The following is a 56,958-nucleotide window of genomic DNA, read 5'->3' as shown; positions in this document are numbered from 1 at the left end:
CCACACCTCGGTTGCCCTGCGCGATGCGCTGGCCGCGGTGGCGGTGCCGTTCATCGAGATCCACCTGTCCAACCCGCATACCCGCGAACCGTTCCGCCAGCACAGCTACTTCAGTGACAAGGCGGTGGGCGTGGTGTGCGGCTTCGGTGCCGACAGCTACCGCTACGCGATGGACGCGGCGCTGCTGCGGGTATCCGCCACCTGATTGTCGACCCGGGCGCCCACGGCGCTCTCCTCACCTAGATAGAAACCAAAGAGGCCCTCATGGATCTGCGCAAAATCAAGAAGCTGATCGACCTGCTGGAAGAGTCGAACCTGGCTGAAATCGAAATCAAGGAAGGCGAAGAGTCGGTGCGCCTGTCGCGTGCCCCGGTGGCCGGCTATGCCGCCCCGGTCGCCGCCCCGGTGTACGCCGCTCCGGCCGCCCCGGCACCGCAGGCAATGCCGATGCAGTCGCCGACCGAAGCCTCCACCGGCGGTACCGCCAAGCCGGGCCCGGCACTGCCGGAAGGCCACGTGCTGCGCTCGCCGATGGTCGGCACCTTCTACGCGTCGTCCGCCCCGGACAAGCCGGCCTTCGTCACCGTTGGGCAGCAGGTCAAGGAAGGCGAGACCCTGGCCATCATCGAAGCAATGAAGATGTTCAACCCGATCGAAGCCGACACGTCCGGCACCATCGTCGCCATCCTCGGCGAGAACGGCCAGCCGGTGGAATTCGACCAGCCGCTGTTCGTGATCGGCTGAGGGGCACGCCATGCTCGACAAAGTCGTCATCGCCAACCGAGGGGAGATCGCGCTGCGCATCCTGCGCGCGTGCCACACCCTCGGCATCCGCACGGTGGCCGTGCATTCCACGGTCGACCGCAACCTCAAGCATGTGGCCATGGCCGACGAGTCGGTCTGCATCGGCCCGGCGCCGTCGCCGCAGAGCTACCTCAACATTCCGGCGCTGATCGCCGCCGCTGAAGTCACCGACGCGCAGGCGATCCATCCCGGTTACGGCTTCCTGTCGGAGAACGCCGACTTCGCCGAGCGCGTGGAAGAATCCGGCTTCATCTTCATCGGCCCCAAGGCTGACACCATCCGCATGATGGGCGACAAGGTCGAAGCCATCCGCGCGATGAAGTCGGCCGGCGTGCCGTGCGTGCCCGGTTCGGGCGGCCCGCTGGGCGATGACATCGTCGCCAACACCAAGATCGCCCGTGAGATCGGCTACCCGGTCATCATCAAGGCGGCCGGTGGCGGTGGCGGTCGCGGCATGCGCGTGGTGCATGCCGAGGCCTCGTTGAAGACCTCGATCGAAACCACCAAGAGCGAGGCCAAGGCCGCGTTCGGCAATGGCGAGGTCTACATGGAGAAGTTCCTGGAGAACCCGCGCCACGTGGAAATCCAGGTGCTGGCCGACGGCCAGGGCAACGCCATCCACCTGGGTGAGCGCGACTGCTCGATGCAGCGCCGCCACCAGAAGGTGGTGGAAGAAGCGCCGGCACCGGGCATCACCGCCGAACAGCGCGAGCAGATCGGCAAGGTCTGCACCGAAGCCTGCGTGCGCATCGGCTACCGCGGCGCCGGCACCTTCGAGTTCCTGTACGAAGACGGCCGCTTCTACTTCATCGAGATGAACACCCGCATCCAGGTGGAACATCCGGTCACCGAAATGGTCACCGGCATCGACCTGGTGGCCGAGCAGCTGAAGATCGCCGCCGGACAGAAGCTGTCGATCAAGCAGAGCGACGTGGTGCTGACCGGCCACGCGATCGAGTGCCGCATCAACGCCGAAGACGCCGAGACCTTCGTGCCGAGCCCGGGCACCATCACCGGCTTCCATCCGCCGGGCGGCCCCGGCGTGCGCGTGGATACCCACATCTACAGTGGCTACCGCGTGCCGTCGAACTACGACTCGATGATCGGCAAGCTGATCGTGCACGGCCCGGACCGCGAAACCGCCATCGCCCGCATGCGGGTGGCGCTGAGCGAGATGGTGGTCGACGGCATCAAGACCAACATCGCCCTGCAGCAGCGGATCATGCGCGACAAGGGCTTCCAGGCCGGTGGCCAGAACATCCACTACCTGGAAAAGCGTCTTGCCGAGCGCAAGAACAAGCCGATCGCACTGACCTGATCGGCAGCAGGTACTGGACATGAAAAGGGCGGGGATATCCCCGCCCTTTTTCCATTGCCGTAGAGCCGAGCGTGGGCTCGGCTCTACGGCAGGTGCATCAGCGCTTGTCGGCAGCTTCGGCCGGGATCTGCGAATTCGCCAGCGGGCGTACACCATTGGGCGAGCTCGGGTCGACGATCACCATCGTCTCGGTGGACCCATCGGGCCACACCACCTGGAAGGTACTGCCTGCCGGCAACGATGCGAACGGCATGCCGCTCTGCGCGCGATAGACCGCAGCGACCTGGCTGGCACCCACGCGGCGCACATCTTCCTGCGCCTTCACCGTGGTCAGTTCCACTTTCGACAGATGCCGGTAACGATCTTCATAGGTGTCGATCATCAACAGCCCGACCGCGCCGGCCGAATAGGCCACGAACAGCGCCACCCAGAACCAGAACTTGGCCCCATGCAGGAATCGACGGTAGTTCATTGCCCGCCCCTCTTGCCAACCAATCGCTTGATCCACTGCTTCATTTTCCCCGCACCTTGCCGCGAAACCGCAGCGTCATACACGAAATCACGGAAATCCTGCGTCCCATCCTGCGAACAGATCCCTCCATTCGCGCAAAAACTGTTGACCAGCACGCTGTCGGCACCACACGGTAGACCGAGCTCGCAGGCCGCAACCCGCCACGCCAGTTCACTGAGCTGTTCACCCGCGACCAGGCCAGTGAGCGCCTGGTCGCCCGCCGCGCGCACGCCCATGCCCGGTGCAATGGCCATGAAGGCCTCCGGATCGCGCGATGTGCGCACCCGCTCGACCAGGTCACGGCGGTACTCGGGGCTGTCATTCAGCGGCTCGCCTTCGGCAAACAGCGATGCTTCCGCTGCGAGGTTGCCCTGCGTGGCCGCCTTGCGGCGCTCGGCCAGCACCAGCGCGGACCCCAGCTTGTCGCCCGGCACGAAGCCGCCACAACGCTGCGCCACGCGCTCGCGCGCCTGCACCATCGCCGGTGCAGCGGTCAGGCCCAGCCCGGCCAGCACATTGTTGTCCAACCGATAACCGCCCGGATCGATGGCGTACTGCGCGCAGTAGTCGTAGACCCGGCTGAGCATCCAGCGCGCCTCGTGATTGCCGTCGTCGGCCTGCACGCGCAGGCGCTGCGCGTAGGCGTACAGATCGGTCGCATCCTCGATGTCCGCGCGCAGGTCCAGCGGCAGGCCCGAAGGCAGCGCGTTGCCGCGCTCGAACGCCGCCAGGCGACGCGCCAACGCTTCCGGCACGACCGGCAGGGGCGCCGCAACCTGCGCCGTCGGCAGTTCGCCTGCGGTCACCGGTACCGACCCGGCATGGCCGCTGGCCCGATACCCGGCCACGCTCAGCACGGCCACCGCCGGCAGCACGAGCAACCAGGTTTTCAGGGTCGGAGCAAAGGCCATTGGCGGCAGTGAGCGTTCATGGCGCACAGGAAAGCAGCAAGTTTAGCAAGGCCCGCCAGGCCTGTCTGAATCGGTTCCGTTCATCTCCAAGCGGCATCTCAGGCAATACGGAGACGCTCCGATGGTCTAGCATGGCCCCCTTTCCCGCGATTGCCCCCACCGCCATGCCGTTCCTGGAACTGACCCTGCGTTGCACCGAAGCTACCCAGCCCCGCTATGAGAATGCGCTGGAGGATGTCGGCGCACTGGCCGTCACGCTGCTTGATGCCGAGGCCGATACCAGCAACGAACAGGCCATTCTCGAGCCGGGCGTGGGCGAGACCCCGCTATGGGACACCCTGGTGCTGAGCGCGCTGTTTCCCGCCGACAGCAACGCGTTGCTGCTGCTGGCCGCGCTGGAAGCATTCGACCCGGAACTTGACTGGAGCAGCGGCAGTTTCCGCGCGGTTGAGGACGAGGACTGGGAACGCGCCTGGCTGGACCAGTTCCAGCCGATGGCTTTCGGCAGCCGCACCTGGATCGTGCCGTGGAACCATGAACTGCCGGAGGCCGCACAGGCTGCAGACGCCGCCGTGGTGCGGCTGGACCCGGGCCTGGCGTTCGGCTCGGGCACCCACCCGACCACCGCGCTCTGCCTGCGCTGGCTGGACCAGCTGGCCGTGGATGGCCTGCTGCAGGGCCAGCGCGTGCTCGACTTCGGCTGCGGCTCCGGCATCCTTGCGCTTGCCGCGCTGAAGCTGGGCGCCGCTGAGGCCATCGGCGTGGACAACGATCCGCAGGCCCTGGTCGCCACCGCCGACAATGCCGAGCGCAACGGCGAACAGGCGCGCATGCACGTGTACCTGCCGCCGGACGAACCGGTCGCCACCTACCCGATCGTGGTCGCCAACATCCTCGCCTCGGCACTAGACGCGTTGGCCGAGCTGCTGGCCGCGCGCGTGGCTGCCGGCGGCCGTATTGCCCTGTCCGGCATCCTGCACGGCCAGGAAGGTGAACTGCTGCAGCGCTATGCCGAATGGTTCGACGACCTGCAGGCGACCCAGGATGGCGACTGGATGCGCATCACCGGCGTGCGCCGCGCCTGATCGTGGTTGAATGACTGCTGGATCCGAGCCCGCACCCTGAGCATGTCCGAGCCGAACCCACCGCGACGCCCTCTGGCAACCTTCCTGCGCACCGCCCCGGAAGGTTCGCCCGTGCCTGCGACCGATGCGCGCACGCAGGAACCAGAAGAACACGCGTCGCCTGCCATGCAGGTGCCAGCCGGGCCCGCCGAAGCGGCGCATGTGGCGGCAGAGATGCAGCACGACGATGCGCCTGTCATCGTTGATGACATTGCGGCCATCGCGTCGGCACCGGTTGCAGTGCCGGCGACGACGGCCGCCGTTGACGCGCCGAGTTTCCTTGGCAGTGCGCGCCCCCGCGGCCTGCCGGCACCGCGCTGGCACTGGCTGCTGGTTGCAGGGCTGGCGCTGCTGCTGGTGCTGCAGAGCGTGCTGGCCGACCGTGCGCGGCTGGCCGCCGACGCTGGCAACCGTGCTTGGCTGGGCACGCTCTGCGGCCTCCTGCGCTGCAGCCTGCCGGCCTGGCATGAACCCACTGCCTTTACCATGACCAGCCGCGAGATCCGGCCGCTGCCCGGCCAGGCCGGCGTGCTGCAGGTGCAGGCCAGCATCCGCAACGACGCACGCTGGGCACAGGCCTGGCCCGACCTGCGCCTGTCACTGTCCGATGCTGATGGCCGGGTGATCGGCAGCGGTGTGTTCACGCCTGCGCAGTACCTGGGCGAGAACCCCGGCGCCGCCCTGCTGGAACCGGGCCAGAGCGCGCGCGTCGCCTTCCGTGTGCAGGAGCCCGCCGCATCCACCGTCGCATTCACCTTCGACTTCCTCTGAACGTGAAAAGGCGACCGGCCGTGGCAGGCCGGGCACGCTCGCGCTAGACTGGCCGCCACCACCTCGTCCGGCCGCGCGCACCGCGCGCACGGGCCCACCGAATCGGGAACCCCCTTGAACGCTGTCCTCTCTCGTCCTGACAACAGTCGTGGCGCTCCCCGGCCACCGCTGCGTGAACATGTCGCCCAATCCGTGCGCCGTTACCTGCGTGACCTCGATGGCTGCGACGCGGACGATGTCTACGAGATCGTGCTGCGCGAGATGGAGATCCCGCTGTTCGTGGAAGTGCTCAACCACTGCGAAGGCAACCAGAGCCGCGCCGCCGCGATGCTGGGCATCCACCGTGCCACCCTGCGCAAGAAGCTGAAGGAATACGGCATCAGCGCGTAAGCGCGCGCGGGTAGTGCCGGCCGCTGGCCGGCAACCCCACGAACGATGGCAGGATGTTGCAGTTGCCGGCCAGCGGCCGGCACTACCGGTAGATCCACGCCATGCGTGGATGGAAGCCCGGCAGAATCAACCGCCACCGCCCGCCTTCCAGTAATACCGCACCACGTGGAAGAACACCGGCGCGGCGAAGCACACCGAATCCAGCCGGTCGAGCATGCCGCCATGGCCCTCGATCATGTGGCCCCAGTCCTTGATGCCCCGGTCACGCTTGATCGCCGACATCACCAGGCCGCCCCAGAACCCCATCAGGTTGATCAGCAGCGACAGGCCGAACGCCTGCAGCGGCGTGAACGGGGTGATCCACCACAGCGCCGCGCCCAGTGCGCTGGCACTCAGCACGCCGCCGACGAAGCCCTCCACCGTCTTTGACGGCGACAGCTTCGGCGCGATCAGGTGCTTGCCCAACAACTTGCCCCAGATGTACTGCAGCACGTCCGAGGACTGCACCACGATCACCAGGAAAGCAAACAGCAGCACGTTGCGCGAGGGGTCATGGCCCGGCACGTGCAGGTTCAGCAGCAGCGGCACGTGCGAGATGCAGAACACGCAGATCATCAGCCCCCACTGCACCTTCGCCGTGCGCTCCAGGTAGTGCGTGGTATCGCCGCCGATGGTCGACAGGATCGGCAGGAACAGGAACGCATAGACCGGAATCAGCAGCGTGTACATGCCGTACCAGTCGATCCACACCAGGTAGTACTGCCACGGCAGCACGATGTAGAACGCGGCCAGCAGCGCGTAGTAATCGCCTGAGCGGGTCGGCGCCAGGGTGATGAACTCGCGCAGTGCGAACAGCGAGATGATCGCGAACAGCACGATCACCCCGGCGCGGCCGAAGAACAGCGCCAGCCCGACCACGATCGCCATTACCCACCACGCGCGGATGCGCGACACCAGGTTGGCGATGACCGCGCTGGGCCGGCCGCGCTGGCGCCATCGCAGCGTTTCGGCCACCAGCGTGGCCAGTACCAGCACCGCACCGACGCCAGCGAACAGCAGGCCGGTCTGCTGGCCCACGCTCTGCGCTGCCAGGTCGCCGGACACATCGATCAGGAAACTCATGCGCGCCCCCCGTTCGGCGCCAGGTCCAGCAGCGCCTGCCGGCTGCGGGCCAGGAAGGCCGCCTTGTCCTCGTCGGCCTGCAGCCGCAGCGGCGTACCGAAGGTGGCCGTGCACAGCAGCGGCAGCGGCAGGAACCGGCCCTTGGGCATCACCCGCTTCAGGTTGTCGATCCACACCGGCACGAATTCCAGCTCCGGCCGTTGCCGTGCCAGGTGATAGATGCCGCTCTTGAACGGCAGCAGCGGTTCATCGCCCACGTTGCGGGTACCTTCCGGAAACAGGATCAGCGAGCAGTCTTCGTCCACCGCGTCACGCAGGGCCTGCAGCGGATCCTGCTGGCGATGGCCGGCCTCGCGCTCGACCAGCACGCCGTTGAACACCGCATCGATCAGGTAGCGACGCAAGCCGTCGCGCTGCCAGTATTCGGCCGCGGCAACTGGCCGCACCTGGCGCCGCAACGCAGGCGGCATCGACGACCAGATCAGCACGAAGTCGCCATGGCTGGCGTGGTTGCCGTAGTACACACGGCGCTCGCTGGACGGCGCGCAACCGATCCACAACGCGCGGGCACCGGTCACTACATGGATCGCACCACTGCAGGCGCGGGCAATCAGTTCGGCGAACATTGGTCCCTCCCGTTCACGTCTGCGGCCACAACACGGCCAGCACCAGCAGTGCGAACTGCACCGCTGTCAGCAGGTACTGGCGCAGCAGCAGGCGACGCATGCCGGCCCAGCGCGCGTCCCAGCCCCGCAGGGGCGCATCGGGCGACGCGCGGCGCAGGCCGCTGTCCTGCAGCAGCTGATCAGTGCGGCGCGCGGCGGCATCGCCGTCCAGGCGCTCATCGCGCAGCAGCTGCAGCAGGCTGGCGTCCAGCGCAACCCGCCACGCGTGGTACGCCTGGGCCACCCCTGCAGACATGCTGGCCAGCAGCAACCCTGCAGCGATCATCGCCAGGCCCGGCTCGGTGCCGAGCAGCAGCAATGCCACCAGCAGCAGCCCCAGCGACAGGCATGCCGGCCAACGCCCCTGCCGCAGCAGCAGCTGCATGGTCGCCAGATCGGGAACCGTGCTCATGCGCGCACTCCTGCCGCGTCGGTGATGGCACGCAGATGGGCCGTACCCAGCACGATGCCAGGGCGCGCAGCACGCACGATCGCCACCGCCGCGTCCGCATCGGCCGCACGACCGCTGCGCAGCAGCCAGGTGGCCACGCTGGCGGCGCTGCGCGAATAGCCCAGCGCACAGCACACCAGCAACGGTCCGTGCGCATGCAGGCGCTCGATGGCCTCGGCCGCTTCGCGCAGCTGTTCCGGTGCAGGGACCACCAGGTCCAGCATCGGCACGCTGGCATACGCGGCGCCCTGCGCGCGACAGGACAGCTCGGCACAGGCATCGACCACGCCCACCAGGGGGGCCGGCAATGCCTCAGAGGGAATGCGCCCCAGCCACACACCGTCCATCACCGGCACCGGCTGCGGCGCACGCCGCGTCCACAGCCGCGAGTTGATCCAGGCAGCGCCCAGGTACGGTGCCAGCAGCCATCGCGCGGCCATCGTCAGGCGGCCATCGGCGCGCTTCTGGAACACCGCTGTACCCAGCCCGGCATAGGCCAGCGCCACCAGCAGCAACGACGCCACCGGCCACAGCAGCCACAACGCGGCGCCACGCAGAAGCACCACCGGCACCAGCAATACGGCGGCCCCCAACAGGTACAACGCTGCCAATCGCCAACGCCTCGCATCACGCGCGGTGTGCCAGGCCCGCAATGGTGGCGTGCCCTGCTCCGGCCACAGCCAGACGCACAGCCAACCGGCCAGCAGGCCGGTCGGGATATCGATGAAATGGTGCTGGAACGTGGTCAGCACCGAGACGCCGATCAGCAGTGCCCACACATGCAGTAGCCCGCGCCACACGCCATGCAGGTACTGCGCGAACTTCACCCACAGCACGATCAACAACACGATGTGCAGCGACGGCGCCTGGTTGAACGGCCTGTCGAAGCCCAGCAGCACATCGAACAGCCAGCCGAACACACCCCCGATCTCCGGACGCTCGAAGCTGAAGCGCAGCGGCCACAGCAGAAAACAGGTGACCGCGATGACCTGCGCACTGAACAGTCGCAGCGCATGCCGGTCCAGTTCCAGCCGACGCCGGCACAGGAAGAACGAGATCGCGTAGAACAGATCGATCGACCAGTACGGCACGATCGTCCACGGCACGAACGGGATGCGTGTCTCCCACGCGAACGCCATCACCGGCAGGGTGGCGTGGCGGCCGGCCATCCAGTTGGCGAAGCCATAGCTTGCGAAGAAGAACGGACCCAGCAGGGCCAGCCACAGCAGGGCGCGCCGCCAGGGGCGCCCTTCCGCGGCCAGCGGGGTTGCGGCGAGCGTCGCCATCACGCGGTCCGGCGCGCCAGCGACACGGTGAAGATGCCGAAGTCGTCGATGCGCTGCGCCACCTTCTCGAAACCGGCCAGGCGCACCAGCTCATCCATCTCCTGCTGGGTACGGCGACGCATCACCCACGCCGCGCCACCGCGATGGCTGGTCAAGGCGCGGGCGATGAATTCCAGCTGCGGGTGCCAGGGTTGGCCGGTGTAGGCCAGGTAGCCGCCCACCGGCACCGTTGCGGCGATACCCTGCAGCGAGCGCAGCACGGCGTCGTTGTCGGGGAACAGTTCGTACAGGCCCGAGACCACCGCCAGTGTCGGTACTGGATCGACCTTGGCCAGTTGCGCCGGATCGAACGCATCGCCCTGCTCGAAGCGGGCGATGTCGGCCGCACCGAGGCGCTCGATCAACGCTTGGCCCTGGGTCACGTTCAGATCGCTGAAATCACGCAGCACGATACGGTCGGCGCGCTGTTCGCCCTGGCCCAGCGCTTCCAGCACATACCGGCCATGGCCGGCGGCCACGTCCAGCACACGCACCGGCGTGCCCTGCCCGCGCAGGCGCTGGGCAGCGTCGCGCAGCAGTTCCTGCAGGTGCTGGCCGCGCACGCGGATGCCACGCCAGCCGATTGCATCCAGGTAGTTGCGGTCGACCATCCGCCCCAATTGGCCCTTGCCGCGCGCCTCATTCCGGTAGATGTAGTCCAGCGTGCTACCGGAATCGAAACCGGTCCGCAGGCCCAGCGCGATGCCTTCGGACAGCGTGCCGCCGAAGCGCAGGCCGCCACGCACCACGCGCCAGCGCAGGTCGGCCAGGCTGTTGCGCTCCGGTGGCCAGGCCAGGATCTCGGATTCTTCGAAGGTTGGCCCGTGACGGTGCGCGTCGCGGCGTGACAGCTCGCGCAGCGGCTCGGCAAAACGCGCCTGGATGAAGCCGCGGATGCGCGCCAGTGCTGGTGCACGATCGCGCTCGCCCAGCGTGTCGTGGAAGAAGCCCGGCAGATGCACACGCTCCTTGATCGGGCTGGACAGGCGCTCGTAGAAGCGGTCCTGCGGGCCACGGTGCACGACGAAATCCGAGCCGGACACCAGCAGCTGCACCGGTACGCTGATTGCCTGCGCATCGGCCACGATGCGGTCGGCCGCCTCGTACAGGCCCAGCAGCACGCGCACCGAAATCGGCCGGGTAATCAGTGGGTCGGTGCGGTAGCTTTCCGCCCGCGCCGGATCGTGGGTCAGCCACTGCGGCTTGACGTAGCTGTTGACGAAGAAGTTGCCACGCAGCTTCTGCATCAAGGCCAGGCCCGGCCGCGCGAACGGCACGTACAGCTTCACCTTGAACGCCGGCGAGGCCATGACCAGCGCGCGCAGGCGTGGCGCGTAGTCGTGCACCCAGGTCGCGGCGACCACCGCCCCTACGCTCTGCGCGATCACCACGATGTCTTCCACCGCAATGCCGTGCTCGGCGCCGATGTGGGCGATGAAACTGTCCAGATCACGCACCAGCGCCGGGAAGCCCGGTGCATCGCCCCGTGCGCCCGGCGAACGGCCATTGCCGCGCGCGTCCCAGGCGAAGAAGGCGGTGTCGGGCAGGTCCAGCTCATCGACCAGGTGGGTGACCCGGCCGGAGTGCTCATGGCCGCGGTGCAGCAGCACGATGGCCTTGGTGGCCGGCGTTGCGGTGGTGCCCGCCCAGTACCGGTAGAACAGCGGTACCTGGTCGAAGCTGTGGAATTCCCGTTCCTGCGCCTGACGCATGCAATCTCCTGATTGTCTTCTTGTATCTGCTTGATTAATTCGGCGAAACCGCTGCTTCCCGCAGTCCCCGACGGACGCGGTTGACCATCGTCAGCACGCACAGCACCGCCATGACCGCGGCCACGCCAGTGACCGTCATCGCGCCAACCCACTCGAACGCCAGCAGCAGGCCCAGCGCACCGATCACGAACGCGCGGTCGCTCTTGCCCATCGGGCCGTCGTAGCGGCGGCTGGCACCGACCATCAGCCCCAGCACCCCGGCGTACTCGCTCAGGGCCGCGGTCCAGGCCAGCAGCCACAGCATCTCGGGGCGCACGCCCGGCACGCTGAGCAGGCTCAGGTACAGCGCCGCGTCGGCGATTACATCGCACAGCTCATTCAGATAGGCGCCCAGCCGCGACTGCTGGCCGAACTCGCGGGCCAGCATGCCGTCCACGGCGTTGAGCGCCATGCGCAGCAGCATCCACAGTGGCAGCAGCAGGTACAGCAGGGGCTGGGCCGGCGCGCAGCACCAGACGGCGGCAGCCACCAGCAGCGAGACCACGGCAGCGGCCACGGTCACCGTATTGGCAGTGATCCCCATGCGATACAGGCCGCGTACGGCTGGACGCAACAGGTCCTGGAAACGTCCTTTCAATGCATAGATCGACATGATCCGTACCCGCTGATCCTTGGCAGTGCGGGCACAGCCTACCCCATCGTCGGCAGATTCCGACAACCCTGCTCTGGTCCGCAGGCCAGCCCCCGGATCGGGCCGGATCGGTGTGCCCGACCCGGCCTTGCGTCGATCGCCACGGCAAATTACCCCTTCCAGCGCCCGCCACCGGCCCCCACCGCCTACAATATCGGCCCCGCTCCGCTGCCGATTCTGTCCCATGACTGCCGATCTGTTGCCCGTCCGCCGGGCCCTCCTCTCCGTTTCCGACAAGACCGGCCTGGTCGAGCTGGCCACTGCGCTGGCCGCACGCGGCGTGGAGCTGCTGTCCACCGGCGGCACCGCCAAGGCGATCCGCGATGCGGGCCTGGCCGTGAAGGACGTGGCCGACGTCACCGGTTTCCCGGAAATGATGGACGGCCGGGTCAAGACCCTGCACCCGATGGTGCACGGCGGCCTGCTGGGCCGTTCCGGCCTGGATGATGCGGTGATGGCTGAGCACGGCATCGGTGCCATCGACCTGCTGGTGCTGAACCTGTACCCGTTCGAATCGGTCACCGCCAAGGCCGACTGCACCCTGGCCGACGCGGTGGAGAACATCGACATCGGCGGCCCGGCCATGCTGCGTTCGGCGGCCAAGAACTTCGCCCGCGTGGCAGTGGCCACCGACCCCTCGCAGTACGCCGAGCTGCTGGCCTCGCTGGACGCCAACGACGGCCAGCTGTCGGCCAGCACCCGCTTCGCCTTCTCGGTGGCTGCGTTCAACCGCGTCGCCCAGTACGACGCGGCCATCAGCAACTACCTGTCGGCGGTCACCGCCACCGACGCCGCCGTGCCGGCGCGTGCCGAGTACCCGGCGCAGATGAATTCCACCTTCGTGAAGGTGATGGACCTGCGCTACGGCGAAAACCCGCACCAGAGCGGCGCGTTCTACCGCGACCTGTACCCGGTGCCGGGCACCCTGGCCACGTTCCAGCAGCTGCAGGGCAAGGAACTGAGCTACAACAACCTGGCCGACGCCGATGCGGCGTGGGAATGCGTGCGCCAGTTCGATGCGCCGGCCTGCGTCATCGTCAAGCACGCCAATCCGTGCGGCGTGGCGGTTGGCGCCGGCAACGGCGATGCCTACGAGCTGGCCTACGCCACCGACCCGACCAGCGCCTTCGGCGGTATCATTGCCTTCAACAAGCCGCTGGATGCGGCCACTGCAAAGGTCATCCTCGACCGCCAGTTCGTTGAGGTGCTGATTGCCCCGGATTACGAGCCGGCCGCGCTGGAATACGCACAGAAGAAGGCCAACGTGCGCGTGCTGCGCATCCCGCACGGTGATGGCCTGAACAACTTCGACAGCAAGCGCGTCGGCTCGGGCCTGCTGCTGCAGTCCTCGGACAACCGCGGCATGACCCGCGACGAACTGAAGGTGGTCAGCAAGCTGGCACCGACCGACAAGCAGTTCACCGACCTGCTGTTCGCCTGGAAGGTGGCCAAGTTCGTGAAGTCCAACGCGATTGTGTACGCCAAGGACAACCGCACGATTGGCGTGGGCGCCGGGCAGATGAGCCGCGTCTATTCCGCGCGCATCGCCGGCATCAAGGCGGCCGATGCAAACCTGGTGGTCGAGGGTTCGGTGATGGCTTCCGATGCGTTCTTCCCGTTCCGCGACGGCATCGACGCCGCTGCTGCCGCCGGCATCAAGGCGGTCATCCAGCCGGGCGGTTCGATGCGCGATGCCGAAGTGATCGCCGCCGCCGACGAACATGGCCTGGCGATGGTGTTCACCGGCGTGCGCCACTTCCGCCACTGATCCGCATCACGAAGCCGGGCCCTGCCCGGCTTTTCTCTTCCGTACCCGAGAACCCTGTCCCATGAAGATCCTCGTCATCGGCTCTGGCGGCCGCGAACACGCCCTGGCATGGAAGCTGGCCCAGTCCTCCCGTGTCACCGAAGTGATCGTGGCACCCGGCAACGCCGGCACCGCCAGCGAAGACAAGTGCCGCAACGTCGCGGTGAAAGTCACCGATATCGACGGTCTGCTGGCGCTGGCCCAGGCTGAAGGCGTGGCACTGACCGTGGTCGGCCCGGAAGTGCCGCTGGTGGCCGGCGTGGTCGACCGCTTCCGCGCCGCCGGCCTGCGCATCTTCGGGCCGACCGCCGCCGCCGCGCAGCTGGAAGGCAGCAAGGCCTACGCCAAGGACTTCCTGGCCCGCCACAACATCCCCACCGCGTTCTACGCAGTGCACACCGACGTGGACGCCGCGCTGGCGTACATCCGCGAGAAGGGCGCGCCGATCGTGGTCAAGGCCGATGGCCTGGCCGCCGGCAAGGGCGTGATCGTGGCGATGACCCTGGCCGAAGCCGAGGACGCGGTACGTGACATGCTCTCGGGCAACGCATTCGGCGATGCCGGTGCGCGCGTGGTGATCGAGGAATTCCTCGACGGCGAGGAAGCCAGCTTCATTTCGATGGTGGACGGCGTGCATGCGCTGCCGATGGCCACCTCGCAGGACCACAAGCGCGTCGGCGACGGCGATACCGGCCCGAACACCGGCGGCATGGGCGCCTATTCGCCGGCCCCGGTGGTGACGCCGGAGGTGCATGCACGGGTGATGCGCGAGGTGGTGAACCCCACCGTGCAAGGCATGATCGCCGACGGCATCCCGTTCACCGGCTTCCTCTACGCCGGCCTGATGATCGATGCCAGTGGCGCGCCGAAGGTGATCGAATTCAACGTGCGCTTTGGCGACCCGGAAACGCAGCCAGTGATGCTGCGCCTGCAGTCGGACCTGGTCGAGCTGGTGGAAGCGGCCATCGATGGCCGCTTGGACCAGGTCGAAGCGCAGTGGGACGTGCGCCCGTCGCTGGGCGTGGTGCTGGCGGCCAGGCCGTACCCGGAAGCGCCGATCACCGGTGACGTGATTTCCGGCCTGGACGACGTGCCGGCCAGTGCCAAGGTGTTCCATGCGGGGACTGCATTGGACGCGCAGGGCCACGTGGTCAGTGCCGGCGGTCGCGTGCTGTGCGTGGCCGCACTGGGCGACAGCGTGCGCGACGCGCAGGCCAATGCCTATGCCGGCGTGGCCAAGGTGACCTGGGCCAACGAGTTCCACCGCAACGACATTGGTTGGCGCGCGATCGCACGCGAGGGGTGAGGCCTGGTAGATCCACCACGCAGCCTCCTGCATGGAACCAGATCACGGATTCTGGGAGTTTTCACCGTCCTCGGCATGGAAGCCGGGACGGTGCGCTTCGGGAAGAGGCGACGCACATCAAGCGAAGGAAATTACGCTGAGTGAATCCGCTATTTCGCCGAGTCAAGATAACGTTTCCAGTTCTCGAAGAGACGCGCAACATTCTGCTCATGTGAGTGCGCAGTCGGATCATACCCATCAGAAGCTGGCATGTACCTGACAAAGCTCTCCAGAGACTCCGGGTAATCAAAATCAGCGTAGATCCTCTCAACCTCTCCGAGCGGATCAGCAATCTCATCGCGCTTGGCGTAAGCGTCCGCGAGAAATGCAACAAGCCATCTTCTGAGAATCTCATCCTCGTTTGAGTTCTTATCGAATGCCGCCAACTGCGCAGCTACGCTATTACGCTCATCGGGAAAAGCCCCTTCAAGTCTTTCAATCAAGGCGTTCAGATTGAACTTCTCTTCCAGTTCCTTCTGCTCCGACGCGCAGTGCTTCACAACCTCAAAGTCAATCAGATGGCGCCCCAGTGCCCACGCCACCTCGGTCTGACTCCAGGGTCCATAGGGCTGAATACAGTCATACGTTCTCATGTAGACACTCACTTCTTGTTTGGTATTCCGTTCATGCTGCCACCTTCCACAAATCTTTGATGGGTCAAGTCGCCAGCCTTGTCGACTATGTATTCAAATCGACCGGCCTTTCCATTGAGTTCACCTGGCAGCTGAGTCAGAGTGCGGACCACGCCGTCACCCCCTGTCAATGGAGTATGAACACCCGCTTCTGCAGCGGTCTCTCGCATGAAGGTCGCCGAATTGTGCCCAGCGTCGGCTTTGAGTGCACTTCCCACAGGTCGGGAATTCAAAAGTGCCCGACCTTCAACACTCAGAACTTTGGATGCCGCCACACCTGCTCCACCGGCACCTGTAACTCCTGCGATATCAGCAGCGATACTGGTAGCTGCTGATACGACACTTGGATTGGCCATCGCAACCATGCCAGCTTCGATCAGCACTGGGGCAGCCATTGCCGCTGTAACAGCGATTGCGGCCGGTCTCATCGGCTCGTATACGGCGCCATTTCCGGCAGCAATATCCCTCCGATGCCGCTCAACGAATCGCTCTGCGGCCTGCCTTCCATCCGCATCGACGAACCTGTAGGGATTCCCGTTCGCGTACCGATACCTATTGAACTGCTCAACTGGCTTTTGGTGAGCGGTGACTGGGTCCACTGACAAAAACACACCCAGTTGTGGATCCATGTAGCGCTGTTGCATGTAGCTCAGCCCTGTGGCCGAGTCGCTCACATGTCCGGCGTACCCAGGTCCATCCGTGACCTGACCGCCTACCACGGCCCCGTAGGGCTCGTAGTCATATCGTTTGATGACGTTGCCGTTGGCATCGCTTTCGGCCACAACCGAGCCGAGGGCATCAGTGTGAATGTATGTGATCGTTGTCTGGGCGATTGCGGATGGTGACAGGCCAAGGCCCATCAGCAGCAAGCAGCACAGCCAGGCGCCTATAACACCAAGCTTGCGAGTTCGATCTTCAAATGCCCCGAAGCGGGTCGACACACCGCCTGCAGTTCCCCCGAACCTGCGCATCATTCCAATCCATGAAAGAGCCTTGAAGCAAGGCTTGGCATTCATAGCACAGGAAGGCAGTCATCGGAGTCCAACTCCAGGACTGAGGCCAAAATGACCATTCTGAATTGGACCAAGCCCTGGGCTATAAACCTCGCGAGGGATTGAACGGCCACCGGAAGCGCATGACTGCCAGCCATGGGCTGGTACTACTGAATCCGCCGATCAGCGGCCGGCATTACCAACTGCCATGCTGGCCAAACGAAAAGCCCCGACCAACGCCGGGGCTTTTCATCAGAACGCGTTCCGGAAATAGGAACCGAACCTAAGATCTATGCCTTACGCGGTGAACAGCGCCTTCATCTTCTTCAGCGCGTTCGCCTCAACCTGGCGGATGCGCTCGGCGGACACGCCGTACTCGTCGGCCAGCTCCTGCAGCGTCACCTTGCTGTCGGCGTCCAGCCAGCGACGGCGGATGATGTCGCGCGAGCGGGCATCCAGTTCGGCCAGGCCTTCGCGCAGCAGCTGCATCTGGTTGTCTTCGCTGTCCTCGCGCTCGTAGGCCATCGACGGGTCTTCGTCATCGGCAACCAGGAACGCAGCCGGCGACGGCGGTGCGTGTTCGTTGTCCTCGTCGGTCGGCGCGTCGAAACCGATATCGCGGCCGGACAGGCGCGACTCCATTTCCATGACCTCTCGCTCGGACACGTTCAGGTCCTTGGCCACCGCGCTCACTTCCGCCGCGTTCATCCAGCCCAGGCGCGTCTTCGACTTGCGCAGGTTGAAGAACAGCTTGCGCTGCGCCTTGGTGGTGGCGACCTTCACGATGCGCCAGTTCTTCAGGATGAACTCGTGCATCTCTGCACGGATCCAGTGCACGGCGAAGGAGACCAGGCGCACGCCCATGTCCGGGTCGAAGCGCTTGACCGCCTTCATCAGGCCGATGTTGCCTTCCTGGATCAGATCGCCCAGGGCAAGGCCGTAGCCGTTGTAACCGCGGGCCACGTGCACCACGAAGCGCAGGTGCGAGTGCACCAGCTCGCGGGCGGCGTCCAGATCGTTGCCGTCGCGGAAGCGACGGGCCAGGTCCTGTTCGTCATCGACCGACAGCACCGGGATCTGGTGCACGGCACCGATGTAGGCGTCCAGCGAACCGAGCGCACTGGGAATCGGGAGATTGTTTGCCACAAGGGCAGTAGAGGTGTTCTGGCTCATAGGCACCCATCTTAGCAGTCCGGGATTTGGACTGCTAAAGGAGGAAAAAGTTCCAGCATCCTATTGATGCAACACTGGTCCCAAACAGAGCCCTACCGTAGCGCGATTTGATGACAGTGGCGAGCGCGCTTTTCGGGATTCACAATCCCTTGGAATTCAAGCGATTACCTGCCGGAAACCGGCCGATTCCGGTCAAGCGGAGCTGAACGGGCCGTTCTGGAGGCCCATTCAGGCCAGGGAACGTTGTCCGGCGTTCAGGCCCGGCCGCCAGCCGGCGCTCAGAGCACCGAGCGCGGCGGCAGCGACCAGTCGATCGGGGCTTGGCCGCGACGCTGCAGGTACTCGTTGGCCATCGAGAAATGGCGGCAGCCGAGGAAGCCACGATGGGCCGACAGCGGCGACGGATGCGGGGCCTTCAGAACGCGATGGCGACGGGTATCAATGACCTTGCCCTTCTGCTGCGCGTAGGCACCCCAGAGCATGAACACCAAGCCTTCGCGTTCGCGGTTGAGCACGTCCACCACGTGATCGGTGAAGCCTTCCCAGCCACGGCCCTGGTGTGCGCCGGCCTTGCCCTCCTCCACCGTCAACACGGCATTGAGCAGCAGCACGCCGCGCTGCGCCCACGGGATCAGGCAGCCGTGGTCCGGGCGCGGGATACCGAGATCGCTCTCGATTTCCTTGTAGATGTTCAGCAGCGACGGCGGCACCGGCACGCCCGGCGGCACCGAGAAACTCAGGCCATGCGCCTGGCCACGGCCGTGGTACGGGTCCTGGCCGAGGATCACCACCTTCACCTGCTCGAATGGCGTGGCGTCGAACGCGGCGAAGATCTGCGGGCCGGGCGGGAATACCGCCGCGCCACTGGCCTTGCGCTGGCGCAGGAAGCTGGACAGCTCGCGCATCTGCGGCTGCAGGAGGTAATCGCCGACATGCTGCTTCCAGCTCGGTTCCAGCTGGATCGTCGGGGTGTCCGCTACTTCATCAACCATTGCACCACTTCATCGAATCAGGGGTCCATCGTTCAACCGGGCCAGGCGCAACTGGAACAGCACCTTGGTGACCAGCAGCCGTTCTTCGATCGGCTTGAGTACCAGGTCGTTGGCGCCGGACTGCAGCAGCCCGGTCTGGTTGTGCGGGTTGCCGTCGCCGGTCATCACCAGCACCGGCAGGCGGCGCTTGCCGTAACCGAAGTCCACGCGCACGCGCTGCACCACGTCGCGGCCGCTCAGTTCGCCCTTCAGGGTGACGTCGGTCAGCACCAGGTCGATGCGATGGCGGCTGCGGCCCAGCGACTCGGCGGTGAGCAGGGTGAACGCCTCTTCGGCGCTGACCACGTGCAGCACGTTCAACTGCTGGCGTTCGAGCATGCGCTTGGTGGCCTCGGCCACCACGCGGCTGTCCTCGATGTAGAGGATGGTCGCGCCGGGAATGGTCTGCGGCTGCACATAGCCGCGGATGAAGGTCGCCAGCGCCTCGTGGCCCAGCGCCTTGTCGAAATAGTCGGTGACGTACTCGGTGAAACGACGCTGCTCCAGATGCTGCTGGGCATCGCCGGACACCACGATCACCGGCACGTAGGCCTGGCCGGCCGCTTCGCGGATCATCCGCGCCAGCGCCAGGCCGTCGCCATCACGCAGGGTCAGCGAGGTGGTCACCAGGTCCACCGGGCCCTGCGCCAGCGCCTGCTGCGCATCCTCGATGCTGTCGCAGCCAATCACCTCCACGCCCGGCAGGTCGCGCTGCAGGACGTCGGCGATCAGCTTGCGGACCAGCTTCGAGCCATCGACCACCATCACCCGCGTCGCGGGCCCTTCAAGGTGCTTCAGCGCTTGCGGTTGCATGCCGGTCTCAGGTGTCGGTCGGTCGGGTCTGGCGCAGGAAGTGGCCGGTGACCAGCCACGCACCCAGCCAGCCCAGCAGCAGCGTGCCGAGCAGGACCAGGCCACCGTGCAGCAGGTCCAGGCCGTGCAGCACGAACGGGCTGCCGTAGCTGCGCGAGAGTTCGGCCAGCGGCACGCGCAGCGCGGCACCGGCGGCGCCGATCAGGGCCAGCGCAACCGCGCCGGCGCCCAGGCCATACCACGCACCCAGGTACAGGAACGGGCGGCGGATGAAGCCATCACTGGCGCCGAGCAGCTGCAGCACGCCGATCTCTTCGCGGCGGGCCTGGATGTCCAGGCGCACGGTGTTGCCGACCACCAGCGCGGCACCGACGCCGAGCAGGACCGACAGCACCTGCACCAGCCGCGCGCCGAACGCCAGCCAGGCATCCAGGCGCTGACGCCACAGTGCATCGTGCTGCACCAGGTCGGCCTCGGGCAGGCTCTCCAGCGCGCGTGCCAGGCGCGCGTCGTCCTTGCCCTGGCCGGGGGTGATCACCAGCAGCGAGGGCAGCGGGTTGTCATTGAGTGCGTCGATCGCCTCGCCGAGGCCGGCGTCGCGCAGTTCCTGCAGGCCCTGCTCGGGCGTGCGCACGTTCACTTCGGCCACGTCGTCGCGGTCGCGCAGCTGGCCGGCCAGGCGCAGCGCGCCGGGGCCATCGACGTTGCCCTTGAGGAACACATTGATGTCGCGCGACTGCTGCACGCTGCCAGCGAACTGCTTGAGGTTGTCCAGCGCGATCGACAGGCCCAGCGGCAGGGCCAGTGCCAGCGCCATGACCATCACCGTCAGCAGGGTCGCCCACGGCTTGCGGCAGGCACGGCCGAGGCTGAACACCACGCTGTGCGCGTGGTGCTGGAACCAGACGCCCACGCGCGAGGGGGCGGCGGCTTCGCTGTTTTCGTTCTTCGCCATGCGTTACTCCGCCAGGTCCTGCGGCGAGATGTCATCCACCAGCCGGCCGTGGTCGAGGATCAGCACGCGCTTGCGCATGCGGCGCAGCAGCGGCAGGTCGTGGCTGACCACCAGCACGCTGGTGCCGCGCGCGGGCAGCTCGGCGAACAGGGCCATGATCTCCGCCGCCAGGGTCGGGTCGAGGTTGCCGGTCGGCTCATCGGCCACCAGCAGCTTGGGCTCACCGACGATGGCGCGGGCGATGCCGACGCGCTGCTGCTCACCGGCCGACAGCTGCGAGGGCAGCGCCTTCTCGCGGTGGCCCAGGCCCATCCGTTCCAGCACCGAGCGCACGCGCTTGCTGATGTCGCCACGGCGGGTGCCGCGCAGGATCAGCGGCAGCGCCACGTTCTCGGCGATCGAGCGGTCCATCAGCAGGCGGTGGTCCTGGTAGACCGCACCCACCGCGCGACGGTGGCGGGGCACATCGCCGCCACGCACCTTCAGCAGGTTGCGCTCGTCGAACACCACCGCGCCACGGCTGGGCCGCTCGTCCAGGTGGATCAACTTGAGCAGGGTGCTTTTGCCCGCACCGGAATGGCCGGTGACGAACAGCATCTCGCCCGGCGCGACCTCGAAGCTGACATCGGTCAGTGCCTCGTGGCCACCGGCGTACTGTTTGCTGACATTGTCGAAGCGCAGGACACTCATGCCCCGATTATGCAGGACCGGCGCGACGTCGTGGAGACGGTCACACGATCGGTAGTGCCGGCCGCTGGCCGGCAACCCACACAACTGCCGGCCAGGGTGGGTGCCGACCGTTGGTCGGCACGCCCTTGAAGCCACCCGACCAACGGTCGGGTGCTACCCGCTGATCGACAGCGCCGATCAGCTACCCGACAGCATCCGGCGGATCTTGCGGCCGATGCGGGTCAGGAACGAATCGCCGGTATCAGCAGCCGTGCGCACCGGCTTGGCCACCACCTGCACCGGCGTGACCGGGCTGGCGCCATTGCCGGCGGCGTTCTGCACGCCCTCGGCACCCTCGACCGGACGACCGTGGCGACGGCGGCGGCGCTTGCGCGGCTTGTGCTCGCCGTCCGCAGCACCTTCCGGTGCGCCTTCGGCGCGCGGCGGGCGCGGCGGACGCGGGGCCTGGGCAGCGGCGCCTTCGGCACCGGCGGCCGGCGCGGGAGCGCCCTGCTCGCCTTCCGCGCGTGGCTTGCGCGGGCCACGCGAACGGCGTTCGCCGCTGCGCTCACCGTCACGGCCACCACGGCCACCACCACCGCCGCCGGAACGGCCGCCACTGCGGCCACCGCCCCGACGCTCTTCCTCGGCGGCGCGGGCTTCGCGCGCTTCGCGGAAGATCTGGCCGACGCTTTCGTTGTCCTCGCCTTCCTCGCCTGCAGCCGGAGCCGGGCGTTCCGGGCGCGGCAGCGGGGTCAGCAGTTCCTTGGTGACCGGCTCGGACGGGATCTTCTGCTCGATATAGGCCTCGATGTCCGGCAGGCCCATGGCGTAGCGCTCGCAGGCGAAGCTGATCGCGTCGCCCTCTTCACCCAGGCGCGCGGTGCGGCCGATGCGATGCACGTAGTCTTCGGCGTCGAACGGCAGGTCGTAGTTGTAGACGTACTTGATGCCGTCGATGTGCAGGCCGCGCGCAGCCACGTCGGTGGCCACCAGGATTTCCAGCTGGCCCTTCTGGAAGCGGTTGAGCAGGCTCTCGCGCTTCTTCTGCGGCACGTCGCCGGACAGCACGCCGACGCGGTAGCCGGCCTTTTCCAGCGAACGCGCCACGCGCTCGACGAACACCTTGGTGTTGACGAAGACCATGGTGCGCGCGCCTTCGCTGCGCGACAGCAGGCCCAGCAGCAGCGGGATCTTCTCGTCGTCGGCCGGGAAGTAGATGCGCTGGCGCACGCGCGCGGCGGTGATGGTCTCGGCTTCGACCACCAGCTTCTGCGGCTCGTTCATGTGCTCGTAGGCCAGCTCCAGCACGCGGTGGCTGAGGGTGGCACTGAACAGCAGGGTCTGGCGGGTGGTGCGCTCCGGCATGCGGCGCAGCAGGAAGCGGATGTCCTTGATGAAGCCCAGGTCGAACATGCGGTCGGCTTCGTCCAGCACGCAGATCTCGCAGGCGTGCAGCGACACCACCTTGTGCTGCTTGACGTAGTCGATCAGGCGGCCCGGGGTGGCGATGATCACGTCCACGCCCTGCTGCAGCAGCTCGCGCTGCTTGTCGTAATCCACGCCGCCGTAGACCAGGGCGAAGCGCAGGCCCAGGTCGGAACCGAACTTCACCGCATCCTTGTGGATCTGGATGGCCAGCTCGCGGGTCGGGGCGAGGATCAGCGCACGCGGATCTTCCGGCTTGCGATCGGCCAGCGCCGGACGCGTCAGCAGGCGGTTCACGACAGCGACCAGGAAGGCCAGGGTCTTGCCGGTGCCGGTCTGGGCCTGGCCGGCAACATCACCGCCGGGCAGCGCGACCGGCAGGGTCAGCGCCTGGATCGGGGTGCAGCGGGTGAATCCGGCTCCTTCAAGGCCGGCCTGCAGGGCCGGGTGCAGCTCGAAGGAGGAAAAGGTCAAATCGGTCAGCGGTTTGTCGCTCATGAGTCCGTCTTGGTATGGCCGCCGGCCCGTGGGGCGGCTGGCACTTCATCGTCTAGGGGCACCGTCGCAAACTGCGGCCCCTGCGGCGGGTTGGCAGGCTGGGACCACCCGGTCCGCGCGCCGCACAATGGCCCAGTTTAACGCACTCGGGCCGGCAAACCGGAATGCCCTGTCTCACCGGATGGAGAGACGGCGCGCCTTCATCCAGCCACACGGGACTTGAACGACCCCGCCGGTCCCGCTGGTGTCGCCCGCTGCCACCCCCATCTTCGGGAAGACAGTGAAATCCGACACATACCGGGCTTCGAAGCGATCACGATACGCTGGGTTCCAGCCTGCGCCTGTCCCCGCCCTGCGATAGGGGTACACTGCCGGCCGTGAGCGTCCAGGCATCCCGCCGAACGCACCGCGGCAGTGCGCCGCGAGGCAACGACGAGGGTCGCGCCACCGGGCATGGCCCAGTTCACCCACCTCCGGCATGGCCGGGTGCAATCCAAGACGAGAAACCAAGATGAGCGACAAGGTTGTACATGTCGGCGACGCCGACTTTGATAGCGCAGTGCTGAATTCCAAGGAACCGGTGCTGGTCGATTTCTGGGCCGAATGGTGTGGCCCGTGCAAGATGATCGCCCCGGCGCTGGACGAACTGGCCGATGCCTACCAGGGCCGCGCCAAGATCGCCAAGGTCAACGTCGACCACAATCGTGCGCTGGCCGCCAAGTACCACGTGCGTTCGATCCCGTACCTGGTCGTGTTCAAGGACGGCGAGAAGGTCGGCGAGCAGATCGGTGCGGTGGGCAAGGCCCAGCTGGCCGGCCTGCTGGACAAGGCCCTGGCCTGATCCTGCTGTTTTCCGGCAGCCGCCACCCGCGGCTGCCGGCGGACGCCCTGCGTCCATGATGAATGCTGTTCCCGGCAGCCCTTGCACGGCGCCGCAGGCCGATGATAGTGTCGGCACATCCGGCCGCGTTCGCGTGCCGCACCCTCTGGACGCAGTTTCTTCCAGACCCATTCCCAACGTTCGCCGCCCCAGCCGGGCGCTCGCACCTTCAAGCGAGGAATAACGCTCTTGTCCGATAACACTTCCGAAACCGGCAGCGCCGATGCGCCCGCCGAAAAGCGCGTGCGCAAGCCCCGCGTGAGCAAGGCCGCCGCCCCGGCAGCCGCCGAAACCAGCGCCGCTCCGGCGCAGCCGACCCTGCCGCTGGCCGCCGCGCCCGAGGCACCGGCCCCCGCCCCCGCACCGAGCGCGCCCGCCGCCGAGACCCCTGCCAGCAGTGGCGGTGGCGAAGGTGGTGAGGGTCGCGAATCCGGCCAGCCGCGGCAGCAGAACCACCAGGGCGGTGGCCAGAACCAGGGCCAGAACCCGTACAACCAGAACGGCCAGCAGGGCCAGGGGCAAGGCCAGGGCAACCGCCGTGACCGCTTCCGCAACCGCCGCGACCGTGACCGTGACCGCAACAACAACCGCTTCCGCGACGACGGCATGCCCAACGACGGCGGCGAGCAGCAGCCCTTCGTGCCGCGTCCGCACGCCAACGTGCCGGAAGGCTTCCCGGTCTATTCGCTGAGCGACCTCAAGCGCATGCCGGCACAGAAGCTGCTGGAAATCGCCGAGCAGCTGCAGATCTCCGAAGGCGTGGCACGCGCCCGCAAGCAGGATGTGATCTTCGCCCTGCTGAAGGTACTGACCCGCCACGGTGACGGCGTCGCCGCCGACGGCGTGCTGGAAATCCTGCCGGACGGCTTCGGCTTCCTGCGCGCGGCCGAAGCCAGCTACCTGGCCGGCCCGGACGACACCTATATCTCGCCCAGCCAGATCCGCCGCTTCAACCTGCGCACCGGCGACCATATCTCCGGCCGCATCCGCTTCCCGAAGGACGGCGAGCGCTACTTTGCGCTGAACATCGTCGACACCATCAACGGCGAGCCGATCGAAGCGTCGAAGAACAAGGTGCTGTTCGAGAACCTGACCGCCCTGTTCCCGCGCCGCCGCTTCACCCTGGAGCGCGGCAACGGTTCGTCGGAAGACATCACCGGCCGCATCCTCGACCTGATGGCGCCGCAGGGCAAGGGCCAGCGCTCGCTCATCGTGTCGCAGCCGAAGGCCGGCAAGACCATGATGATGCAGCAGGTCGCCACCGCCATCACCACCAACCACCCGGACGTGCACCTGATCGTGCTGCTGATCGACGAGCGCCCGGAAGAGGTGACCGAAATGCAGCGCACGGTGCGCGGCGAGGTCATCAGCTCGACCTTCGACGAACCGGCCGCGCGCCACGTGCAGGTGGCCGAAATGGTCATCGAGCGCGCCAAGCGCCTGGTCGAGCACAAGAAGGACGTGGTCATCCTGCTCGACTCGATCACCCGCCTGGCCCGCGCCTACAACAACGTGGTGCCGAGCTCGGGCAAGGTGCTGACCGGTGGTGTGGACGCCAACGCCCTGCACCGCCCGAAGCGCTTCTTCGGTGCCGCGCGCAACGTGGAAGAAGGCGGCAGCCTGACCATCATCGCCACTGCGCTGGTCGACACCGGCTCGAAGATGGACGAGGTGATCTACGAAGAGTTCAAGGGCACCGGCAACAGCGAAGTGCACCTGAGCCGTCGCATCGCTGAAAAGCGCGTGTTCCCGGCGATCGACATCAACCGTTCAGGCACCCGCCGCGAAGACCTGCTGATCGAACCGGAACTGCTGCAGAAGATCTGGATCCTGCGCAAGCTGCTGCATCCGATGGATGAAATGGCCGCGATGGAGTTCCTGCTCGACAAGATGAAGAACACCAAGTCCAACGACGAGTTCTTCGGTTCGATGAAGCGCTGATCCACGGCATTGCATCGAAAAGAACCTGCCGCTCGCTGCGGCAGGTTTTTTTTTACCTGCAGGGCGACCCACTTCACTTCACCGCCGCCCGGTTTTGGCGATAATCCGCCCGATGCCCTGCCCGGCCCCGAGGGCCTGGCCACCGATTCCCGCTGTCGCCCCTTCCGGAGAACCGGTCGGGTCCAGCCTCCTGCCGGATCCGTCGAAGCATGCGAACGCTGTCTCCCCGCCTCAACCTGGGCAAGCTGATCCTCGCCCTGGCCCTGCTCAGCGCCATCATCGCGCTGGCCAACACCCTGCTGGCCAGCTACCGGGTGCAGCGCGACCAGCTGGTCGGCAACACCCTGGAGGCCAACCGCGTCTACGCCACCAAACTGGCCGAAACGACCCAGAACTTCCTGCTGGCTGCCCAGCAGGAACTGGCCTACGCCGCCACGCGGCTCGGCCAGGGCAACCTCGACCCGGCACAGGCCCAGGACGAAGCCAGCCGCCTGCAGCTGCAGACCAACAGCTTCAACTCTTCGCTGGTGGTGGATGCCGACGGCCTGGTGATCGCCACCTCGCCGCAGACCCTGCAGCTGCAGGGCGAAGTGCTGCACAGCGTCGGCAACAATGCCGCGCTGGCCGCGCGCCAGCCGATGATCAGCGACCCGTACCAGTCGGCCACCGGCAAGCTGCTGGTCTCGCTGTCGCACCCGATCTTCGATCGCCAGGGCCACTACCGTGGTTACGTCAGCGGCACCCTGTACCTGCGCCAGCGCAGCGCACTGCACACGCTGCTGGGCAAGCACTACTACCGTGATGGTTCCTACCTGTACGTGGTCGATCGCCATGGCCGCCTGCTGTACCACGCCGATGGCAAGCGGGTAGGCGACTACGTGGTCGGCAACCCCGCAGTAAAGGCCGTGGTGCGCGGCGAGCGTGGCGCGCAGCAGGTGCGCAACAACCTGGGCGTGTCGATGCTGGCCGGCTATGCGCCGGTGGCGGCCACCGGCTGGGGCATCATCGCCCAGCGCCCGACCGAGGCCACGCTGCAGCCGCTGTCGCGGTTGATGACTGCGGTAATCTGGAACGCAATCCCGCTGGGCCTGCTGTCGCTGCTGATCACCTGGTGGTTCGCCCGACGCATCTCGATGCCGCTGTGGCAGCTCGCACGCAACGTGCAGGGCGGCGAAGACACCGGCAATGCGATCAACCACGTCAGCGGCATCCGAGCGTGGTACTTCGAGGTCGCCCAGCTCAAGCAGGCGGTACTGCACAGCTTCAATGCACTGCAGGACCGCATCGGCACGCTCAACCGCGCCAGCCGCACCGATCCGCTGACCAGTCTTCTCAACCGCCGCGGCCTGCAGCAGGCGCTGGATGCCCTGCAGGTACAGGGCATCCCGTTCGCGATCCTGGCGCTGGACATCGATCGCTTCAAATCGATCAATGACAACCACGGCCATGACGTCGGCGACGCTGCCATCGTCCACATCGCCAACCAGATGCGCCGCTACTCGCGCGACAGCGACATCCTCTGCCGCGCCGGCGGCGAGGAGTTCCTGCTGCTGTTGCCGGGCATCAGCGCCGAGTCAGCGCGACAGGCTGGCGAGCGTCTGCGCCAGCACATTGCCGACCATCCGTTTGAACCGGTCGGCACCATCACCGTCTCGCTGGGCGTGGCCCACTTCCCCAGCTTCCATGTCGATGCCGAGCAGGCGCTGCGGCTGGCCGACAAGGCGCTGTACCTGGCCAAGGAGCAGGGCCGCAACCGGGTGGTGGTCTACCCCTACGCCGATTGACGCGAAGCCGGGCTGGCCGGCTCCGCAGTGATCGTCAGCCCTGCTCCAGCGGCGTCAGCAGACGCAGGCCGCGCTTGGCGCCGTCGACCATGTAGATGCCGCCCTCGGGCAGCAGGTCGCTGCCGGCCTGCTCGATCGCATCTGCCTTCCGCCACGGCACGGCCTGCCGCGGGCCCGGGATGAAGGCACGCCAGCGGCCATAGCGCTCCGCTCCATTGGGATCATCGTTCAGGCCGAAATTGACCGGTATGCGTACCGTCCAGCTGTCGCGGGTGCTGGCTTCGCCGGTGGTCGGTGGGTTGAACGTCCACTTGCGGGCACTGCTGACGGCGGCCCTGGCCAGGATTTCGCGCATCTTGGCAAGGGTGCGCTCGCGTCCGACCACGGTCATGTTCACCTGCTCGGCAATCACATCGGCCACCGTGCCGTCACGCGCGATCCTGACCACCAGCAGCACTTCGCCTTGGCCGCCGCTCCGATAGACCTCTTCCGGATAACGCGGGGGCGCCATGCGACCTTGGGTCACCGAATCTGTGGCTTTCTCATCGTACTCGCTGAAGTTGACGCTGGTCATGCTGACTTCGTAGCCACCATCGGCCATGGCTTTGCCCCGCAGGCGCACCCGCAATGGCGCACGTGCCGCCACCGCCGTGCCATCGCGCAGGGTGGGTTCGAAGCGCCAGCCACCGATGGTGCCCTCCACGAAGGACGCGATGCTCGGAGACAGCATCGACTTCTGGTCCAGTACCAACGAACTGACCGCGCCCTCGGGCGTGACCTCGATATGGCCAGAGAGCACCATGCTCATCTCCGCGGTGGCACGCACCGCGCGCGTGGTCTGCGCGCTGGCATCGCCGGCGAACAGCGGAGCGCCGGCACCGACGGCCAACGCGAGAGCGAGGAACAATGGGGAACGCATCATTGCCGGATCCTTGGTGATGAAGGGCGAGAGTACCTCAGTCCCAACACCCATGACAGCTGGCTCACGCCAACCGGTGCGCGCCAGCATAGGGCGGCGTGTCCGGATAGTCACCTCGGGCGAAGCGTTCCTGCAGGCCCTGCCACCAGCCCGGGTCGAACAGGTGCCGGTAGTGCTCGCGCACCGCTGCCAGCTCTGCAGCGGGCAGGCCCATGAACGGGCCGAAGCGCTCGGGAAACACGTCGCGCGGACCGACATGGAACCATGGCTCATCGGACATCGCTTCCTCCGGCGTACGCGGCTGCGGCCAGGCGCGGAACACGCAGTCGCTGACCAGGCACAGCTCGTCGTAGTCGTAGAATACGGCCCGGCCATGCCGTGATACGCCGAAATTCTTTGGCAGCATGTCACCGGGGAAGATGTTGTTGCGCGCCATGTCGGTGATCGCCTGCGCATAGTCGAGCACCGCCGCCCGCACTGCCTCCGCGCCCTGCTCGCGCAGGTAGAGATTCAAGGGACGAAAACGACGCTGCACATAGCACAGTGCGACTTCGACCTCATCGCCATCGATGCGTACGCTCTGCGCGCACTGCTGCAGCAGTTCACCCAGCAGGGCCGGCGCAAAACGCTCGCGCGGAAAGCGCAGGTGGCGATAGGGCTGTGCGTCGAGCAGGCGGCCGACACGATCGAGGTTGAACACCAGTGCGTACTTCTCTTCCACCTGCTGCCGCGACATCGCCTTGGGCCACGCGAAACGGTCGCGGATCAGCTTGAACACCAGCGGGTAACTGGGCAGGGTGAACACCGCCATGACCATGCCCGGCGTGCCCTCTGCATGCACCAGCCGCTCCTGCGGGTGCTCGTTGAAATGACGGAAGAAGGTGCGGTAGCGCTCGGTCTTGCCCTGCTTGGCGCGGCCCAGCACGGTGTAGATCTCATCGATGGGCTTGCCCGGCAGCAGACTGCGCAGGAACACCACCGCATCACCTACCGTGGCCAGGTTGGCCTGGAAGTAACTGCGCGACACGCCGAACAGGTGGGCCACGTCCCGGCGCCGGGTCAGCACCGCATCGGCGCGCAGGCCACGCTCGTCGTTCACCAGGGCAATCACGCACGGCGAGAACCGGTGCTCGCCGAACACGCGGCCAACCAGGTAAGCGCGGCGCTCGCGGTAGAACACCGTGTCGAGCAGCTCGATGCTGCGTACCGGCGTATCGCCCCAGTGGGCCAGGTCATCCTGCAGGCGCACCGCGATGGCCGCGGCGCAGCGCAGCTGGTGCGCATAGGGGATATCGAAGCGATAGTCGGCCAGCACCCGCTGCAGCGCCTCCACCGGCCGCGTCGGCGAAACCGCGTAGGTATGCCGCGCCACCGGGTGGGTGATGGCATCGGAGGGTTCGACATCGAAGGCGATGAACTCCAGCGCCGGGTCCACGCCCCGGGTGGCAAACAGGCGCCGCGACAACGTGTTGTAGAAGGTCTTGTACAGCTCGGCGTCGATCAGGCCCTGCAGCAGCGCGCTATAGCGGGCGTGCACCCGCAACCACAGCACGCGCTCGCCGATCGCGTCACCGGCAAGGCGGCGCAGCGCATCCATCTGCTCGGCGATGCACAGGTCGTACAGGGCGATGCGCTCGACCGCATCCTGTCGCGCACCGGCCCAGTTGCGCTGCTCGAAGCGCTGCCGCGCCCGCGCGGTGATCGCCGCAAAGCGGGCGTGGTACTGCTCGAAACCGTCGCGGATGGCTACCGCGATGCGCGGTGCCAGCTCGGCAGCGATGTCAGGCCTGGACATGCATGGCTCACCCGGAAGGACCGGCTTCACCATACGCTGGCGTGTGCGATGCCGTCGAGCGCGGAGGTGGTGCCGGCCCCTGGCCGGCAGCACCTGGACCGTCGATGGATCGATGCAGATGCCGGCCGGCAGCCGGCACTACTGGCTCAGATCGCCAGTTCGGCTTCCACGTCCTGCACCTTGCGCCGCGCCAATGCCAGGTTGGACCTGGTACGGTCCAGCACGATGTAGAAGAACAGGCCCTTCTTCTTCGCCACCGGGCGCATGATGTGGTACGCCTTGCCCAACGAGATCAGGATGTCCTCGATGCTGTCGTTGAGGTTCAGCGATGCGGCGGTCTTCATCTTGGCACGGATCACTTCGGTGTTGCCGGCGGCGGCCACTTCCATGTCCATGCCGGCACCGGCTTCGCCCAGCAGCATGCCGCTTTCATAGTCGACCAGCGCCACTGCCTGCGCGCCGTCGATGCCCATCAGTGCGTTCAACGATTCATTCAGTCCAGCCACGTCGCACCCCTTGTCGATGTTGGTTCGAGCCCCTCGTTCCCCTGCGGCCGGGCTCACGATCCGCCGAGTTCGGCCAGGATCGCCTGGCCACATTCCCTGCTCTGCCACAGCACCTGGCCGATCACGCTTCGCTGGTCGCAGGCCGCCATCAGCAGCAACGGCACGCGCCCCTCGGCCTGGATCGCCAGCATCAGCACCTTGCCGCCCGCGGCTTCCAGCATCAGCGTCTGCAGATCCCCAAGCACCAGTTCGCGCCCCACTGCTGCAGCCAGCGCCAGCATCGCGCTGGTCATCGCTGCCAGGCGTTCACCGCGCCCTTCGGCACCGGCACTGACCAGGGCGAAGCCATCCACACTGGCCAGCACCACCGTACGTATGCCTTCCACCCGCTGCTGCAGGTCTCGCAGCAAGGGCTGCAGGCGCTCACGCTGGCCGGCGTCGGGCAGTAGCGCCACCTGTCCGTCAGCCATGCGCGGCCACCAGTGCGTGCGCTTCCATCTCGCCCATCAATACATCCATCAGCAGCAATCCCTGTTCGCGGTCGCGGATATCCACGGCCAGTAGCGGCAGCGGCTGGTCATCAAGGCAGGCAAGGGCGGCCCAGTCATCCAGCGCGGCGTGCGGTGCCTGGTCAAGATGGGTGACGGCCACCACCAGCGCCAATGACGATGCGAACGGCCGCAACACCTGCAGATAATCCTCCAGTTCGGCAACCACGCCCGCGCGCCGCGCATCCAGCAGCAGCACGGCGCCGCGGGCGCCCTGCAGCAGGATCGGCCAGAGGAAATCGAAACGCTGCTGTCCCGGCGTGCCATACAGGCGCAGCCGCTCGCCATTGGGCAGGTCGATATCTGCATAGTCCAGGGCGACGGTGGTGGAGGCCTTGTCGGCACCGAGGCGGTCGCTGTTGGCCACGTCGGTGTCGACCACCGCGCCGGCCGCGATGCTGCGCACCAGGGTCGACTTGCCACTGCCCATGCCACCCAGCACCACCACCTTGTGCTCACGCATTGCGTTCGCTCCCACGCAGGTGACGCCACAGACGGGCGAGCAGGCCGTTGTCAGCGCCGGCAGCGCGTTCCGCCAGCGGTACCGCCGGCGCTGCCTGCAGCTGCGCGTAACCGCACAGGTAAGCGGCATGGATGAAATCACGCACGGCCGCAGGCGGCAGATCAAGCAACATCGCGCACTCGTCCACCGTGCACGCGCGCTTGAGCAGCAGCGAGCACAGGCGGAAGCCATCATGGTCATGGCCCAGCACACGGAAATCGGGCCAGCGCAGCAGCTTTACCGAAGCACCGCGCAGGCGTTCGTCCAGTGCCTGCCAATGGCGGCTGCGTTGCGCCCATTGCCACAGCAGCGGCCGCAGTGGCTGGCGTGGCCGCTCGCCGGCCAGGCCATGCAGGCGTGCGGGTGTCAGCGCATCCAGCTGCAGGCGTTCGAAGGCATCGGCCAAACGCTCCACCAGGGCCGTAGCCGGTTCCTGCAGCAGCACGGCCTGGTCATGCTCCAGGTCCATCAGCAGCAGAGGCTCGCCCGCATCACTCAAAAGGGCCTGGCCCTGTCGCAGCGGCAGCCGCTCGCGCAGCAGACGGGTGATGGCATGCGCACCATCAGCCAGGCGGATCGGTGCGGGTGCGTGCATGGCCAAGGGCTCCACTGCCAACTGCATGCGACGCAGCGCGCGACCGATGGCACTGTCATCAAGCACGTCCTGGTGCCCGTCGCCATCACGCAGCTGGCCGCCGATGTCTTCGATCCAGCACTGCAGTCGCGGACGCTGCTGGCGCATGCGCTGGGCCGCGTTGCGCAGCGCCGGCGTATCGCGGATGACCAGCAGGTCGCAATCGTCCAGGTCCTGGCTGCGGCGGATCTGGCCGTCCGGCAGGGCCGATGCCACGCGCAGCCGCTGCAGCAGGGCCTGCTCGCCCTGGATGTCGGTTCCCACTACCAGCACGCGTGCCATCCGTGTTCCCCGTGCGGCCACCTCCCCGGTGGCCTCGCGTCGCCAAGGCTAGGGCATCGCCAGCGGCAGCCGTCGTGATCGACTGCTCAGATCGAGGGCGGTTGCAGACGGTGCCCGATCAGTTCTGCGACGGCCATCGCGGGCAAGTTTCATGCCTCGTTGACGACATTCCGACAGCCGACGGGAATCACGGTTCTGGACGCGGGTCGAATGGGGTCAGATCCCTTTTGCATGGCAAAAGGGTTCTGACCCGGAGCCCAAAAGAAACCCGCGCCGAAGCGCGGGTTCCGGTGTCACGACCGAACGGCGATGATCAGCCGCGCAGCTGCTCCAGCGCGGCGTTGAAGGTCGCGCTCGGGCGCATCGCCTTGCTCGCCTTGGCGACGTCCGGGCGGTAGTAGCCGCCGATGTCCACGGCCTCGCCCTGCACCGCGATCAGCTCTTCGACGATCTTCTGCTCGTTGTCGGTCAGTGCCTTGGCCAGCGGTGCGAAGCGTGCCTTCAGTGCCGCATCTTCGTCCTGTGCGGCCAGCGCCTGCGCCCAGTACAGCGCGATGTAGAAGTGGCTGCCACGGTTGTCGATGCCACCCAGCTTGCGCGACGGCGACTTGTCGTTGTCCAGGAACTGGCCGTTGGCTTCGTCCAGCGCCTTGGCCAGCACGCGGGCGGCGGCGTTGTCGTAGCGGTTGCCCAGGTGTTCCAGCGACGCGGCCAGGGCCAGGAACTCACCCAGCGAATCCCAGCGCAGGTAGTCCTCTTCGACGAACTGCTGCACGTGCTTCGGGGCCGAACCACCGGCGCCGGTCTCGAACAGGCCGCCACCGGCCATCAGCGGCACGATCGACAGCATCTTGGCGCTGGTGCCCAGCTCCATGATCGGGAACAGGTCGGTCAGGTAGTCGCGCAGCACGTTGCCGGTCACCGAGATGGTGTCCTCGCCCTTGCGGATGCGGTCCAGCGAGAACGCGGTGGCTTCCACCGGCGGCAGGATGCGGATGTCCAGGCCGGTGGTGTCGTGGTCCTTCAGGTACTGCTCGACCTTGGCGATGACCTGCGCGTCGTGGGCGCGGGCGGCATCCAGCCAGAACACGGCCGGGGTGCTGCTCAGGCGGGCGCGTTCGACGGCCAGCTTGACCCAGTCCTGGATCGGCGCGTCCTTGGTCTGGCACATGCGCCAGATGTCACCGGCTTCCACGGCGTGTTCGAACACCACGGTGCCGGCATCGTCGGTGACCTTGACCACGCCGTCGGCGGCGATCTGGAAGGTCTTGTCGTGCGAACCGTACTCCTCGGCCTTCTGCGCCATCAGGCCGACGTTCGGCACCGAGCCCATGGTGGCCGGGTCGAAGGCGCCGTGCGCCTTGCAGTCGTCGATGACGGCCTGGTACACGCCGGCGTAGCAGCGGTCCGGAATGACCGCCTTGGTGTCCTGCAGCTTGCCTTCGGCATTCCACATCTTGCCGGAGTCGCGGATCATCGCCGGCATCGAGGCGTCGACGATCACGTCGCTTGGCACGTGCAGGTTGGTGATGCCCTTGTCCGAATTGACCATGGCCACGCCCGGACGCTGCGCGTACTCGGCGGCCAGGTCGGCTTCGATCGCGGCGCGGGTGGCTTCCGGCAGCGACGGCAGGCGCGCAGCCAGGTCACCGATGCCGTTGTTGGCATCGAAACCGGCCTGCTTGAGCACGTCGGCGTGCTTGGCCAGCACGTCCTTGTAGAACTCGTTGACCGCCACACCGAACATGATCGGGTCGGAGACCTTCATCATGGTCGCCTTCAGGTGCAGCGAGAACAGCACGCCCTGGGCCTTGGCATCGGCGATCTGCTCACCGATGAACGCGGCCAGCGCCTTGCGGCTCATGACGGCGGCATCGACGATCTCGCCGGCCTTGACCGTGGTCTTTTCCTTCAGCACGACGGCGCTGCCGTCCTTGCCGTGGAAGGTGATCTTCAGCGCACCGGCGTTGGCCAGGGTGGCCGACTTCTCGCTGCCGTAGAAATCGCCGGCGGCCATGTGCGCGACGTGCGACTTCGAATCCGACGCCCAGGCGCCCATGCGGTGCGGGTGCTTGCGCGCGTAGTTCTTCACCGACAGCGGTGCACGGCGGTCGGAGTTGCCTTCGCGCAGCACCGGGTTCACCGCACTGCCCTTGACCTTGTCGTAGCGCGCCTTGTAGTCGCGCTGCTGGTCATCGGCCGGGGTTTCCGGGTAATCCGGCAGCGGATAGCCCTGGTCCTGCAGTTCCTTGATGGCCGCCTTCAACTGCGGCACCGAGGCGGAGATGTTCGGCAGCTTGATGATGTTGGCGTCCGGGGTGGTCGCCAGCTGGCCCAGCTCGGCCAGGTCGTCGCTGACCTTCTGCGCGTCGGACAGCAGTTCCGGGAACTGCGACAGGATGCGGCCGGACAGCGAGATGTCACGGGTTTCCACCACGATGCCGGCAGTGGCGGTATAGGCGTCGACGATCGGCAGCAGCGACTGGGTCGCCAGGAACGGTGCTTCGTCGGTCAGCGTGTAGAGGATCTTGGACATGGGGGACTTGGACTCTGTAGCAATGCTCAGGGGAAGGCCGGCGCCAGCGCCGGGCCACGTGCAACCGTGTCGCTTTCCCCCGTCGCCGTCAGGGTGGGCGCGCGGCGGGGAAACCCCTGCATTGTCGCGTTTTCAGCCGCGCGGGGCAAAGCCGCGCCATACGCGGCGGTACTGCACGGCGGCAACGCTGTGATCCATCCCCGCACGGCGTGGATCTGCGCGAACGCAGCCCTCAGTGGATCCACGCCATGCATGGATGAAGCCAACCACCGGCCAATAAAAAAGGACGCAGCCTTGCGGCTGCGTCCATCGTGAGTCCTGCCGGGAGAGAGTCGGCAGGACTTACTTGACCTCGAACTCCTGCGGCGTTCCAGCCGCCTTGCCATCGACCGTGACCTCGGCGCGGTACTTGCCGGCCGGCCAGCCCTTTGCATTCTTGAACGTGACGTTGGTGGTCTCCGCGCCGCTGGCATTCAGGGTCGCGGTCTGTTCGCCGGCCACCTGGCCGTCCTGGAAGGTCAGCTTGGCACCGACATTGACGTTGTTGGCGGCGCCATCGGTCTTGACCGAGACGATGACATCATCCTTCGGCGAGAACAGTGCAGCCGGGGCGACCGATTTGTCGGCGGCAGCGGTCTTGCCCACGGTGACGGTGGAAACGCTGACCGCGGCAGCTTCCGCCATCGGCGGCGGTGCACCGGTCATCGGTGCCGGCGCTGCCGGCTCGGCCGGAGCCGTGGCGGCCGGAGCGGCGTTGGTGTCGGTTGACTCTTCCTTCTTCTTGCAACCGACCAGGGCAACGCTGCCCAGCAGGGCGGCGATCAGGGCGGTCTGGAGCGGGGTGGTCTTGATCATTCGGGGTTCCTCCCAGGGATTGTCGGACGGCGTTTGATCGCCGGCTTACTTCGGCGGCAGTTTCAGGGTCTGGCCCGGGAAGATCTTGTCCGGTTCGTCAAGCACATCGCGATTGGCTTCGAAGATCTTCTTCCAGGCGTTGGCGTCGCCCAGATGCTGCTTGGCGATCTTCGACAGCGAGTCACCCTTCTGCACGGTATAGGTGCCGCCGCTGACGATCTCGGCGGTGCTGTCCACCGAAGCGCTCACGCCGGAGAAGTCCGCCTTCGGCACCTGCTCGGCGGTACTGTCGACGCTGGCGCTGACGCCGGAGAAATCGGCTTTCTTCTCGGTACTCATCCACAACTCCCGTCTGCATGACTACGTGGCTCGCACGGTGCCATGGCGGTTGTTAAATGGGGATGGTGCAGATGTGAAGCCGCCCCGGGGGGCGGCTGAACAATCGGGAGAGACGGTGCCCGGTAGTGCCGGCCACTGGCCGGCTGTGCCAGTGGGATCCGGCCTTGGCCGATTGCCGGCCAGCGGCCGGCACTACCCGTAACCGCCTGCGAATCATGGGAGTGCCGGCCGCTGGCCGGTGTTCGCCGGGCATGGCCCGGCACAACGGGCAACCGCCTGCGGCGGCTACTGGCGCAGTTCGCGGTAGGTCGCGGCCGGGGCGGCAATGCCGGGACTGGCGCGCCACGGGTTGATGTCCAGGCCGCCACGTCGGGTATAGCGCGCCTCCACTTCCAGCCATTGCGGCTGGCAGCGCGCAGACACCTCGCTGAAGATCCGCTCAACGCACTGCTCGTGGAACTCGGCGTGCTCGCGGTAGCTGACCAGATAGCGCAGCAGGCCGGCACGATCGATCTTCGGCCCGCGGTAACGCAGGCTGACCGTCGCCCAGTCCGGCTGGCCGGTGACCGGGCAGTTGGACTTCAGCAGTGCCGAGACCAGGGTCTCCTCCACCACCTCACCGGCATTGGCCGAGAGAAAGTCCGCCTGCGGCGGGCCGTAGCAGTCGATCTCCAGCTCCAGCCCGTCGATGGATTCACCGAGCGGCGTCTCGCGCAGGCCCGGCAGCCCGAACTCGACCTGGACCGGCGCACCGGCACAATCCGACAGATCCGCCACGATGCGCGCGCGCAGTGCCTCGGCGCTGTCGATGCGGGTGCTGTTGAGGGAGTTGAGGTACAGCTTGAACGACTTCGATTCGATCAGCCGCGGCGACGTGCACGGCACCTGCACGGTGGCCACGGCCACCTGCGGCTTGCCACGCGGGTCGAGCCAGCTCAGCTCGAAGGCGTGCCAGCGGTCATGGCCGACGAACGGCAGCGCGGCCTCATCGAGGCCGATCTCGGCGCGGGCGCCGCTGCGGGGGATGGGAAACAGCAGGCCGGGATCGTACTGCGACGGGTAACTGACCTCGCGACCGAGGCTGGAATCCTGTGGGGTGTTCATGGGGGTCATTGTATCGCGCGGACGGCGTGCCTTCGGCCGGGCCGGCCAACGGCGGAGCCCCTCCGTGGTGGTTCAGGCACGATCTCGGGGTCGGTCGGGAGGGTGGGTTGGCTGGGGGCCGCTGCAAGTACGTCCATGTAAGCTCGGTCGCCGCATCCATGCGGCTCACGCCCCCAGCCAACCCACCCTCCCGGCCATGGACAATTTCCCGCGCCACCACGGGAAAGATCAGAAAAATCAAGATCAAAAGCCGATCCTTCAGACGTTCATGACGTCCGCCGTGTCGACTAAGGTCGACACCCACCAAAGCAGGATGTCGTTCCGACAGCCGCGGGAAACTGTCGAAGGCGGGGTGGGTCCGGTGGCAGGGGCGTGAGCCGCATGGATGCGGCGACCGAGCTTACATGGACGTACTTGCAGCGTCCCCTGCCACCGGACCCACCCCGCCATCCCGCGGAATGCCCGCTTTTGACGTTGACGTTGATTTAGGCGGGTGCAGGGCTGCAAGCCCTGCCGGAAACCCTCACCCCGCCGGAGTGCCGGCACCGTGCAGGTAATCCAGGCTCACCTGCAGCAGCGCGCGCAGTCCGACATCCAGCGCCTTCTCATCCAGCAGGAACTTCGGGGAGTGGTTCGCCGGCGCCGTCGCCGGGTCGATGCCCACGCTGGTGGAACCAACGAAGAAGAACATCCCCGGCACTTCCTTCGCGTACAGCGAGAAATCCTCCGCGCCCATCTGCAGCGGTGGCTCGTACACGTTGTCCTTGCCCACCACCGCCTGCAGGCTCGGCAGCATCTTCGCGGTCAGCGCCGGGTCGTTCACCGTGGCCGGGTTGCCTTCTGATTCGTAGATGTCGGTCACCGCCTTCGCACCGTGCGCGGCGGCGGTGTGTTCGGCCACGTTGCGCAGGTCGGCGAAGATCTGCTGGCGCATGCCCTCGTCGAAGGTGCGGATGGTGCCGACCATCTCCACCTCGTCCGGAATGATGTTGTAGCGGATGCCGCCGTTGATCGCACCGAAGGTCAGCACCGCCGGTTGCTTGGACAGGTTGGCGCGGCGGCTGACGATGGTCTGCGCGGTGCCGACCAGATCGGCGGTGGCCACGATCGGGTCGACACCGTTCCACGGTGCCGAGCCGTGCGTCTGGCGACCGATCACCTTGATCCCGAAACGATCCGAGGCGGCCATCAATGGGCCACCGCGCACCGCGATCTGGCCGGCTTGCACGCTGGAGAACACATGCAGTCCAAACACCGCCTCCGGCTTGAAGTCGGCGAACAGGCCTTCCTTCAGCATCAGCGCGGCACCGCCCTCTTCCGGCGGCGGTGCGCCTTCCTCGGCCGGCTGGAAGATCAGCATCACCTGGCCCGGCAGGTCCTTCTTCATCGACACCAGCGCTTCGGCCACGCCCAGCAGGGTGGCGGTGTGCGCGTCATGGCCGCAGGCATGCATCACGCCCACGGTCTGGCCGCGGTACTGGTCGGTGGCCTTGGAGGCGAACGGCAGCCCGGTCTGTTCGGTTACCGGCAGCGCGTCCATGTCCGCACGCAGCGCGATCTTCGGGCCGGGCTTGCCGCCTTCGATGATCGCCACCACGCCGTGGTGGGCGATGCCGGTCTTCGGCTTCAGGCCCATCGCACGCAGGCGCTTGGCGACCTCGGCCGAGGTGCGCGCCTCGCGGTTGGACAGTTCCGGGTGCTGATGGAAGTCGCGGCGCCATTCAACCACCTTGGCCTGCAGGCGCTGGGCAGCAGCGGTCACTTCGGGGCGTTGCCCGTCCTGGGCGTGGGCAACGGCCGGCAGGGCCAGCAGCAGGGCGGACAGCAGCAGCGAACGGCGCATCGCAATCTCCACAGCAAGAGGGGTCCAGCTGAATGTAGGGCAACACCGCCGCCACGGGAACCTCCGCGGCCGGATCCGGTCTTAGCGCCCGTCCCATCCGTCATGCAGGAAACGTGATGTGGCACAGGTATGCTTTGCGCATTGCCAACCGGGGCCGCGCCCCGTCCAGCCCTCTTGGAGTCCTCGTAATGTCACGTGTTTGGAAGATCGTGCTGCTGGTCGTGGCGGTTCTGGTACTGGCCGTGGTCGGCCTGCGCGTCATCGGCGGGGGCAAGGACAAGGCTGGAAAGCCGGCAGCGGGAGCGCGCCAGGGTGGCGAAGACCCGGATGCCGGCCCGGTGCCGGTGACCGTGGTCCAGGCCACGCACCAGGACGTACCGGTGTATGCCAGCGCACTGGGTACCGTGACGGCAATGAACACCGTCACCGTCAGCCCGCAGGTCGGTGGCCAGCTGATGAGCCTGAACTTCCGCGAAGGCCAGGAAGTGAAGAAGGGCGACGTGCTGGCAGTGATCGATCCACGCACTGCCCAGGCCAGCTACGACCAGGCCGCGGCAGCCAAGCGCCAGAACGAGGCGCTGCTGGCCACCGCGCGCTCCAACTACCAGCGCTCCAATGCGCCGGAGTATCGCCAGTTCGTCGCCAAGACCGATCTGGATACACAGCGAAACCAAGTGGCACAGTACGAAAGCGCAGTCGCGGCGAACGAAGCCAGCATGCGCTCGGCACAGGTGCAGCTGCAGTACACCAGGGTCACCGCACCGATCACCGGCATCGCCGGCATCCGCGCGGTCGACGCGGGCAACGTGGTCAACGCCGGCACCGCGCTGGTCACCCTGACCCAGATCCACCCGATCCACGTCCTGTTCAACCTGCCCGAACGCCAGCTCGGCGACGTGCGCCAGGCGCAGGCCGCCGGCGCGGTGCCGGTGGCGGCACTGGACCGCGCCGACTCGCACGTGCTGTCCGGCGACGGCAAGCTGGACGTGGTCGACAACCTGATCAGTGCCGACAGCGGCACCTTCAAGGCGCGCGCGCTGTTCGACAACACCGACAACGGCCTGTGGCCGGGCCAGTTCGTCAACGTGCGCATGCAGCTGCGCACGATTGCCGGCGGCGTGGTCATTCCGACCCAGGCCGTGCTGCGTGGGCCGGATGGCGAGTACGTCTACGTCGTGCAGGGCGACAACACGGTGAAGATGCAGACCGTGCGCAGCGGCGTGGAAGTGGGCGACAGCCAGGTGCAGATCGCCGAAGGCCTGAAGGGCGGCGAGCGGGTGGTCAGTGAAGGCCAGTTCCGCCTGAAGCCGGGCAGCAAGGTCACCGCGCTGAAGCCGGGCGAAACCCCGGCCGCACCGACCGAGGCCGAGCTGAAGGCGGCCGAACAGAAGAACGGTGGCGGCGGTGGCCGTCGCGGTGGCGGTCCGCGCTGAGCGCAGGCCACGGTTCTCCCTCGCGCCGGCGGACCCGCCGGCGCCGACATTGAAGTGCCAGCAAGGATCAGTCCGTGGGCTTTTCGACGATCTTCATCCGCCGCCCGATCGCTACCTCGCTGTTGATGGCGGGCCTGTTGCTGCTGGGCATCCTCGGTTACCGCAAGCTGCCGGTGTCGGCGCTGCCGGAAATCGATGCGCCCAGCCTGGTGGTCACCACCCAGTACCCCGGCGCAAACGCCACCACTATGGCCTCGCTGGTCACCACGCCGCTGGAGCGCCAGTTCGGGCAGATCTCCGGGCTGGAGCTGATGACCTCCGACTCGTCGGCTGGCTTGTCCACGATCATCCTGCAGTTCTCGATGGACCGCGACATCGACATCGCCGCGCAGGACGTGCAGGCGGCGATCCGCCAGGCCACCCTGCCCTCGTCGCTGCCCTACCAGCCGGTCTACAACCGGGTGAACCCGGCCGACGCGGCCATCGTCACCCTGAAACTGACCTCTGACACGCGCCCGCTGCGCGACGTCAACAATTACGCCGACTCGATCCTGGCCCAGCGCCTGTCGCAGGTGCAGGGCGTCGGCCTGGTCTCGATTGCCGGCAACGTGCGCCCGGCCGTGCGCATCCAGGTCAATCCGGCGCAGCTGTCGAACATGGGCCTGACCCTGGAACAGCTGCGCAGCGCGCTCACCCAAGCCAACGTCAATGCGCCCAAGGGCTCGTTGAACGGCAAGACCCAGTCCTACAGCATCGGCACCAACGACCAGCTGGCCAGCGCCGCCGAGTACCGCGACACCATCATCAGCTACAAGAACGGCCGCCCGGTGCGGCTGTCCGACGTGGCCGAGGTGGTCGACGGCGTGGAGAACGACCAGCTGGCGGCCTGGGCCGATGGCAAGCCGGCGGTGCTGCTGGAAGTGCGCCGCCAGCCGGGCGCCAACATCGTGCAGACCGTCGAGCGCATCCGCGCGATCCTGCCGCAGCTGCAGGGCGTGCTGCCGGCCGACGTGCACCTGGAGATCTTCAACGACCGCACCGAGACCATCCGCGCCTCGGTGCACGAAGTGCAGTTCACCCTGATCCTCACCATCGGCCTGGTGGTGGCGGTGATCTTCGTATTCCTGCGCCGGCTGTGGGCCACGATCATTCCCTCGGTGGCGGTGCCGCTGTCGCTGGCCGGCACCTTCGCGGTGATGGCCTTTGCCGGCATGTCGCTGGACAACCTCTCGCTGATGGCGCTGGTGGTGGCCACCGGCTTCGTGGTCGACGATGCGATCGTGATGATCGAGAACATCGTGCGTTACATCGAGCAGGGCAAGAGTGGCAAGGAAGCGGCCGAGATCGGCGCACGCCAGATCGGCTTCACCGTGCTGTCGCTGACGGTCTCGCTGGTGGCGGTGTTCCTGCCGCTGCTGCTGATGCCTGGCGTCACCGGCCGCCTGTTCCACGAGTTCGCCTGGGTGCTGAGCATCGCCGTGGTGCTGTCGATGCTGATCTCGCTGACGCTGACCCCGATGATGTGCGCCTACCTGCTCAAGCCCGACGCCCTGCCCGAAGGCGAGGACGCGCACGAGCGTGCAGCGGCGGCCGGCAAGCAGAACCTGTGGACGCGCACCGTCGGCCTGTACGAGCACAGCCTGGACTGGGTGCTGGGCCACCAGCGCCTGACCCTGGCCGTGGCCGGTGGCGCGCTGGTATTGACCGTGCTGCTGTACGTGCTGATTCCCAAGGGGCTGCTGCCCGAGCAGGACACCGGCCTGATCACCGGCGTGGTGCAGGCCGACCAGAACATCGCTTTCCCGCAGATGGAACAGCGCACAAGGCAGGTTGCCGAAGCGCTGCGCCAGGATCCGGACGTGACCGGCGTGTCGGCGTTCATCGGTGCCGGCAGCATGAACCCCACGCTCAACCAGGGCCAGCTGTCGATCGTGCTGAAGGAGCGCAGCCAGCGTGATGGCCTGGATGAGATCCTGCCGCGCCTGCAGAAGGCGGTAGCCGGTATTCCGGGCGTGGCCCTGTACCTGAAACCGGTGCAGGACGTGACCCTCGATACCCGCGTGGCCGCCACCGAATACCAGTACTCGCTGTCGGACGTGGACAGCGCCGAAGTGGCCACGCAGGCCACGCGCCTGACCGAAGCGCTGCGCAAGCGCCCGGAACTGGCCGACGTGGACAACAACCTGTCCAACCAGGGCCGCGCGCTTGAACTGAACATCGACCGCGACAAGGCCAGTGTGCTGGGCGTGCCGATGCAGACCATCGACGACACGCTCTACGATGCCTTCGGCCAGCGCCAGATCTCGACCATCTTCACCGAACTCAACCAGTATCGGGTTGTGCTGGAAGTGGCGCCGGAGTTCCGCACCAGCACCGCGCTGATGGAACAGCTGGCCGTGGCTTCCAATGGCGCCGGCGCGCTGACCGGCACCAATGCCACCAGCTTCGGCCAGGTTACCTCGTCCAACTCGTCCACCGCCACCGGCATCGGCGCGCAGAACACCGGCATCACGGTCGGCGCCGGCAACATCATCCCGCTGTCGGCGCTGGCCGAAGGCAAGGTCAGCAGTGCGCCGCTGGTGGTCAGCCACCAGCAGCAGCTGCCGGCGGTAACGGTTTCGTTCAACGTGGCGCCGGGCTATTCGCTGTCCGAAGCGGTGCGTGCGATCCAGGAGACCAAGGACAGCCTGGACATGCCGGCACACCTGCATGCCGAGTTCATCGGCAAGGCCGCCGAATTCACCGGCAGCCAGACCGATGTGGTGTGGCTGCTGCTGGCCTCGCTGGTGGTGATCTACATCGTGCTCGGCGTGCTCTACGAGAGCTACATCCACCCGATCACGATCATCTCCACGCTGCCACCGGCCGGCGTCGGCGCGCTGCTGGCGCTGATGCTGTGCGGGCTGAGCCTGTCGGTGGACGGCATCGTCGGCATCGTGCTGCTGATCGGCATCGTCAAGAAGAACGGCATCATGATGGTGGACTTCGCGATCGAGGCGCGTCGCGCCGGTGCCAACGCGCATGAAGCGATCCGCCGCGCCTGCCTGCTGCGCTTCCGCCCGATCATGATGACCACCGCCGCGGCAATGCTCGGCGCACTGCCGCTGGCGCTGGGCACCGGCATCGGCTCGGAGCTGCGCCGCCCGCTGGGCATCGCCATCGTCGGCGGCCTGCTGCTGTCGCAGCTGGTCACGCTGTACACAACGCCGGTGATCTACCTGTACATGGAACGCTTCTCCGAATGGCTGGCGCGCCGCCGCGAGCAGCGCGCACTGCGCAACGGTTCGCTGCAGGAGCCGCAGGCATGATCCACGCCCCGCTGCTGCGGTGGGCCGCACGATGAACCTGTCCGGCCCCTTCATCCGCCGCCCGATCGGCACCGCGCTGCTGGCCATCGGCCTGTTCATGGTCGGCCTGATCTGCTACCTGCGCCTGGGCGTATCGGCACTGCCGAACATCGAGATCCCGGTGATCTTCGTGCACGCCAGCCAGTCCGGCGCGGATGCGGCGACCATGGCCTCGACAGTCACCGCGCCGCTGGAGCGCCACCTCGGCCAGCTGCCGGGCATCGACCGCATGCGCTCGTCGAGCTCGGAAGGCAGCTCGCTGGTGTTCATGATCTTCCAGAGCGGCCACAACATCGATTCGGCCGCGCTGGACGTGCAGACCGCGATCAACTCGGCGCAGGCCGACCTGCCTTCGGGCATGGGCTCGCCGATGTACCAGAAGGCGAATCCGAACGACGACCCGGTCATCGCCATCGCGCTGACCTCGCAGACGCAGTCGGCCGACGAGCTGTACAACGTCGCCGACTCGCTGCTGGCCCAGCGCATCCGCCAGATCAGCGGCGTTGCTTCGGTCGACATCGCTGGCGCTTCGACGCCGGCGGTGCGTGTGGACGTCAACCTGCGCCTGATGAACGCGCTCGGCCTGACCGCCGACGACCTGCGCAACGCCGTGCGCGCGGCCAACGTGACCTCGCCCACCGGCTTCCTCAGCGACGGCAACACCACTACCGCGATCATCGCCAACGACTCGGTGGCGCGTGCCGCCGACTTCGCCGACCTGGTGGTCAAGACCCAGGGCGATGGCCGGGTGATCCGCCTGAAGGACATCGCCAACGTCTACGACGGCCAGCAGGATGCCTACCAGGCCGCGTGGTTCGACCACAAACCGGCGGTGGTGATGTACGTGTTCACCCGTGCCGGCGCCAACATCGTGGAGACCGTGGACCGGGTCAAGGCGCAGATCCCGACCCTGCGCGATTACCTGCAGCCCGGCACCACGATGACGCCGTACTTCGACCGTACGCCGACCATCCGCTCGTCGCTGCATGAAGTGCAGATCACCCTGCTGATCAGCCTGGCGATGGTGGTGCTGACCATGGCGCTGTTCCTGCGCCGGCTGGCACCTACGCTGATCGCCGCAGTGACCGTGCCACTGTCGCTGGCCGGTGCCGCGCTGGTGATGTACGTGATGGGCTTCACCCTGAACAACCTGAGCCTGCTGGCGCTGGTGATCGCCATCGGCTTCGTGGTCGACGATGCGATCGTGGTGATCGAGAACATCATGCGCCACCTCGACGAAGGCATGCCGCGGATGCAGGCGGCGCTCACCGGCGCGCGCGAGATCGGCTTTACCATCGTCTCGATCACCGCCTCGCTGGTGGCGGTGTTCATCCCGCTCCTGTTCGCCAGCGGCATGATGGGTGCGTTCTTCCGCGAATTCACCGTCACCCTGGTGGCGGCCATCGTGGTCTCGATGATCGTCTCGCTGACGCTGACTCCGGCGCTGTGCAGCCGGTTCCTCAGCGCGCACGACCACAGCGCGCCGCCGTCGCGCTTCGGCCGCTGGCTGGATGCCGGCCATGAGCGCATGCTTCGCGTCTACACCGTGTTCCTCGACTTCTCGCTGCGCCACGCGCTGCTGCTGTCGCTGACCCCGCTGATCCTGATCGGCGCCACCGTCTTCCTGTTCGGCGCGGTGAAAAAGGGCGCGTTCCCGCCGCAGGACACCGGCCTGATCTGGGGCCGCGCCAATTCCAGCGCCACGGTGTCCTTCGAGGACATGGTCGCCCGCCAGCGCCGCATCACCGACATGCTGATGGCCGACCCCGCAGTGAAGACCGTGGGCGTGCGCCTGGGCAGCGGCCGCCAGGGCTCCAGCGCACAGTTCAACATCGAGCTGAAGTCGCGCAGCGATGGCCGTCGCGAGACCACGGCGCACGCACTCGCACGGCTGAGTGCCAAGGCCGACCGCTACCCCGACCTGCAGCTGCGCCTGCGCGCGATCCAGGATCTGCCCAGCAACGATGGCGGCGGTTCCAGCCAGGGCGCGCAGTACCGCATCTCGCTGCAGGGCAACGACCTGGCATCGCTGCAGGAATGGCTGCCCAAGCTGCAGGCGGAGCTGAAGAAGAACCCCAAGCTGCGCGATGTCGGTACCGACGTGGACAACGCCGGCCTGCGCCAGAACATCCAGATCGACCGCGCCAAGGCCGCACGCCTGGGCATCACCGTGGGTGCCATCGACGGTGCGCTGTACGGTGCGTTCGGCCAGCGCCAGATCTCCACCATCTATTCGGACATCAACCAGTACAGCGTGGTGGTCAACGCCCTGCCCTCGCAGACCGCCACCCCCGCCGCGCTGGACGAGGTGTACGTACGTGCGCGCAATGGTGACATGGTGCCGATCACCGCGGTGGCCACGCAGATGCCCGGCCTGGCCCCGTCGCAGATCACCCACGAGAACCAGTACACGACGATGGACCTCAGCTACAACCTGGCTCCGAACGTGAGCATGGGTGAGGCCAAGGCGATCATCGACGCGACCGTGGCCGGCATGCGCATGCCTGGTGACATCCGCCTGGCCGATGATGCGGGATTCGGCTTCAACTCCGACCCCAGCGACATGCTGATCCTGGTGTTCGCCGCGATCCTGACCGTGTACCTGGTGCTGGGCATGCTCTACGAGAGCCTGATCCATCCGGTCACCATCCTGTCCACGCTGCCGGCGGCGGGCGTGGGTGCACTGCTCGCGTTGTTCGGCACCAACACCGAGTTGTCGGTGATCTCGATGATCGCGCTGGTGCTGTTGATCGGCATCGTCAAGAAGAACGCGATCATGATGATCGACTTCGCGCTGGTGGCGCAGCGCGAGCATGGCCTGGCACCGCGCGATGCCGCGCGCGAGGCCAGCATCGTGCGCTTCCGCCCGATCATGATGACCACGATGGTGGCGATCCTGGCGGCGGTGCCGCTGGCGATCGGCCTGGGCGAAGGCTCCGAACTGCGCCGCCCGCTGGGCATCGCGATGATCGGCGGCCTGCTGTTCTCGCAGAGCCTGACCCTGCTCAGCACGCCAGCGCTGTACGTGATCTTCTCGTGCCTGGCCGAACGCTGGCGGGCCCGTCGCGCGCGCAAGCGCGAAGCGAAGCTGCTCAAGCGCGCGCAGCGTGCGTAGAACGGCCCATCCACGCATGGCGTGGATCTAAGGGTAGAGCCGGCCGCTGGCCGGCTTTCTCGGTACGGCAAATCTGCCGGCCAGCGGCCGGCACTACTGCGGTGGCCCGCCTCCATATTTCACGCGCACCCCGCAATAATGGTGGGAGATCCTTCCGCCGAGCCTGCATGCCCGCCCGCCAATCCCGCCTCAGCCGCCTGTGGGCCCACGAGAAGGCCAGTTACGGCCTGCGCGTGTTCATCGCCCTGACCGCAGCGCTTGCCGTGTGCTGGCAGCTGGATGCGCTGACCGCCCTGCCCGGCGTTTTCCTCGGCATCATCGCCAGCGCCATCGCCGAGACCGACGACAACTGGTGGGGCCGGACCAAGGCGGTGGCGCTGTCGCTGCTGTGTTTCTGCATCGCTGCGGCGTCGGTGATCTGGCTGTTCCCCTGGCCGTGGATCTTCATCGGCGCGCTGGCACTGTCCACCTTCTGCCTGACCCTGCTGGGCGCGCTCGGCGAGCGCTACGCATCCATCGCCCAGGCCACGGTAACGCTGGCGATCTACACGATGATCGGGCTGGAGCAGCACGGTGCCAGCGACCTGCACACCGCGCTGCAAGCGGTCAGCCACCTGCTGGCGGGCGCCGTCTGGTACGGACTGCTGTCGATCCTGTGGACCGCACTGTTCGCCAACCGACCGGTGCGCGAGCGCGTGGCGCGGCTTTACATCGAGCTGGGCCGCTACCTGCAGCTGAAGGCCGCCCTGTTCGAACCGGTACGTGAGGCCGACTTGCAACGCCGCCAGCTCGACCTGGCCGAGCAGAACCGGCGCGTGGTCGGCGCGTTGAACGAGGCCAAGACCGCGATTCTCGCCCGCTTCGGCCGTTCCGGGCGGCCGGGCGTGAACTCCGGCCTGTACCTGCGCCTCTATTACATGGCACAGGATTTCCACGAGCGCGCCAGTTCCTCGCACTACCCGTACGGCGCCCTGGTCGATGCGTTCTTCCACAGCGACGTGCTGTACCGCTGCCAGCGCCTGCTCGATCTTCAGGGCCAGGCCTGCGCGCGCCTGGGCGAGGCGATCCGCCTGCGCCGCCCGTTCGTGTATGGCGAAACCAACCAGCAGGCCGGGCGCGACCTGGCCGATGCGCTGGCCTACCTGCGCGACCAGCAGCGCCCGCAGTGGCAGCGACTGCTGGGTTCGCTGGACCTGCTGGTGCATAACCTGCGCAGCATCGAACGCCGCCTGCTGGACGCCGAACGCTCCGAGGCCAGCCTCGACAATGTCGATACGCGCCTGCGCGACAGCAACCCGCATACCCTGCGCGAGATGGGCGTGCGCGTGCGCCAGCAGCTCACGCCCGGCTCGGTCCTGTTCCGCCACGGCCTGCGCATGGCATTGGCGCTGATCGCCGGTTTCGCCGCGATCCGCCTGTTCAATGCGCAGAACGGCTCGTGGGTGCTGCTGACCATCGTATTCGTGTGCCGGCCCAACTTCGGCGCCACCCGCCAACGCCTGGCGCAGCGCATCGTCGGCACCGTGGCCGGCCTCGTGCTCACCTGGGCGCTGCTGCAGCTGTTCCCGCAACTGCACGTGCAACTGCTGATCGCGCTGCTGTCGGCGCTGCTGTTCTTCTTCACCCGCACCGACCGCTACCTGGTGGCATCGGCGGCGATCACGGTGATGGCCCTGACCTGCTTCAACCTGATCGGCGATGGCTTCGTGCTGATCGTGCCGCGCATGGTCGACACGCTGCTGGGCTGCGCGATCGCCGCTGCCGCCGCGTTCCTGATCCTGCCCGACTGGCAGGGCCGCCAGCTGCACCTTGTGCTGGCGCGGGTGCTGGAGACCGCCGCGCGCTACCTGGATTCGGTGCTGGGCCAGTACCGCAGCGGCATGCGCGATGACCTGGCCTATCGCATCGCCCGCCGCGACATGCACAACGCCGACGCCGCGCTGTCCACCGCGCTGTCGAACATGCTGCGCGAACCCGGTCATGTGCGCCGCAACCTGGATGCCGGCTTCCACTTCCTGGCGCTCTCCAACACGCTGCTTGGCCATCTGTCGGCGCTGGGCGCGCATCGCGACCAGGTGGAAAGCTTTGCTGGCGACCCGCTGGCCTTGGCGGCCGGTGAGCGCGTGCGCAAGGCGCTGCAGCAGCTGGCCTCGGCCCTGACCGCACGGCAGCCGGTCAACGAGGACGACAACGACGCTGATCGCGCGGTGGCGGCCGAACTGGAGCAGATCGACGAGGCGATGCCGGCGAAGCTGCAGTTGATCCGCACGCAGATGGCGCTGGTGCTGCGGATGCTGCCGAAGGTGCGGGCGGCGGCGAATGAGGCGGTGCGCACGCTCACCTGAAGGCCGGCGCCGGGCATGGCCTGGCGCGACCCGCAGTCCATCCACGCATGGCGTGGATCTACTGCACCGTGTGCAACCGTGTGTTGCGCCTGGCGCCGCATCCCGATCACGGTCCTGCGCGGATACTGGGTGATCCCCTGCTCCTGGACTCCCCCCATGAAGATCGAACTCGCCGGCCGCACCGCGCTCGTTACCGCTTCCACCGCCGGCATCGGCCTGGCGATCGCCCAGGGTCTTGCCGCGGCGGGTGCGCGGGTCATTCTCAACGGCCGCAGCACCGACAGTGTCGAACGCGCCCGCCAGCGCCTGCTCGCCACCGTTCCAGGTGCCGAGGTGATCGGCGTCGCCGCCGACCTTTCCGACGCAGCCGGTGTCGATGTGCTGCTGGCCGGCCTGCCCAAGGTCGACATCCTGGTCAACAACGCCGGCATCTTCGGCCCCGAGGACTTCTTCGAGACCGAAGACGCCACCTGGGAGCGCTACTGGCAGACCAACGTGATGTCCGGCGTGCGCCTGTCGCGTGCGCTGCTGCCGGCGATGGTCGACGCCGGCTGGGGCCGCGTGCTGTTCATCTCCTCCGAATCGGCACGCAACATTCCCGCCGACATGATCCATTACGGCGTCAGCAAGACCGCGCAGCTGTCGCTGTCGCGCGGCCTGGCCAAGCGCGTGGCCGGCAGTGGCGTCACCGTCAACGCGGTGCTGCCCGGCCCGACCCTGTCCGACGGTTTCGCGGCGATGTTCGAAGATGAACGCCAGCGCAGCGGCAAGCCGCTGGAGCAGATCGGCCGCGAGTTCGTGATGGCACACCGGCCGTCTTCGGTGATCCAGCGCACCGCCACGGTCGAGGAAGTAGCCAACATGGTGGTGTACCTGGCCTCGCCGCAGGCTTCGGCCACCTCCGGTGCAGCACTGCGCGTGGACGGCGGCGTGGTCGACGATATCGTCTGAGACCATCGACAGGTGTGCGGACCAACGGTCCGCACCCACAGGTCCGCACCCACAGCGGATAGGCAGGAATGCTAGGCTGCGCCGGTCAAGGAGGTTCCATGTCCGGTCACAACCAGTTCGCCCTGCTGCGCCAGCGCCGTTTCCTGCCGTTCTTCGTCGTCCAGGCGCTGGGTGCGTTCAACGACAACGTGTACCGGCAGGCGATCATCAGCATGTTGCTGTTCATGGCCGTGCCGGAGGAAGAACTGGGGCTGTACGCCACGCTGGCACCGGCCATCTTCATCCTGCCGTACTTCCTGTTCTCGGCACTGGCCGGGCAGATCGCCGACAAGCTGGAAAAATCGCGACTGATCGTGATCACCACCACCATGGAGATCGTGATCATGTCGCTGGCGGCCACCGGCTTCCTCACCCAGAGCCTGCCGGTGCTGCTGGTCGCCTTGTTCTGCACCGGCATGCAGTCAACCCTGTTCGGCCCGGTGAAGTACTCGGTGCTGCCCTCGGTGCTCAAGCCCGAAGAGCTGACCGGCGGCAACGGCCTGGTCGAGATGGGCACCTCGATGTCGATCCTGTCCGGCATGATCGTCGGCGGCCTGGTGTTCACCGTGGCCGGCAGCCATGGCACGGTGGTGGCCGCGTGCGCGATCATCGCGCTGGCGATCTGCGGCAACATCGCCGCCCGCCTGATTCCCAAGGTCGATGCCGGCGACCCGGACCTGAAGATCAACTGGAACCCGCTGCCGGAATCACTGGCGGTGCTGCGCATGGCGCGCCAGCAGAAGGCGGTGCGCAATTCAATCCTGGGCGTGTCCTGGTTCTGGTTCGTCGGCACCGTGCTGACCTCGCAGCTGCCGGCCTATGCGGTGACAAACCTCGGCGGCGAACCAACCCTGTACATCTTTGCGCTGGCCCTGTTCTCGGTCGGCACCGGCGTCGGCTCGCTGCTGTGCGAAAAGCTGTCGGCACGCACGGTGGAAATCGGCCTGGTGCCGTTGGGCGCGTTCGGCATGACCGCGTTCCTGCTCGACCTGTACTTCGCGCGCAGCGGCGAGGCGACGGTGCACGGGTTGACCATCGGCACCTTCCTGCAGCAGTCCGGTAGCATCCGCATCGTCATCGACCTGATCGGCATCGGCCTGTTCACCGGTATCTTCGTGGTGCCATTGTTCGCGCTGATCCAGAGCCGCACGCCGAAGGCGCAGATGTCGCGCGTGTTCGCGGCGCTGAACATCCAGAATTCCGGCTTCATCGTCGGCGCAGCCCTGTTGTCACTGGCCGCGCACAAGCTGCTGCACTGGAGCATCCCGCAGCAGTTCCTGGCGCTGGCCATCGCCAACGCGCTGGTGGCGATCTACATCTTCACCATCGTTCCCGAATTCCTGATGCGCTTCCTCAGCTGGCTGATGGTGCGCACCCTGTACCGGCTGCGCCCGCACGGCATCGAAGCCAACGTGCCCGACGAAGGTGCCGCGCTGCTGGTCTGCAACCATGTCAGCTACATGGACGCACTGATCCTGTCGGCGACGATTCCGCGTCCGGTGCGCTTCGTCATGTACTACAGGATCTTCAACATCCCGGTGATGCGCTGGATCTTCCGTACCGCCAAGGCGATCCCGATCGCCGGTGCGCGCGAAGACCCGGCGCTGATGCAACGCGCGTTCGATGACATCGACGCCGCGTTGGCCGAAGGCGAGCTGGTCTGCATCTTCCCGGAAGGCGCACTGACCAGGGATGGTGCAATCGCCCCGTTCAAGTCCGGCGTCGAGAAGATCCTCGAACGGCGGCCGGTGCCGGTGGTGCCGATGGCCCTGCGCGGCATGTGGTCGAGCATGTGGAGCCGGCGCGACAGCCGCCTCGGCCGCATGCGGGTGCCGCGCCGTTTCCGAGCCACCGTCGAGGTAGTGGCGGCACCGTCCATGGACGGCCACACCACCAACGCTCAGGCGCTGGAAGCCCAGGTGCGGGCCCTGCGCGGCGATCACGCCTGACAGAATCGGACTGACAGGCAGGCCCGGCAACCTCCCCCGCATACGCCACCGTCCAGTGGCGAACACGACATGCCGTGCGTGTAAACGCATACATGCAACGCCGGTTGCGGTAGATTACGCACCCACAGGGGGGAGGTTCGGCCGATTCACCAAGGCCGGCCACCAAGGAATGGAGTCTCGCTTTGAATCAACCACCACCGCTCAGCCGTCCGGTCTACATCCCCAACCATCTGGTCTGGGCGATCCTGACGACGCTGTTCTGCTGCCTGCCGTTGGGCGTGGTGTCGATCGTCTATGCCTCCCAGGTCGATGGCCGCCGCGCGGCTGGCGATCTGCCGGGGGCCTACAGCGCGTCGCGCAAGGCGGGCTGGTGGGCAGTGGCTTCGGCCGTGGCCCTGCCGGTCCTGTTGCTGTTGTGGCTCGGGCTGTTCGGCGGCTTGGCCGTACTGGGCGCTCTTTCCGACCAATGATTCACCACCACCACCCATCAAGGAGCTTGAACCCATGAATACCGCTACTCCGCAGGTCCCGAACAACCTGGTCTGGGCCATCCTGACCACCCTGTTCTGCTGCCTGCCGGCCGGCATCGTGTCGATCGTCTACGCCGCACAGGTCAACGGCAAGCTGGCCGCTGGCGACATCGCCGGCGCCCAGGACTCCGCCGCCAAGGCCAAGAAGTGGGCCATCTGGTCGGCCATTGCCTGGGCCGTGCTGGTCGTGCTGTACGTGCTGTTCTTCGTCGTGCTCGGCGGCATGGGCGCGATGAGCAACAGCGGCTACTGATACGCCTGGACGGATCCGGCGCCTGCGCCGGATCCGTTGTTGCATGTCCGCGCTTCCCGCTCGTTCCCGACTCGCCCGCTGGGCACCGCTGCTGGCTTCCGCCGGCCTGGCCGTGGGTGCCACGGTGGTGCTGCGCAACGTCAATCCGTATGTCGCCGGCAATCCACTGCCGAGCTGCCCGCTGTACGCCCTGACCGGCCTGTACTGCCCGGGCTGTGGCAGCACGCGCTGCCTGTATTCCCTGGTCCACTTCGACCTGCCCGGCGCGATGGCGATGAACCCGCTGCTGGTCATCAGCCTGCCGTTCCTGTTGCTGATGCTGCTGAACATCGCCGGCATCCGCCCACGCGTGCTCGACCCGCTGATGCGGGTGCTGGCCAATCCCGTGTTCTGGCTCTGGGTGCTGCCCGGGTATGCGCTGCTGCGCAACCTGCCGTGGGCACCGTTCACTGCACTGGCACCGGTCTAGGTTTCCAGCCAACGGCGCAGCCCCTCGTGGTGGGCGGCGTTTGAAGGTAGAAGCCTTGTGGTTGGCCGGGTGGGTGGGCTGCGCAGGGGGCGCTGCAAGTACGTCCATGTAAGCTCGGTCGCCGCATCCATGCGGCTCACGCCCCTGCGCAGCCCACCCACCCGGCCACGGACAGTTTCCGTGTGCGTCCACCACGGAAAAGAAAGAGAAGATCAAAAGCGGAAGCGGATCGCTTCGCTCTGCATCCACGCATGGCGTGGATCTACCGTGTCGACCAAGGTCGACACCTACCAACAGCCGCGGGAATCTGTCGGGGGTGGGGCGGTGTGGGGCTGCAGGACCGTTGGCGCCATGGATGGCGCCATCGAGCCCCCAAGGACGGGTTTACGGCGTGTCCTGCAGCCCCACACCGCCCCGCCCAACCCTCAGCAACCCAGAGCCGCTTTGGCTTTGGCTTTGGCTTTGGCCTCTGCAGGTGCAGGGCTGCAAGCCCTGCAAAGCAACTACGTCACCCAGCCTGCAATCACCAGCAGGGCGAGGATCGCCAGCCACAGCAGCAGCATCCGCCACACCAGGCTCATCGCATCACGCAGGTCCGGCAACCGCTGCCACACCGGCAACAGCCCCGCCTCGGTGTAGTCGTGCGCATCCTCGCGCAGTTCGGCGTTGACGCTGGCCCGCGCCACCGCACCCAGGAACCCGGTATTGCCGGTCAGGCGCTCCCCATGGGCCTGGCGCCACGCCTTCCACGCCGTATCGAAGTTGCCCACCAGCGCCATCGAGAACGCCATCAGCTGTGCCACCGGCCACTCGATCCAGCCCAGCAGCCGCTGCGCCAGCGCCAGCGGCTCCACCGGCACGCGGGCACGCATCGGGCTTTCCGCCATCAGCGCCAGCAGCCGGTAACCGAGCGCGCCAGCCGGGCCCAGCAACAGGAACCAGAACAGCACCGCGAACCAGCGCCGCAGTGCGTTGAGCACCGTCGCCTCGACCAGCGACGGAATGTCCTCGCGCAGGCTGCCGCCGGCCGACTGCAGGTTGCGCACTGCAGCCTGCCGCGTCGCCGCATCATCGGCATCGATGATGGCCTCGATATCGCGGTCCAGGTCACGCGGGCCCCAGCACCAGGCCAGCACCGCCACGCCCAGCAGCAGCGACGGCAGGCCGAACAGCACCCCGCGCAACAGCCACGCCAGCAGCGCCATCAGCAACAGCGGCGGCAGCAGGGCCAAGGCAACGCCGGCCGGTCCCTGCCAGGCCTTGCCACCACGCGCATCCAGCCAGCCCAGCCAACGCCGGAAACCGTCGAAACGGCGCAGCGAGGCAGCAGCGGCCGGAGCAACATGGCCCAGGGCCAGTGCCACCAGCACGGCGGCCAGAGTGGTGAACATGGCAGGTCTCCCTACGAAACAGAACGCTCGGCGCCGCTACCTTACCTGTCGCAGCGGCGCCCTCAGCGGTGAACCGGACTGTAACCCGTGCCGTGTTCAGGTGGCGGCAATGCAATTGCCCCAGCCGGCCCGCCTCAGCCCTTCTGCTGCCGGTACCAGTGCTCGATCAGGCCGCGCGAAATCGAGATCGGCGGCGACAGGCGGATGCCCTGGCCATCGTCCTCCACATCGCGCGCCAGCGCCGCGCCGACCTCGTCGGCACTGAACCAGCGCGCGTCTTCCAGCTCGCCGTCCACGGTCGGCAGGTCATCCTGCGCCTGCGCCCGGAAGCCGACCATCAGTGCGCCCGGGAACGGCCACGGCTGCGAGCCCAGATACTGGCAAGCGGTCACCCGCACTTTGCTCTCTTCGTGGACTTCGCGTACCACGGTCTGCTCGAAGGTCTCGCCCGGTTCGACGAAGCCGGCCAGCACCGAGTAGCGACGTGGCGCCCAGTTTGACTGGCGGCCGAGCAGCAGGCGGCCCTGGTTTTCAACCGCCACGATCACCGCGGGGTCGACACGCGGGTAGTGCTCGGTGGAACACTGCGCGCAACGCCCCACGAAGCCGCCGCGGGCGAACGCCACGGCACCACCGCATACCCCGCAGAAACGGGTGCGCGAGTGCCAGTAGGACATGCCACGTGCGTAGCTGAAAGCGGTCGCATCAGCCACCGACCACAGCAGGGCGGCCTGGCGCAGGTCGAGGCGACGTGGTGCGGTGACGGTGACGCTGGCGGCTTCAACCGAGAACCACGCTTGTTCCCCGCGCAGGCCGAGGAAGATCGCGGAGCCGGGACCGCCGCCGATGTCGGCGCCGGTCAGCGCCAGCGGCTGGTCGTCATCGCCGGTGAAGGCGCTGCCGTCCTGATCGAGCACCAGAATGTGCGCGCCCGGCCACAGGCGCGCCAGTGCATCGGCATCTTCGCGCAGGGCATCGGCGCGCTCCAGCGGTTCGCCCACGAAGGCGAAACCGGAAAGCGGCGAAGGAGTATTGGGCATCCTGCAAGCGTGCCGCCAATCGATGCGGGTGGCAAGCCGAGGGCTTTGCCGAAGCCGTCTGTGGGTGTGGAGCTTGCTCCACACACCTTGTCGCGCGGGACGCAGGCCCCGCGCCCCGCCTACATGCTGAAACTGCTGCCGCAGCCGCAGGTGGTCTTTGCGTTCGGGTTGCGGATCACGAACTGTGCACCGGTCAGGCTCTCGGTGTAGTCCACCTCGGCGCCCATCAGGTACTGCAGGCTCAACGGGTCGACCAGCAGGGTCACCCCGCTGGTCTGTACCGCCAGATCGTCCTCGGCACGGTTCTCGTCGAACTCGAACCCGTACTGGAAGCCCGAACAGCCACCACCTTCGATGTACACGCGCAGGGCCAGGTCGGGGTTGCCCTCTTCCTGGATCAGGGATTTGACCTTGGCGGCCGCCGACTCGGTGAAGTTCAGCGGGCGCTCCAGCGACTGGTAATCGGGCGCGGCGGCCGGGGTGGCGCCGG

The 56,958-nt window shown here is 67.0% G+C and carries 50 protein-coding genes (2 of these 50 cut by a window edge); 20 read left to right on the top strand and 30 right to left on the bottom strand.

What is annotated here, in order from left to right:
- The 3 genes in view from aroQ to accC are tightly spaced (at most 59 nt apart) and all read left to right on the top strand, a layout consistent with a single transcriptional unit that may run on beyond the window.
- Positions 1-205: the 3' portion of a type II 3-dehydroquinate dehydratase gene (gene aroQ / locus AC5P99_RS17370; RefSeq protein ID WP_005411251.1), read on the top strand. The gene continues 239 nt to the left of window position 1, outside the view; the window shows 205 of its 444 coding nt (coding positions 240-444); its start codon lies off the left edge, out of view; its stop codon occupies positions 203-205.
- A gap of 59 nt (positions 206-264) precedes the next feature.
- Entirely contained in the window at positions 265-744 is a 480-nt protein-coding gene (gene accB, locus AC5P99_RS17365; protein WP_005411252.1) for an acetyl-CoA carboxylase biotin carboxyl carrier protein, read from the top strand.
- Positions 745-754: 10 nt separating this feature from the next.
- Positions 755-2,122 (top strand): acetyl-CoA carboxylase biotin carboxylase subunit, encoded by a 1,368-nt coding sequence (gene accC, locus AC5P99_RS17360; RefSeq protein ID WP_005411253.1) that lies wholly within the window; start codon positions 755-757, stop codon positions 2,120-2,122.
- 97 nt (positions 2,123-2,219) lie between these two features.
- On the opposite strand, the gene AC5P99_RS17355 is transcribed toward accC, so the two are convergent.
- Together AC5P99_RS17355 and AC5P99_RS17350 are read right to left on the bottom strand one after the other, a co-directional pair.
- Positions 2,220-2,594 (bottom strand): hypothetical protein, encoded by a 375-nt coding sequence (locus AC5P99_RS17355; RefSeq protein WP_005411254.1) that lies wholly within the window; start codon positions 2,592-2,594, stop codon positions 2,220-2,222.
- Positions 2,591-3,544: a hypothetical protein gene (locus tag AC5P99_RS17350; RefSeq protein WP_495213360.1), complete on the bottom strand. Its 954-nt coding sequence runs from the start codon at positions 3,542-3,544 to the stop codon at positions 2,591-2,593. The genes AC5P99_RS17355 and AC5P99_RS17350 overlap by 4 nt, the downstream gene beginning before the upstream one ends.
- 164 nt (positions 3,545-3,708) lie before the next feature.
- On the opposite strand from AC5P99_RS17350, the gene prmA reads away from it, so the two are divergent.
- From prmA to fis, 3 genes are all read left to right on the top strand, one after another.
- Positions 3,709-4,629 carry a 50S ribosomal protein L11 methyltransferase gene (gene prmA, locus AC5P99_RS17345; RefSeq protein ID WP_012481409.1) on the top strand — a complete coding sequence of 307 codons (921 nt, stop codon included), beginning with the start codon at positions 3,709-3,711 and terminating at the stop codon, positions 4,627-4,629.
- Positions 4,630-4,671: 42 nt separating this feature from the next.
- Complete coding sequence (locus tag AC5P99_RS17340) at positions 4,672-5,439, top strand: DUF3426 domain-containing protein (RefSeq protein ID WP_049395358.1); 768 nt, start codon at positions 4,672-4,674, stop codon at positions 5,437-5,439.
- A 114-nt stretch (positions 5,440-5,553) separates the two neighbouring features.
- A complete protein-coding gene (fis, locus tag AC5P99_RS17335; protein ID WP_005419706.1) occupies positions 5,554-5,829 on the top strand; it encodes a DNA-binding transcriptional regulator Fis in 276 nt (91 codons plus the stop codon).
- Positions 5,830-5,955: 126 nt separating this feature from the next.
- Here fis and AC5P99_RS17330 read toward each other — a convergent pair whose 3' ends face one another.
- Genes AC5P99_RS17330 through AC5P99_RS17305 form a run of 6 tightly spaced genes read right to left on the bottom strand, consistent with a single transcriptional unit; the run spans position 5,956 to position 11,756 of the window.
- Entirely contained in the window at positions 5,956-6,951 is a 996-nt protein-coding gene (locus AC5P99_RS17330; protein ID WP_005414654.1) for a phosphatidate cytidylyltransferase, read from the bottom strand.
- Positions 6,948-7,577, bottom strand: coding sequence for a lysophospholipid acyltransferase family protein (locus AC5P99_RS17325; RefSeq protein WP_005411260.1), 630 nt, complete (start codon positions 7,575-7,577; stop codon positions 6,948-6,950). Before AC5P99_RS17325 ends, AC5P99_RS17330 begins: the two co-directional genes overlap by 4 nt.
- Before the next feature lie 13 nt (positions 7,578-7,590).
- Positions 7,591-8,028 carry a hypothetical protein gene (locus AC5P99_RS17320; protein ID WP_164222567.1) on the bottom strand — a complete coding sequence of 146 codons (438 nt, stop codon included), beginning with the start codon at positions 8,026-8,028 and terminating at the stop codon, positions 7,591-7,593.
- Entirely contained in the window at positions 8,025-9,353 is a 1,329-nt protein-coding gene (locus AC5P99_RS17315) for a phosphatase PAP2/dual specificity phosphatase family protein (protein WP_495213359.1), read from the bottom strand. The genes AC5P99_RS17320 and AC5P99_RS17315 overlap by 4 nt, the downstream gene beginning before the upstream one ends.
- Entirely contained in the window at positions 9,353-11,104 is a 1,752-nt protein-coding gene (locus AC5P99_RS17310; RefSeq protein ID WP_329757065.1) for a bifunctional alpha/beta hydrolase/class I SAM-dependent methyltransferase, read from the bottom strand. The genes AC5P99_RS17315 and AC5P99_RS17310 overlap by 1 nt, the downstream gene beginning before the upstream one ends.
- 34 nt (positions 11,105-11,138) lie before the next feature.
- Positions 11,139-11,756: a CDP-alcohol phosphatidyltransferase family protein gene (locus AC5P99_RS17305; RefSeq protein ID WP_005411264.1), complete on the bottom strand. Its 618-nt coding sequence runs from the start codon at positions 11,754-11,756 to the stop codon at positions 11,139-11,141.
- A 223-nt stretch (positions 11,757-11,979) separates the two neighbouring features.
- Here AC5P99_RS17305 and purH point away from each other — a divergent pair, with 223 nt between their 5' ends.
- The gene (gene purH / locus AC5P99_RS17300) at positions 11,980-13,563 is read left to right on the top strand and encodes a bifunctional phosphoribosylaminoimidazolecarboxamide formyltransferase/IMP cyclohydrolase (RefSeq protein ID WP_012481416.1); all 1,584 of its coding nucleotides are present in this window, start codon (positions 11,980-11,982) and stop codon (positions 13,561-13,563) included.
- 61 nt (positions 13,564-13,624) lie between these two features.
- The gene (purD, locus tag AC5P99_RS17295; protein WP_005411266.1) at positions 13,625-14,908 is read left to right on the top strand and encodes a phosphoribosylamine--glycine ligase; all 1,284 of its coding nucleotides are present in this window, start codon (positions 13,625-13,627) and stop codon (positions 14,906-14,908) included.
- Positions 14,909-15,057: 149 nt separating this feature from the next.
- Here the strand turns inward: purD and AC5P99_RS17290 are convergent, their stop codons facing one another.
- The 8 genes from AC5P99_RS17290 to rhlB form a co-directional block, all read right to left on the bottom strand.
- The gene (locus AC5P99_RS17290; protein ID WP_053090762.1) at positions 15,058-15,540 is read right to left on the bottom strand and encodes a DUF2247 family protein; all 483 of its coding nucleotides are present in this window, start codon (positions 15,538-15,540) and stop codon (positions 15,058-15,060) included.
- Positions 15,541-15,548: 8 nt separating this feature from the next.
- A complete protein-coding gene (locus tag AC5P99_RS17285) occupies positions 15,549-16,595 on the bottom strand; it encodes an RHS repeat domain-containing protein (RefSeq protein WP_239503584.1) in 1,047 nt (348 codons plus the stop codon).
- Between the two features lie 273 nt (positions 16,596-16,868).
- Positions 16,869-17,744 (bottom strand): RNA polymerase sigma factor RpoH, encoded by an 876-nt coding sequence (gene rpoH, locus AC5P99_RS17280; protein WP_005411269.1) that lies wholly within the window; start codon positions 17,742-17,744, stop codon positions 16,869-16,871.
- A gap of 278 nt (positions 17,745-18,022) precedes the next feature.
- Entirely contained in the window at positions 18,023-18,736 is a 714-nt protein-coding gene (gene ung, locus AC5P99_RS17275; RefSeq protein WP_495213358.1) for a uracil-DNA glycosylase, read from the bottom strand.
- Positions 18,737-18,745: 9 nt separating this feature from the next.
- Positions 18,746-19,588 carry a response regulator gene (locus AC5P99_RS17270; RefSeq protein WP_043034539.1) on the bottom strand — a complete coding sequence of 281 codons (843 nt, stop codon included), beginning with the start codon at positions 19,586-19,588 and terminating at the stop codon, positions 18,746-18,748.
- 7 nt (positions 19,589-19,595) lie between these two features.
- On the bottom strand, positions 19,596-20,543 hold the full coding sequence (gene ftsX / locus AC5P99_RS17265) for a permease-like cell division protein FtsX (RefSeq protein WP_005414664.1): 948 nt from the start codon (positions 20,541-20,543) through the stop codon (positions 19,596-19,598).
- Between the two features lie 3 nt (positions 20,544-20,546).
- The gene (gene ftsE / locus AC5P99_RS17260) at positions 20,547-21,233 is read right to left on the bottom strand and encodes a cell division ATP-binding protein FtsE (RefSeq protein WP_005411273.1); all 687 of its coding nucleotides are present in this window, start codon (positions 21,231-21,233) and stop codon (positions 20,547-20,549) included.
- A gap of 177 nt (positions 21,234-21,410) precedes the next feature.
- On the bottom strand, positions 21,411-23,138 hold the full coding sequence (rhlB, locus tag AC5P99_RS17255; RefSeq protein WP_088436950.1) for an ATP-dependent RNA helicase RhlB: 1,728 nt from the start codon (positions 23,136-23,138) through the stop codon (positions 21,411-21,413).
- 511 nt (positions 23,139-23,649) lie between these two features.
- Between rhlB and trxA the strand changes: the two genes are divergently transcribed.
- The 3 genes from trxA to AC5P99_RS17240 all read left to right on the top strand — a co-directional run bounded on the left by trxA (position 23,650) and on the right by AC5P99_RS17240 (position 27,743).
- Positions 23,650-23,979 (top strand): thioredoxin, encoded by a 330-nt coding sequence (gene trxA / locus AC5P99_RS17250; protein WP_005411275.1) that lies wholly within the window; start codon positions 23,650-23,652, stop codon positions 23,977-23,979.
- A gap of 228 nt (positions 23,980-24,207) precedes the next feature.
- Positions 24,208-25,959: a transcription termination factor Rho gene (rho, locus tag AC5P99_RS17245; protein WP_187756987.1), complete on the top strand. Its 1,752-nt coding sequence runs from the start codon at positions 24,208-24,210 to the stop codon at positions 25,957-25,959.
- A gap of 209 nt (positions 25,960-26,168) precedes the next feature.
- Entirely contained in the window at positions 26,169-27,743 is a 1,575-nt protein-coding gene (locus AC5P99_RS17240) for a sensor domain-containing diguanylate cyclase (protein ID WP_088431065.1), read from the top strand.
- A 34-nt stretch (positions 27,744-27,777) separates the two neighbouring features.
- Here AC5P99_RS17240 and AC5P99_RS17235 read toward each other — a convergent pair whose 3' ends face one another.
- The 11 genes from AC5P99_RS17235 to AC5P99_RS17185 all read right to left on the bottom strand — a co-directional run bounded on the left by AC5P99_RS17235 (position 27,778) and on the right by AC5P99_RS17185 (position 39,606).
- Positions 27,778-28,665 (bottom strand): energy transducer TonB, encoded by an 888-nt coding sequence (locus AC5P99_RS17235; protein WP_049448528.1) that lies wholly within the window; start codon positions 28,663-28,665, stop codon positions 27,778-27,780.
- 61 nt (positions 28,666-28,726) lie between these two features.
- A complete protein-coding gene (aceK, locus tag AC5P99_RS17230) occupies positions 28,727-30,457 on the bottom strand; it encodes a bifunctional isocitrate dehydrogenase kinase/phosphatase (RefSeq protein WP_099527822.1) in 1,731 nt (576 codons plus the stop codon).
- A 146-nt stretch (positions 30,458-30,603) separates the two neighbouring features.
- Positions 30,604-30,963: a hypothetical protein gene (locus AC5P99_RS17225; protein WP_005411280.1), complete on the bottom strand. Its 360-nt coding sequence runs from the start codon at positions 30,961-30,963 to the stop codon at positions 30,604-30,606.
- A gap of 53 nt (positions 30,964-31,016) precedes the next feature.
- The gene (locus AC5P99_RS17220; protein WP_005411281.1) at positions 31,017-31,433 is read right to left on the bottom strand and encodes a roadblock/LC7 domain-containing protein; all 417 of its coding nucleotides are present in this window, start codon (positions 31,431-31,433) and stop codon (positions 31,017-31,019) included.
- Complete coding sequence (locus AC5P99_RS17215) at positions 31,426-31,974, bottom strand: GTP-binding protein (protein ID WP_495213357.1); 549 nt, start codon at positions 31,972-31,974, stop codon at positions 31,426-31,428. The genes AC5P99_RS17220 and AC5P99_RS17215 overlap by 8 nt, the downstream gene beginning before the upstream one ends.
- Positions 31,967-32,929, bottom strand: a complete 963-nt coding sequence (locus AC5P99_RS17210) for a hypothetical protein (RefSeq protein WP_024957688.1) — start codon at positions 32,927-32,929, stop codon at positions 31,967-31,969. Before AC5P99_RS17210 ends, AC5P99_RS17215 begins: the two co-directional genes overlap by 8 nt.
- Before the next feature lie 313 nt (positions 32,930-33,242).
- A complete protein-coding gene (locus tag AC5P99_RS17205; RefSeq protein WP_099606105.1) occupies positions 33,243-35,465 on the bottom strand; it encodes an NADP-dependent isocitrate dehydrogenase in 2,223 nt (740 codons plus the stop codon).
- Positions 35,466-35,807: 342 nt separating this feature from the next.
- Positions 35,808-36,320 (bottom strand): hypothetical protein, encoded by a 513-nt coding sequence (locus AC5P99_RS17200; protein WP_005411286.1) that lies wholly within the window; start codon positions 36,318-36,320, stop codon positions 35,808-35,810.
- 45 nt (positions 36,321-36,365) lie between these two features.
- Positions 36,366-36,659, bottom strand: coding sequence for a LysM peptidoglycan-binding domain-containing protein (locus tag AC5P99_RS17195; protein ID WP_495213356.1), 294 nt, complete (start codon positions 36,657-36,659; stop codon positions 36,366-36,368).
- 285 nt (positions 36,660-36,944) lie between these two features.
- On the bottom strand, positions 36,945-37,763 hold the full coding sequence (queF, locus tag AC5P99_RS17190) for an NADPH-dependent 7-cyano-7-deazaguanine reductase QueF (protein WP_033833570.1): 819 nt from the start codon (positions 37,761-37,763) through the stop codon (positions 36,945-36,947).
- A gap of 523 nt (positions 37,764-38,286) precedes the next feature.
- A complete protein-coding gene (locus AC5P99_RS17185; protein WP_012481426.1) occupies positions 38,287-39,606 on the bottom strand; it encodes a M20 family metallopeptidase in 1,320 nt (439 codons plus the stop codon).
- 188 nt (positions 39,607-39,794) lie between these two features.
- On the opposite strand from AC5P99_RS17185, the gene AC5P99_RS17180 reads away from it, so the two are divergent.
- The 9 genes from AC5P99_RS17180 to AC5P99_RS17140 all read left to right on the top strand — a co-directional run bounded on the left by AC5P99_RS17180 (position 39,795) and on the right by AC5P99_RS17140 (position 54,037).
- Positions 39,795-41,039: an efflux RND transporter periplasmic adaptor subunit gene (locus tag AC5P99_RS17180; protein WP_012481427.1), complete on the top strand. Its 1,245-nt coding sequence runs from the start codon at positions 39,795-39,797 to the stop codon at positions 41,037-41,039.
- 74 nt (positions 41,040-41,113) lie between these two features.
- Entirely contained in the window at positions 41,114-44,347 is a 3,234-nt protein-coding gene (locus AC5P99_RS17175) for an efflux RND transporter permease subunit (RefSeq protein ID WP_005414680.1), read from the top strand.
- Positions 44,348-44,378: 31 nt separating this feature from the next.
- A complete protein-coding gene (locus tag AC5P99_RS17170) occupies positions 44,379-47,501 on the top strand; it encodes an efflux RND transporter permease subunit (protein ID WP_005414681.1) in 3,123 nt (1,040 codons plus the stop codon).
- A 167-nt stretch (positions 47,502-47,668) separates the two neighbouring features.
- The gene (gene yccS / locus AC5P99_RS17165; protein WP_108270554.1) at positions 47,669-49,846 is read left to right on the top strand and encodes a YccS family putative transporter; all 2,178 of its coding nucleotides are present in this window, start codon (positions 47,669-47,671) and stop codon (positions 49,844-49,846) included.
- Positions 49,847-50,002: 156 nt separating this feature from the next.
- Positions 50,003-50,797 carry an SDR family NAD(P)-dependent oxidoreductase gene (locus tag AC5P99_RS17160; protein ID WP_024958118.1) on the top strand — a complete coding sequence of 265 codons (795 nt, stop codon included), beginning with the start codon at positions 50,003-50,005 and terminating at the stop codon, positions 50,795-50,797.
- A gap of 98 nt (positions 50,798-50,895) precedes the next feature.
- Positions 50,896-52,785, top strand: coding sequence for an MFS transporter (locus AC5P99_RS17155; protein ID WP_033833573.1), 1,890 nt, complete (start codon positions 50,896-50,898; stop codon positions 52,783-52,785).
- 182 nt (positions 52,786-52,967) lie between these two features.
- Positions 52,968-53,255, top strand: a complete 288-nt coding sequence (locus tag AC5P99_RS17150; RefSeq protein WP_005411297.1) for a CD225/dispanin family protein — start codon at positions 52,968-52,970, stop codon at positions 53,253-53,255.
- A 34-nt stretch (positions 53,256-53,289) separates the two neighbouring features.
- Positions 53,290-53,568 carry a CD225/dispanin family protein gene (locus AC5P99_RS17145; RefSeq protein ID WP_005411298.1) on the top strand — a complete coding sequence of 93 codons (279 nt, stop codon included), beginning with the start codon at positions 53,290-53,292 and terminating at the stop codon, positions 53,566-53,568.
- Positions 53,569-53,611: 43 nt separating this feature from the next.
- A complete protein-coding gene (locus AC5P99_RS17140) occupies positions 53,612-54,037 on the top strand; it encodes a DUF2752 domain-containing protein (RefSeq protein WP_005414685.1) in 426 nt (141 codons plus the stop codon).
- Between the two features lie 503 nt (positions 54,038-54,540).
- Here AC5P99_RS17140 and ampE read toward each other — a convergent pair.
- The 3 genes from ampE to erpA form a co-directional block, all read right to left on the bottom strand.
- Positions 54,541-55,428, bottom strand: a complete 888-nt coding sequence (gene ampE / locus AC5P99_RS17135) for a regulatory signaling modulator protein AmpE (protein WP_005414686.1) — start codon at positions 55,426-55,428, stop codon at positions 54,541-54,543.
- Positions 55,429-55,562: 134 nt separating this feature from the next.
- Positions 55,563-56,468 (bottom strand): NAD(+) diphosphatase, encoded by a 906-nt coding sequence (nudC, locus tag AC5P99_RS17130; protein WP_005414687.1) that lies wholly within the window; start codon positions 56,466-56,468, stop codon positions 55,563-55,565.
- A gap of 119 nt (positions 56,469-56,587) precedes the next feature.
- Positions 56,588-56,958 carry the 3' portion of an iron-sulfur cluster insertion protein ErpA gene (erpA, locus tag AC5P99_RS17125; RefSeq protein WP_005411302.1) on the bottom strand. The gene runs 22 nt beyond the window's last position, so the window shows 371 of its 393 coding nt (coding positions 23-393); its start codon lies beyond the right edge, outside the window — the gene reads right to left on this strand; its stop codon occupies positions 56,588-56,590.

The sequence above is a fragment of the Stenotrophomonas sp. YJH_SMC_80 genome (genome assembly GCF_059372495.1).
This window is presented reverse-complemented; position numbering and strand designations above follow the sequence as displayed.

Excerpts from the sequence above, each read along its gene's own strand:
- AC5P99_RS17235 (WP_049448528.1), bottom strand. The coding sequence starts at position 28,665 with ATGATGCGTTCCCCATTGTTCCTCGCTCTCGCGTTGGCCGTCGGTGCC.
- AC5P99_RS17320 (WP_164222567.1), bottom strand. The coding sequence starts at position 8,028 with ATGAGCACGGTTCCCGATCTGGCGACCATGCAGCTGCTGCTGCGGCAG.
- AC5P99_RS17170 (WP_005414681.1), top strand. The coding sequence starts at position 44,379 with ATGAACCTGTCCGGCCCCTTCATCCGCCGCCCGATCGGCACCGCGCTG.
- AC5P99_RS17210 (WP_024957688.1), bottom strand. The coding sequence starts at position 32,929 with ATGGCACGCGTGCTGGTAGTGGGAACCGACATCCAGGGCGAGCAGGCC.
- AC5P99_RS17200 (WP_005411286.1), bottom strand. The coding sequence starts at position 36,320 with ATGATCAAGACCACCCCGCTCCAGACCGCCCTGATCGCCGCCCTGCTG.
- rhlB (WP_088436950.1), bottom strand. The coding sequence starts at position 23,138 with ATGAGCGACAAACCGCTGACCGATTTGACCTTTTCCTCCTTCGAGCTG.
- rpoH (WP_005411269.1), bottom strand. The coding sequence starts at position 17,744 with ATGAGCCAGAACACCTCTACTGCCCTTGTGGCAAACAATCTCCCGATT.
- yccS (WP_108270554.1), top strand. The coding sequence starts at position 47,669 with ATGCCCGCCCGCCAATCCCGCCTCAGCCGCCTGTGGGCCCACGAGAAG.
- prmA (WP_012481409.1), top strand. The coding sequence starts at position 3,709 with ATGCCGTTCCTGGAACTGACCCTGCGTTGCACCGAAGCTACCCAGCCC.
- AC5P99_RS17305 (WP_005411264.1), bottom strand. The coding sequence starts at position 11,756 with ATGTCGATCTATGCATTGAAAGGACGTTTCCAGGACCTGTTGCGTCCA.
- purD (WP_005411266.1), top strand. The coding sequence starts at position 13,625 with ATGAAGATCCTCGTCATCGGCTCTGGCGGCCGCGAACACGCCCTGGCA.
- AC5P99_RS17140 (WP_005414685.1), top strand. The coding sequence starts at position 53,612 with ATGTCCGCGCTTCCCGCTCGTTCCCGACTCGCCCGCTGGGCACCGCTG.
- AC5P99_RS17285 (WP_239503584.1), bottom strand. The coding sequence starts at position 16,595 with ATGAATGCCAAGCCTTGCTTCAAGGCTCTTTCATGGATTGGAATGATG.
- AC5P99_RS17145 (WP_005411298.1), top strand. The coding sequence starts at position 53,290 with ATGAATACCGCTACTCCGCAGGTCCCGAACAACCTGGTCTGGGCCATC.
- ampE (WP_005414686.1), bottom strand. The coding sequence starts at position 55,428 with ATGTTCACCACTCTGGCCGCCGTGCTGGTGGCACTGGCCCTGGGCCAT.
- AC5P99_RS17355 (WP_005411254.1), bottom strand. The coding sequence starts at position 2,594 with ATGAACTACCGTCGATTCCTGCATGGGGCCAAGTTCTGGTTCTGGGTG.
- AC5P99_RS17180 (WP_012481427.1), top strand. The coding sequence starts at position 39,795 with ATGTCACGTGTTTGGAAGATCGTGCTGCTGGTCGTGGCGGTTCTGGTA.
- AC5P99_RS17160 (WP_024958118.1), top strand. The coding sequence starts at position 50,003 with ATGAAGATCGAACTCGCCGGCCGCACCGCGCTCGTTACCGCTTCCACC.
- AC5P99_RS17270 (WP_043034539.1), bottom strand. The coding sequence starts at position 19,588 with ATGCAACCGCAAGCGCTGAAGCACCTTGAAGGGCCCGCGACGCGGGTG.
- AC5P99_RS17315 (WP_495213359.1), bottom strand. The coding sequence starts at position 9,353 with ATGGCGACGCTCGCCGCAACCCCGCTGGCCGCGGAAGGGCGCCCCTGG.
- AC5P99_RS17330 (WP_005414654.1), bottom strand. The coding sequence starts at position 6,951 with ATGAGTTTCCTGATCGATGTGTCCGGCGACCTGGCAGCGCAGAGCGTG.
- queF (WP_033833570.1), bottom strand. The coding sequence starts at position 37,763 with ATGAACACCCCACAGGATTCCAGCCTCGGTCGCGAGGTCAGTTACCCG.
- AC5P99_RS17310 (WP_329757065.1), bottom strand. The coding sequence starts at position 11,104 with ATGCGTCAGGCGCAGGAACGGGAATTCCACAGCTTCGACCAGGTACCG.
- AC5P99_RS17205 (WP_099606105.1), bottom strand. The coding sequence starts at position 35,465 with ATGTCCAAGATCCTCTACACGCTGACCGACGAAGCACCGTTCCTGGCG.
- AC5P99_RS17195 (WP_495213356.1), bottom strand. The coding sequence starts at position 36,659 with ATGAGTACCGAGAAGAAAGCCGATTTCTCCGGCGTCAGCGCCAGCGTC.
- trxA (WP_005411275.1), top strand. The coding sequence starts at position 23,650 with ATGAGCGACAAGGTTGTACATGTCGGCGACGCCGACTTTGATAGCGCA.
- AC5P99_RS17340 (WP_049395358.1), top strand. The coding sequence starts at position 4,672 with ATGTCCGAGCCGAACCCACCGCGACGCCCTCTGGCAACCTTCCTGCGC.
- aceK (WP_099527822.1), bottom strand. The coding sequence starts at position 30,457 with ATGTCCAGGCCTGACATCGCTGCCGAGCTGGCACCGCGCATCGCGGTA.
- ftsX (WP_005414664.1), bottom strand. The coding sequence starts at position 20,543 with ATGGCGAAGAACGAAAACAGCGAAGCCGCCGCCCCCTCGCGCGTGGGC.
- ung (WP_495213358.1), bottom strand. The coding sequence starts at position 18,736 with ATGGTTGATGAAGTAGCGGACACCCCGACGATCCAGCTGGAACCGAGC.
- accC (WP_005411253.1), top strand. The coding sequence starts at position 755 with ATGCTCGACAAAGTCGTCATCGCCAACCGAGGGGAGATCGCGCTGCGC.
- AC5P99_RS17240 (WP_088431065.1), top strand. The coding sequence starts at position 26,169 with ATGCGAACGCTGTCTCCCCGCCTCAACCTGGGCAAGCTGATCCTCGCC.
- AC5P99_RS17220 (WP_005411281.1), bottom strand. The coding sequence starts at position 31,433 with ATGGCTGACGGACAGGTGGCGCTACTGCCCGACGCCGGCCAGCGTGAG.
- AC5P99_RS17155 (WP_033833573.1), top strand. The coding sequence starts at position 50,896 with ATGTCCGGTCACAACCAGTTCGCCCTGCTGCGCCAGCGCCGTTTCCTG.
- AC5P99_RS17185 (WP_012481426.1), bottom strand. The coding sequence starts at position 39,606 with ATGCGCCGTTCGCTGCTGCTGTCCGCCCTGCTGCTGGCCCTGCCGGCC.
- ftsE (WP_005411273.1), bottom strand. The coding sequence starts at position 21,233 with ATGAGTGTCCTGCGCTTCGACAATGTCAGCAAACAGTACGCCGGTGGC.
- nudC (WP_005414687.1), bottom strand. The coding sequence starts at position 56,468 with ATGCCCAATACTCCTTCGCCGCTTTCCGGTTTCGCCTTCGTGGGCGAA.
- accB (WP_005411252.1), top strand. The coding sequence starts at position 265 with ATGGATCTGCGCAAAATCAAGAAGCTGATCGACCTGCTGGAAGAGTCG.
- AC5P99_RS17325 (WP_005411260.1), bottom strand. The coding sequence starts at position 7,577 with ATGTTCGCCGAACTGATTGCCCGCGCCTGCAGTGGTGCGATCCATGTA.
- purH (WP_012481416.1), top strand. The coding sequence starts at position 11,980 with ATGACTGCCGATCTGTTGCCCGTCCGCCGGGCCCTCCTCTCCGTTTCC.
- AC5P99_RS17350 (WP_495213360.1), bottom strand. The coding sequence starts at position 3,544 with ATGGCCTTTGCTCCGACCCTGAAAACCTGGTTGCTCGTGCTGCCGGCG.
- AC5P99_RS17215 (WP_495213357.1), bottom strand. The coding sequence starts at position 31,974 with ATGCGTGAGCACAAGGTGGTGGTGCTGGGTGGCATGGGCAGTGGCAAG.
- AC5P99_RS17290 (WP_053090762.1), bottom strand. The coding sequence starts at position 15,540 with ATGAGAACGTATGACTGTATTCAGCCCTATGGACCCTGGAGTCAGACC.